This is a genomic window from Microbacterium testaceum (genome assembly GCF_029761935.1).
GTDB lineage: Bacteria > Actinomycetota > Actinomycetes > Actinomycetales > Microbacteriaceae > Microbacterium > Microbacterium testaceum_A.
Genome location: NZ_CP121699.1, coordinates 3,283,972 through 3,339,651, shown reverse-complemented (window position 1 = coordinate 3,339,651; position 55,680 = coordinate 3,283,972). Strand labels below are relative to the sequence as shown.

The window sequence follows — 55,680 nt, the reverse complement described above, 5'->3', positions numbered from 1 at the left end:
TGCTCGGTTACCCCTCGACCTGGCCCGACGGCGCCGACGCCAGCTTCGTGGCGGGCGACACCGACGTCTTCACCGGCATCGGCAGCTACGTCGTGCACCCCCCGCTCGGGCGCATCCTCATCGGCGCGGGTATGGCCCTGCTGGGCCCGGACTCCGCGACCGGTTGGCGCATCTCGGCCGCGGTCTTCGGCACCGCGACCGTGCTACTGGTGTACCTGCTCGCGCACACGCTCACCCGCTCGATTCCGTTCGCGACCGTCGCATCCGGTCTGATCGCGATCGACGGCCTCGGCATCGTCCTGAGCCGCATCTCGCTGCTCGACATCTTCTTGACGTTCTTCGTCGTGCTGACCTTCTGGTTCGTCGCGCTCGACCACCGCCGCACCGCCGACCGCCTGCGGGCCGCGATCGCGGCCCTCCCGGGCGAACGGCACACCTGGGGCCCCGTGCTGTGGAACCGTCCGTGGGTGGTCGCCGCGGGAGCCGCCGCCGGAGCCGCCACTGCCGTGAAGTGGTCGGGGCTGTACGTGCTGGCCGCCGTCGGCCTGTACGCCGTGATCACCGACGCGCTCGCCCGTCGCCGCGCGGGGATCGATCAATGGCCGATGGATGCCGTCCGCCAGGGTCTCGCATCGTTCGTGCTGCTCGTACCGGTCGCGGTCGTCGTGTACGTGGCGAGCTGGTCGGGTTGGCTGTTCACCAACGGCGGGTGGATGCGCGGCACCCCGGTCGCCGCGACGGGTATCTGGGGGTGGATCCCCGAGCCGCTTCGACAGCTGTGGGCGTACCACCAGGAGATGTACAACTTCCACGTCGGACTCGTCACCCCGCACAGCTACGCGAGCCCCGCCTGGCAGTGGCCGCTGCTCATCCGCCCCACCTCGATGTACTGGCACCAGGACCAGGCCGGAGTCAACGGGTGCGCCCTGCCGACGGGGTGCACCGAGGCCATCTCGAGCATCGCGAACCCGATCATCTGGTGGGCCGGGGTCGCGGCATCCCTCTACCTGCTCGTACGATTCGTCGTCGTCCGCGACGGGCGCTTCGCTCTCGTGCTGACCGGGCTCGCCGCCACCTACGTGCCGTGGCTGCTCTACCCCGAGCGCACGATCTTCCAGTTCTACACGGTCGCGATGCTGCCGTTCCTCGTGCTCGCCCTCGCCTTCGCTCTGCGCGATGTCGCCCGCGGGGTGAAGGATGCCTCGAGAGCGAGCGGGCAGGTCCTCGTGCTGGTGTTCCTGGGCCTCTGCCTCGTCATCTCGGCGTTCTGGTACCCGGTGTGGGCGGGTCTTCCCGTCCCGTACGAGTTCTGGCGCCTGCACAACTGGCTGCCGACCTGGATCTGAGCCGGATGAGCGGGCGGCGGGAGCAAACGGGTGGAGTGCATCCGGTGCGCCGGGGGCTCGGCATCCGCTGCTCTGCCCATCACCGACCGATCACCGGGCGGGCGCGATGACGCGCGGCGATGAGTGGCTGCACGATCCGCGACCGGTGCAGCGGGTCAAGGTGTTCAGCGATGCCGCGGTGAACCCCGCCGCGTGGCCGGCCACCGTTCCCGCGGTCGCGCAGTTCCTCGAGGTGGCGAGCGGCGAGGGATGGGAGTTCGGACCCGGCGTGACCTTCCTCGTCGGCGAGAACGGGTCGGGCAAGTCGACGCTCATCGAGGGCATCGCCGAGGCGGCCGGCCTGCCGGCCGGGGGCGGCTCGACCAACGGCGGCGGCGAGACGCGGCGAACCGAGAGTCCGCTCGGCGAGTGGCTGCGCATCGAGCGGAGCCCGCGCGCCCCGCGGTGGGGGTTCTTCCTGCGGGCCGAGACGATGCACGGCTATTACAGCTGGAGAGACGACCTGGGCGGCCCGGCCCCGAGCCTGCACACGATGAGCCACGGCGAGTCCTTCAACGCCCTGCTCGACGAGACGCTCGACCACCCGCACTATGTCTCGGGCCTCGCCTGCCTCGACGAGCCCGAGGCGGCACTGTCGTTCTCATCGACGCTGCGCTGGCTCGCCTCTCTCGACCGCATGCGCTCCCGTGGCACCCAGGTGATCTGCGCCACCCACTCCCCCGTGCTGGCGGCGTTGCCCGGAGCGACGATCCTCGAGCTGGGCGACTGGGGCATCCGCGAGAGCACCTGGGAAGACCTGGAGCTGGTGCGGCTGCAACGCGGGTTCCTCGAGTCGCCGGGGAGGTACCTGCGGCATCTGTTGGAGTGAGGGGGTGGATGCCGCCCTCAGCCCAGCCGCCCCGCATCCGTCGTCGGCAGCGCGCAGGCGAAGGCGCGGCAATCGTACGCCGTCGCCTCGCCGTCGAGTGCGACCTTGCCCTCGAACAGCGCGAACCCCGCCTCGGCGAACGCGAGAGCCTGCGCGGGTGACACCACCGCCACGACATCGGCGGCGACGCGGCGCGCGGCCTCGGCGATCTCGGCATCCGTCTCGCCCACCACGACAAGCTGCCGCGGGGCCGACGCCAGGCCGAGGGCGACCTCGAGGATCGCTCCGTGCGCCAGCGGCGATGCCAGTGCCGCATCGGCGGCGGCGCGCACGAGCGTCTCGGCCGCGGTGCGGTACGGCTCCCCCGCCCCGAGGCGCCAGAGGTCGAGGGCGGCCGCGGCGAACACCGACGGTCCCGACGGCGACGCGCCGTCGGTGGGCACGGCGTGCGACTGCATGCCCTGAGCGACGAGCACGGGGTCGCCGCCGCCCGGAGGATGGATGCCGTCTGCGCCGAGGCACAGATCGACCAACGCCCGGGCCCGCGACGCGTAGGCGACCTCGCCGGTCGCGCGAGCGAGCGCCAGGAGGCCCCGAGCAAGACCGCCGTAGTCCTCCAGCGTCGCCGGGGCTGCGGAGCGGACCTCGTCGAGCGAAGCCCGTCGAAGGGTTCCGTCGTCGGCGACGTTGCTCTCGAGCACGGCGTCGGCGGCCCACCGGGCCGCTTCAAGCAAGCGCGGATCGGTGCGGGTTCCGGCGGCGGCGAGAGCGGCGATCGCGTGTCCGTTCCAGCCGGTGACGACCTTCGCGTCGAGCGCCGGAGGCCGCAGCCCCGAGCGATCGGAGACGCGGTAGTACCCGCCCTCGGTGCGGACCCCGTCGATCACCGACTCGGAGTCCTGAGCGGCGGCGATTCCCCCCGACGGCAGTTGCAGCACGTCGACCAGGAACCGCGCGGCATCGGTGGCGACGGCGTCGTCGGACGCCGCGAGCGCCACCTCGACGAGACCCGCGTTGTCGGTGAGCATGCGCTCGTAGTGCGGCACACTCCAGTCGCGGCGGGTGGCGTAGCGGAAGAAGCCCCCCTCGACCAGGTCGTGCAGGTCGGAGCGGGCCATAGCGGAGAGGGCGCGGGATGCCACGTCAGCGGCATCCGGAGCATCCGCCGTCAGAGCCGGGTGCTGCAGGAAGCGCAGAACGGGAGTGTTCGGGAACTTCGGGGTCTCGAACGCGGGACCGGCGGCGAAGCCGGAGTACTCGCGGTCCTCGCGGGCCACGACGGTGCGCGCCGCGGCGGCGAGTTGCTCGAGGGAGGGAGGAGCGTCTGCCGCTGCGGTGGCGGCGGCTGCGAGAGCCTCGCGGAGGGAGGAGCCCGTGGCATCCACTTCGTTCCGGCGTTCGGTCCACGCCTCGCGGACCGCGGCCAGCACCTGACGGAACGAGGGCTGGGGAGGGCGCGGGGCCGGCGGGAAGTAGGTGCCGGCGTAGAAAACGCGCCCCTCGGGCGAGGCGAAGACCGTCAGGGGCCACCCGAGGTGCGGGGTGAAGGTGGAGGCCGCGTCGAGATAGGCGGCGTCGACGTCGGGATGCTCCTCGCGATCGACCTTGATCGACACGAAGCCGGCGTTGAGTTCGGCAGCGGTCTCGGGGTCTTGGAACGACTCGCGCGCCATCACGTGACACCAGTGGCAGGTGCTGTAGCCGATCGAGACCATCACGGGGACGTCTTTCTCGGCCGCGAGCGCGAACGCCTCGGCCCCCCAGGGGAACCACGCGACGGGATTGTCGGCGTGGGCCCGCAAGTAGGGGCTCGAGGCGTTCGCGAGGCGGTTCATGCGCGCGGGTGCGCCGACCTCAGTTGAGGTCGTCGGGGTGCGTGCCCACGCGGCCCGAGCCGTCGCCCGGATCGACCGCGTCGATCGCGGCCATCTCGTCGGCGGTGAGCTCGAAGTCGAACAGGTCGAAGTTCTCCTCGAGGCGCTCGCGGCGCACCGACTTGGGGAACACGATGAAGCCGTGCTGGATGTGCCACCGCAGCACCGCCTGAGCGGGCGACTTGCCGTGCGCCTCGGCGGCGTCCTTCACCGCGGGCAGCTCGAACAGGTCGTACTTGCCCTGCCCGAGCGGACCCCACGACTCGATGTGCATGTCGTGCTCGGCACCCCAGGCCGCGATCTCGCGCTGGCTGAGGGCGGGGTGCAGCTCGATCTGGTCGACCACGGGGGTCACGCCGGTCTCGGCCACGATGCGGTCGAGGTGCGGGACGAGGAAGTTCGAGACGCCGATGGAACGGGCCTTGCCCGCCTCGCGGATCTCGATCATCTTCTGCCATGCGTGGACGTAGTTGTCGTTCTTCGGCGTCGGCCAGTGGATGAGGTACAGGTCGACGGCGTCGAGCTGGAGCTTCTGGAGGCTCTCGTCGATCGCGGCGAGCGGCTCGTCGCCGTCGTGGCGGTCGTTCCAGAGCTTGGTGGTGACGAAGAGCTCGTCGCGCGCGATGCCGCTCGCGGCGATGGCGCGGCCGACGCCCTCTTCGTTCTTGTAGATCGCGGCGGTGTCGATGTGGCGGTAGCCCACCTCGAGCGCCTCGGACACGGCGCGCTCGGCGTCGTCGGCGGGCACGAGGAACACGCCGTAGCCGAGCTGGGGGATGGTGTTTCCGTCGTTGAGCTGAACTGAAGGAACGGTCATGAGAAGAGCCTAGGAGCGGTGTCTCGAAGGGTTCTCGGGGTTGACGCGCGGGTCGAGTCCGCTATCCCCCGCCTTCTCGCACCCCGGCGTGGTTGACTACCGAAATGACGCCGCAGCCTCCCACCCGGCACGCTCGACGCGACCCCTCCTCGGCCTGGCGTCGCGGAGCCAAGCTCGTCGCCATCGCCGTGACCGTCGTGCTCGTCGCGGCCGTGGCGGTCGGAGGGTTCTACGCGTTCTCGCTGTCGCAGCGTCTGCAAGACGCCGCCGTCCCCCTCAAGGACGCCCCGGCCGAACCGCCCGCGCTGAGCGCCTACAACGAACCCTTCTCGGTGCTCGTCGTCGGTACCGACGAGTGCGACGACCAGGTGAAGGCGGCCTTCGGCGCGCGCTGCTCCGACCCGGGCAACGAGGGCACCCGCAACGATGTCAACATGCTCGTGCACGTCTCGACGAACCCCCGTCGCGTCACCGTCGTCTCGTTCCCCCGCGATCTGCAGATCGGCATCCCGGAGTGCACGGGAGCCGACGGCTCGACCTCGTCGGCGTCGTACAAGGCCCCGATCAACTCCGCGTACGAAGCCGGCGGCCTGACCTGCGTCGCCGACACGGTCTCGGAGCTGAGCGGACAGAGCATTCCTTTCGCCGCGAAGGTGAGCTTCGGAAACGTCGTCAACATCACCGACGCCATCGGCGGCGTGGAGGTCTGCATCGGCGGCGACGGCATCGACGACCCCGACGCGGGGATCGACTGGGAGCCGGGCCCGCGCGTCGTCAAGGGCTACGACGCCCTGGCGTTCCTGCGCACGCGCAAGGGCATCGGCGACGGCAGCGACCTCGCCCGCATCGGAAACCAGCAGCAGTACCTCTCGCGGCTGATCAACAAGCTGCGCAGCGACGAGGTGCTCTCGAACCCCGGCACCCTCATCGGGCTCGCCAACACCGCGGTGAACAACATCGAACCGAGCGAGAGCCTCGCCGACCCGATCCGCATCGCGCAGCTGGCCTACACCCTCAAGGACGTGCCGTTCAGCGACATCACGTTCGTGCAGTTCCCGGTAGTCGACGATCCCGCCGACAACAACCACGTGATCCCCGACCAGGCGTCGGCCGCGACCCTGTGGGAGGCGCTCGACACCAACGCTCCTCTGCAGCTGACCGGCGAAGAGGGAGCCAACGGCGGAGTCATCGCCGACCCCACGGCCCCGACCCCCGCGCCGAGCGAGCCCGCCCCCGAGGCGAGCACCCCCGCACCGGATGCCACGGACGCCAGCGCCGCGCCGGGCGTCGTCGAACTGCCGAGCAACGTCAGCGGAACGAAGGCTAACCAGGCCACCTGCTCCGCCGGCAACGGGTGACCGCCGCGCGCGGATCGGCGTCAAGACCCGGGGACCGTCCAGAGTCATCGGCGACGATCGAGGAGTGAAAACCGCCACGCGCTCGACGATCCTCCTCCTGCTCGCGGCCCTGACCCTCACCTCATGCACCCCGGCCGCGGCGCCCGCGCCGACGGCATCCCCCTCTCCCTCCCCGACGCCGACGCCCACCGCGACCCCGGATCCCCTCGCGGGGATGAGCCTGCAGGACAAGGTCGGCCAGATGTTCATGGTCGGCACCTCGGTGGAGGGCGCCAACCCCACGACGCTCGCCGCCGTGCGCCACGATCACGTGGGCGGGATCTTCCTGCACGGAAGGTCGGATGCCGGCACCCAGGCCACCGCAGACCTGATCGGGCAGTTCACCTCCACCGTCGGCGCGGACGCTCCGCAGCTGTGGGTCGCCACCGACCAGGAGGGCGGCACCGTCCAGGTGCTGAAGGGTCCGGGCTTCGACCGCATCCCCTCGGCCGTCGAGCAGGCCGCCCAGACCGACGCGGCCCTGCGTTCCTCCGCCGCGACCTGGAGCACGCAACTCGCACAATCGGGGGTGAACATGAACCTCGCTCCCGTCGCCGACATCGTCACGAGCCCGGAGTTCGCGGCATCCAACCCTCCGATCGGCGCGCTCGCGCGCGAGTACGGCTACGACGAGACCGCTGTCGCCACCAAGGTCGGCGCGTTCGCCGCCGGCATGCGCGACGGCGGCGTGATGCCCACGCTCAAACATTTCCCGGGCCTGGGGCACGTCGACGAGAACACCGACACCCGCACGGGCGTCACCGACGACACGGTCACCGCCGACGGCGCAGACGTGGGCGTGTACGCGAGCGTCCTGCCCCAGGGGGACGCGATCGTCATGATGTCAACCGCGATCTACGCCCGGATCGACCCGAGCGCGCCCGCCGCATTCTCACCCGCGGTGGTGGACGTGCTGCGCGACCGCATCGGCTTCGACGGCGTGATCACCGTCGACGATCTCTCGGCGGCGCGCCAGGTGCAGCCCTGGTCTCCGGCCGATCGCGCCACCCTCGCCGTGGACGCCGGGGTCGACCTGCTGCTCGTCTCGGCCGACCCCTCGGTGTATCCCGACATGCACCAGGCGGTGCTGTCGCGCGCCGAAAGCGACCCCGCGTTCGCCGCGAAGGTGGATGCCGCGGCCCGGCGGATCGTCGAGCAGAAGGCGTCGATGCCGTAGGCGCTCCCCCGCGAGCGGTCGCTTCGTGTCGCCCAGGCACGGGCCAGGCGACAGGAGGTGACCCCTCGCGCGAGTCGCCAGGAAATGTCGCTTCGAGCAGCCCCAAGCGACAGAAATTGGCGACTCGCGCGATGGGTGGGCGATACCCTGGAAGGCTGTGTCTGTCGAACCTGTCATCGTCTACCCGCCCGAGCTGCCCGTCAGCGCCGCGCGGGACGAGATCGCGCGCGCGATCCGCGACCACCAGGTCGTGATCGTCGCCGGCGCCACCGGCTCGGGCAAGACCACGCAGCTGCCCAAGATCTGCCTCGAACTGGGCCGCACCTCGATCGCTCACACCCAGCCGCGCCGCATCGCGGCGCGCACGATCGCGGAGCGCATCGCCGACGAAATGCAGGTGCCGCTCGGCTCGACCGTCGGCTACAAGGTGCGCTTCACCGACAAGGTGTCGGCCGACACGCGCGTGGCGCTGGTGACCGACGGCATCCTGCTCAACGAGATCCACCGCGACCGACTGCTGCGCCGCTACGACACGATCATCGTCGACGAGGCGCACGAGCGCTCGCTCAACATCGACTTCCTGCTCGGCTACCTGCGCCGCATCCTGCCGAAGCGCCCCGACCTCAAGGTCATCGTCACCTCGGCGACCATCGACCCCGAGAGCTTCGCGCGGCACTTCGCGGCGGCTCCGGCCGAGCCGGGCGGCGCGCCGACCCCGGCGCCGGTCATCGAGGTGTCGGGACGGACGTATCCAGTCGAGATCCGGTATCGGCCGGTGGACGGCGCAGACGACGCGAGCATAACTCCGGAGATTCCGGATGCCGAGGACCCCGACGCCCCGCCGTCACGCGGGAGCGCGGCAGCCGGCTCGCAGAAAGTCCGGAGTTCTGCACGGCCGGCCGCCAAGCCGGGGCGCTCCGACGACGACGGGGACGAGGTCGGAGCCGTCGTCGCGGCCCTGCGCGAGCTCGACCGCGAGGCCCCGGGCGACGTGCTCGTCTTCTTCCCCGGTGAGGCCGAGATCCGCGATGCGGCGGATGCCATCCGCGGGGCCTATCAGAAAGACACCTCCCCCACCGAAGTCCTGCCCCTCTACGGGCGTCTGTCCGCGGCCGAACAGCACCGCGTGTTCGAGCGCTCGAGCGTCGCGGGCGTGCGGCGCCGCGTCATCCTCGCCACGAACGTCGCCGAGACGAGTCTCACCGTCCCCGGGATCCGGTACGTGGTCGACACCGGAACCGCCCGCATCTCGCGCTACAGCAACCGGTCGAAGATCCAGCGCCTGCCGATCGAGGCCGTGTCGCAGGCGTCGGCGCAGCAGCGCTCGGGGCGAGCGGGGCGCACCTCGCCCGGTATCGCAATCCGGCTCTACTCCGAAGACGACTTCACGCGGCGCCCGGAGTACACCGAGCCCGAGATCCTGCGCACCTCGCTGGCATCCGTCATCCTCCAGATGCTGTCGCTCGGCTTCGGCGACATCCAGGCCTTCCCGTTCCTCACCCCGCCCGACTCGCGGGGCGTGAAGGCCGCGTTCGACCTGCTCGTCGAGCTCGGCGCGGTGAAGCTGCCCGCCCCCGGCACGCGCGGCGCCGACACCTCGCGCGAGCGCGACGTCCGCGGCGACGGCGACCCGTCCCGGCAGCGCGGCGGACGGGGCCCGCGCGAGGACGGACCCCGCCTCACCGAGATCGGACGCGAGATCGCGCGCCTGCCAATCGATCCGCGCTTCGCCCGCATGCTCATCGAGGCGCGTCGCAACGACGTGCAGCCCGAGGTGCTCGCGATCGTGTCGGGCATGTCGATCCAGGACGTGCGCGAACGGCCCGAGGAGCGCCGCGAAGAGGCGGATCGCTTCCATGCGCGGTTCACCGATCCCACCAGCGACTTCCTCTCTCTGCTGAACCTGTGGGACTACCTGCAGGAGAAGCAGGCCGAGCTGGGCTCGAGCGCATTCCGGCGCCTGTGCCGCAGCGAGCACCTCAACTACGTGCGCGTGCGCGAGTGGATGGACGTGCACCGGCAGCTGCGCTCGCTCGGCGGCGAGCGCGGGTCGGGCGAGGGCGACGCGCGTGGGTCGGGCGGCGGCGGCGGGCGGGGCTCCGGCGACGGAGGCCGTCGCGGCGGGCGCGCGAGAAACCATGTCCCACTTTCGGCTGGCTCCGACCCCTCCAGACCGCACAATTCAGGACACGCGGCGACGAAATCGGGACACGGTTCGAAAGCCGCCGACCAGAAGGCGGCCCCCGAGGGGCATGCCGCCGGCGACGCGATCCACCGCGCGATCCTCTCCGGGTTGCTGTCGCACCTGGGCATCCTGGACCCCCGAACCATGGCGCAGGCCAAAGACCGCAAGGCGCCGGGTGACGCCCGCCCCACCAAGGGCGAGTACATCGGCGCGCGCGGGGCGCGGTTCGCGATCTTCCCCGGCTCGGGGCTGAAGAAGAGGCGCCCCTCGGCCGTCATGGCCGCCGAGCTCGTCGAGACCTCGCGCCTGTTCGCCCGCACGGTCGCCGCCGTCGACCCGGCGTGGGCGGAGGATCTCGCCCCCGACCTGGTCAAGCGCTCGCTCAGCGAACCGCACTGGTCGAAGGATGCCGGCTCCGCCGCCGCCTACGAGAAGGTCACCCTCTTCGGGGTCGAACTCGTCGGGCGTCGCCGGGTGCAGCTCGCGCGCTTCGACCGGCCGCTCGCGCGAGAGATGTTCGTGCGCCACGCGCTGGTCGAGGGCGAGTGGGACCCGTCGGTGCTCGACAAGCGCCTCACCGCGTTCCTCCGCCGCAACCAGGAGCAGCGCCGCCTTCTCGAGAAGATCGAGGAGCGCGAGCGCCGCCGCGACATCCTCATCGGCGACGAGGCCGTGTTCGCGTTCTACAACTCCCGCATCCCGGCCGACGTCACCGACGTGCGATCGTTCGAGACGTGGTGGAAAGACGCTTCGAACCGCACGCCGCACCTTCTCGATCTGCGCGAGTCCGACCTCACCGGCGATCGCGCCCAGGGCGATGACCGGGCCTTCCCCGCGCGCTGGCGCCAGGGCGATCAGACGCTCAACCTCGCGTACCGCTTCGAGCCCGGAGCCCCCGACGACGGCGTGACGGTGGTCGTGCCGCTGCCCCTGCTCGCTCAATTGCGGCCCGACGGGTTCGACTGGCAGGTTCCGGGCATGCGCGACGAGCTGGTCACCGCTCTGCTGCGCGCGCTGCCGAAGACGATCCGCCGCAACGTCGTGCCCGCCGCCGACTGGGCGGAGAAATTCTCGGCCGAACTCGCCGAGAAAGGTCCCGAGCACGCGAACGGCCTACCGAAGACGACGCTCGTCGACGCCCTCGCCGCCCTCGTGCAGCGCGTGGCGAACCAGCGGGTGAGCGCCGCCGACTTCGAGCTCGAGCGGGTTCCCGGCCATCTCATGCCGTCGTTCCGCGCCGTCGACGCGCGCGGCCGCGCGATCGGCAGCGACCGCGACCTGGCGACCCTGCAGCGCCGTCTCGCCGACAAGGCCCGGTCCAGCGTCGAGTCGACGATCGCCCGCCCGGCGCAGAGAGCCGCGAAAGTCGCCGAGGCCTCCCCCGCCTTCGCGTCGCGGTCGAAGCTGACGACCTGGGATCTCGAGGAACTCACCGACGTCGTCGACACCCCCGTCGCCGGTGGCGTCGTGCGCGGCTACCCCGCCCTGGTCGATGAGGGCGACAGCGTGGCCCTGCGCGTGGAGGCGACCCCCGAAGACGCGGCGCGGCACACGCGGGCCGGCATCCGGCGTCTCCTGCTGCTGGCCGTCCCCTCCCCCGCGACCTACGTGCTCGACCACCTCACCGCGAACGAGAAGCTCGCGCTGGCTGCCTCGCCGTACCAGAACGCCAAGGAGCTCATCGAGGATGCGCGCGTGGCCCTCGCCGACGACGTCCTGCTGCGCGAGGCGCCGAGCGGCGTCGTGCGCACGAAGGCGGATTTCGAACGCGTGCGCGACGCCTTCTCTGCGGCATCCGTCGACCGCACCTTCCAGACGGTGTCGCTCGCGGCGAGGATCCTGCTCGCGCAACGCGAGGTCGACCGCGCGATGAAGGATGCCTCGTCAATGACGCTGCTGGGCGCGCTGAACGACGTGCGCGGGCAGGTGAAGGGCCTGATCTACCCGGGATTCCTCTCGCGTACGGGCCTCGCGCGCCTGCAGCACCTGCCGCGCTATCTCGCCGGAGCGCTCGAGCGGGTGAAGACGCTGTCCGACAACCCCGGTCGCGATCGCCAGCGCATGACCGAGTACGAGCGCGCGGCCGCCGGCTTCGTCGAGGCCGGCGGTGCGGTTCCGCTGCCCGCCGATGCGCCTTCGAACCTCGTGCAGACGCGCTGGCTGCTCGAAGAGCTGCGCGTCAGCCTGTTCGCTCAGCGCCTCGGCACGGCAGAGCCGGTGTCGCCGCAGCGCATCGCCAAGGCGCTCAAGAGCGCCTGATCCGCCGTCTTCTGTCGTTTCCGGGGGCCGGAGGCGACAGAATCCGTCGACGCGCACGCGGGGTCAGACGCCGAGCGCCCGTCCCCACTCTCGCAGCAGAGCCTCGAGCGTACGCCGTTGATCGGCGTCGAGTCCGGACAGCAGCCGTTCCTCATTCGCGAGGTGGGCGACGACGGCCTCGTCGATGACCCGGCGGCCTTCCGCGGTGAGCGAGATCACGCGTCCGCGCCCGTCGTCGTCGCTGGCGCTCCGAGACACGAGACCGGATGCCACGAGCCGGTCGACGCGTTTCGTCACCGCGCCCGTGGTCACCATCGTGTGACGCGCCAGCTCACCCGGCGTGCGCGCGAACGGCTCGCCGCCGCGGCGGAGGGTCGCGAGGATGTCGAACTCCCCCTCGCCCAGGCCGAACCGGCGGAAGACCTCGAGCAATTCCGCGTCGAGGTGAGCGGCGATGCGGCTCAGCCGACCGATGACCTGCATGGGTGAGGCGTCGATGTCGGGGCGTTCGGCGGCCCAGTGCTGGACGATCTCGTCCACGTGGTCGGCATCCATTTCCCCATTCTATCTTCCACGGAAGCTACAATGTCTTCCATGGAAGATAAGTGGCGTCTCGTCGCGATCACCGCCGTCGCTCCCGTGGCCTGGGGCGCGACCTACGTGGTGACCCGACACCTGCTGCCCGCCGACGCTCCGCTGTGGGGAGCCGCACTGCGGGCCCTCCCCGCCGGCCTGTTGCTCTGGGCGCTCGCGCGCCGTCGTCCGCGCGGCGATTGGTGGTGGAAGGCGCCCGTTCTCGGTCTGCTGAACTTCGGCGCCTTCTTCGTGCTCGTCTACGTCGCGGCGACATTGCTGCCGTCCTCGATCGCCTCATCGATCATGGCTCTGGCCCCCCTGGCTCTCGCGGGGCTCGCCTGGCCCCTGCTCTCGCAACGGCCCACGGCGCGATGGGCCGTCGGCGCGCTCCTGGGTCTCGTCGGAGTGCTGTCGGTGGTGGGTCTCGGCACCGGAACGGTCCCGGTCGCGGGGGTCGTGGCATCCGTCATCTCTCTGCTGGCGTCGTCGCTGGGAGCGATCCTCACCACCCGCTGGAGAGACGAGACGCCCCTGCTGGCGACCACCTCGTGGCAGCTGACCGCCGGGGGTCTCGCCCTGGTTGCGGTGGCGGCGATGGTCGAGGGCCGACCACCCCGAGTGGATGCCGCGGGCCTGCTGGCCTACGTCGGCATCGCGGTCATCGCGACGGCACTGGCGTTCGTGTGCTGGTTCACCGGACTGCGTCACCTGCCCGCGGGCACCGTGGGGCTCATCGGATTGCTGAACCCCGTGACCGGGGTCCTGCTCGGGGTGGCGGTGGGCGGCGAGTCGCTCGCCGTGCCGCAGGTGGTCGGCATCGTGCTGGTGCTCGCGGCGATCGCCGTCACGAGCGGCGCGAGGGGTCGGAAACTGTCGCCCGGACGGTCCGGCGACTGATCCTGACCCCTCGCGCGGGCGTCACGACCGCAGCGACACCTGGCCCAGGGCCGCTTCGACGTCCACGACCGCCGTCGCCGACGACGAGGTGCGCAGGCGGTTGTCGACCCGGCCGAGACCGCTCTCGGTGGTGACGTTGTACTCGTCGTCGGGCAGGGTGATGTCGGCGGAGCCGGCGGTGACCGTGACCTTGGTGCGCGCGGGGGCGTCTCCCGCCAGCGTCGAGGCGAGACTGCCGCCGGCGACCTCGAAGGTCGCGTCCCCCACCCCCGTGAGGGTCCCCGACGCCGACCCGCCCGAGACCGACACGTCGAGGGTGCGGACGTCTCCGGCGAGATCCACGTCACCTCCCGCGAGTTGCACGTTCAACGACCCGAAGTCGGCGTCGACCGACAGGGCGCCGCCGGCGACCTGGATGCGTGCGTCGAGGTTCGTCGTGGCGGAGGCCCGGGGCAGCACCAGGGTGGCGGATCCGGCGCCGTTCGACCAGCCGACGACGTTCGTCTGCGGAGAGCTCACCCGCAGGGTGCTGCCCTGGCGTTCGAACGTCCACCCGTCCGCCCCGCTCCCGACCTCGAGCTGCGCCTCCGAGACCTCGCCGTACGCGATGGTGAGCGAACCGCCCGCCACATCGACGTCGAGATCGGTGAGTCCGTCGGTCGAGGTCTCGCTCATCGCGTACCCCGATCCGCTGTCGCGCAGCGTCGCGGCCGCGGTCACGCCCGTCCCGATGACCGTGCCCGCGAGCACGCACGCTCCGACGACGATCGTGGCGAGCGAGACGAAGAAGGGAATCCCGTGACGAGAGGGCGCGGTCGGCGGCGTGAGAGGAGTCTGCGAGGTCATGAGGTGGCTCCGGTGTGGTCGTGGCCCAGGTGCACGAGAGCGGCGATGACGCGGCGGTTGCCGGTCTCGTCCTGCTCGAGTCCGAGCTTGGTGAAGATGGCGGTGATGTACTTCTCGACGCTGGCCTCCGAGACGAACAGCGCCTGGGCGATCGCCTGATTCGAGCGTCCCTCGGCGATCAGCGAGAGCACGGAGCGTTCGCGCTCGGTGAGGCTCTGCAGCCGCTCGTCGCGGCGGCGCCGCGCCAGCAGCTGGCCGACGACCTCGGGGTCGAGCACGGTCGCTCCCCCGGCGATGCGGGCCACCGTGTCGAGGAAGTCGCGCACGTCGGCGACCCGATCCTTGAGCAGGTACCCGAGCGAGCCCTGCCCGTCGGCGATCAGATCGCTCGCGTACTGCTCCTCGACGTACTGCGACAAGACCAGGACCGACAGACCGGGATGCCGGGACCTCAGCGCGATCGCGGCACGGATGCCCTCGTCGGTCCAGGTCGGCGGCAGACGCACGTCGAGGATGCACAGGTCGGGGGTGGTCTCCGTGATCGCGGCCTCGAGGCCCTCGGCATCGGGCAGCGCCGCGACCACCTCGTGGCCGTCGTCCGCGAGCAGGCGCACGAGCCCCTCGCGCAGCAGGACCGAGTCCTCGCAGATCAGGATGCGCACGGGACGCTCACCTCCACCGTGGTCGGTCCACCCTGCGGACTGTCGATGCGGGCGGTGCCGCCGGCCGCGCTGACCCGGTTGACGATGCCGTCGAGGCCGCCACCGGGCACGATCCGCGCCCCGCCGAGGCCGTCGTCCTCGACCCGGGCCCACAGGGTCCCGTCATCGCGCAGTCGCACGTGGACACGGCATCCGGTCGCCCGGGAGTGCTTCGCCGCGTTCGTCAGCGCCTCGGCGATCACGAAGTACACCGCCGCCTCGGCCGGACGCGAGCACCGCCGCGGCACTCGCACATCGAGTGTCACCGGGATGTGAGATCGCGACGCGAGCGCCGAGAGGGCGGCGTCGAGTCCCCGATCGTCGAGGACCGAGGCATGGATGCCGCGAGCCAGCTGCCGCAGCTCGGTGATGGCCGACTTGGTCGAGGCGTGCGCCTCGGCGACGAGGGCCTTCGCGGCCTCGGGGTCGTCGTCGATCTTGGTCTGCGCCAGGCCCAGCGTCATGCCGATCGAGACGAGCCGCGGCTGGACCCCGTCGTGCAGGTCGCGCTCGATACGGGTGCGTTCGACCTCGGCCGCCCGGACGGCCCCGGCGCGGCGCGTGTCGGAGGTGCGGGCCTGCTCTTCAAGCTGCGCCTCGCGGGAGGGGACGAGGATCGCCCGCGAGATGACCCCGTGGAGCACCGCCAGGCCCACGATCGCCGCGAGCGAGGCGACGAAGACGAGCAGACCCACGAGGGGAGCTGCCACGCCCTGCAGGGGCACGAAGCCGAGCAGACGCGGGTGGGACCACCCGAAGATCGGGCTGATGATCAGACCCAGTCCCCACGAGGTGAGCCCGGCGACGCCGAGCGTGGCGAGACCCAGGATCGTCGCGATGGTGAACGATGCCACCGCCCGCCACTGACCCGGATCGATGGCCTGCAACCAGATGGTGTGCGCGACGCCGGTGAACCCGGTGCGCGGGCTGTGGCGGGGACGCAGAGGCGGCAGACCCAGGCGGTAGAGGCCGTCGAGACGGGCGCGTTCGAACCATGCGATCGCGAAGAGCGCGTAGACGAGGGCGACCAGGGCGATCACCCCGATGAAGAGGGCGGCCAGCAACCCCACGCCGGCGCCGAAGAGCCCGAACAGGGTTCCCAGGATGCCGGGGCCGATGACGCCGAGCGCGGCGAGATGCACCACCGCACCGGCGATGCGACCGGGCGAGGCGATCCGCACCCGCGGCGCGAGAGGCTGGTCCACCCCCGGAACGGGAGCGCCGGCGACGGGCGCGGGCGTCGGCGGAGGAGGCGGAAGAACGGATGCCGTGGTCATGGGTTCCACGCTAGAGGTGGCCCCCGCGCCGGCGCCGCCCGGTCAGCCCCCGCGCGCTTTCGGGTTATCCCGAAAGATCCGCGTGAAGGGTCGGCTCCGGTCGCCGAGGGCGATCCTCGGCGACACGAAACGACCCCTCGCGCGGGCAGCGGACGCGGACGCACGAACGCCCCGCCGCACGAGGCGACGGGGCGTTCGACGAAAGAGCGTGGATCAACCGCGCGTGCGGTTCTTGTTCCACACGTCGAAGGCCACGGCCAGCAGGAGCACGAGGCCCTTGATGAACTGCTGCACGTCGGTCGAGATGCCCATCAGCGACATGCCGTTGTTGAGCACACCCATGACCAGGCCACCGGCGATCGCGCCGACCACGCGGCCGACACCACCCTGGACGGCCGCTCCACCGATGAACGAGGCGGCGATCGCGTCGAGCTCGAAGAGGTTACCGGCACCCGGACCGGCCGAGTTCAGGCGACCCGTGAAGACGATGCCGGCGAGAGCCGCGAGGACGCCCATGTTCACGAAGAGCATGAAGTCCACGCGACGGGTGTTGATACCCGAGAGCTTCGCGGCGGTGCGGTTGCCGCCGAGGGCGTAGATGTGGCGACCGAAGACGCTGCGGCTCATGACCGTCGAGTAGCCGATGATGAGCAGCGCCAGGACGACGAGCACGATGGGCGTGCCGCGCGATCCGGGAGCCACACCGAGCAGGTAGGTGAGGTAGGCGATCAGCGCGCTGCCACCGATGACCTTGACCAGGAACGCCACCTGCGGCTCGTTCTGCAGCTCGAGCGCGGCGCGCTTCGCGCGCTGGCGAACCTGCGACACGACGAAGAGGACGAGGGTCAGGGCGCCGAGGGCGACCGTAATCCACTCGGCGGGCGAGGTCGCCGCCGGGAACAGGTCGGGGAACAGGTATCCGCCACCGAGCGCGCGGTACTCGGTCGGGAACGGCGTGATCTGCGTGTTGCCCAGGGTCATCTGCGTCAGACCGCGGAAGAGGAGCATGCCCGCGAGGGTCACGATGAACGCGGGGATGCCGATGTAGGCGACCCAGAAGCCCTGCCACATGCCGACCACGGCACCGAGGAGCAGCGAGAGGACGATGCCGAGCCACCAGGGCAGGCCCCACTGCACGATGAGCACACCCGAGACGGCACCGACGAAGGCGGCGACCGATCCGACCGACAGGTCGATGTGGCCGGCGATGATGATCATCACCATGCCGATCGCGAGGATCAGGATGTAGCTGTTCTGGACGATGATGTTCGACACGTTGCCCGCCGTGAGCAGACGGCCGCCGGTCAACGCCTGGAAGAGCAGCACGATCACGATCAGCGCGATGAAGATGCCGATCTCGCGCAGGCGCGACGTGAAGAACTGCACGATGCCGCCGGCACCGCTGCCGGCGGCGCCGCCGACGGGGCCCTTCGGCGTGGCGGGACCCTGGGGGGTCACGGTGTTGTCAAGCGCTGACATGGTCGGCTTCCTTTTCCTTCGTCATGAGCACCATGAGTGCCTCGGGAGTGGCCTCTTCGATGGGCAGCTGGCCGGTGATGTGGCCTTCGCTGAGGGTGTAGATGCGGTCGCAGATGCCGAGGAGCTCGGGCAGCTCCGACGAGATGACCAGCACCCCCTTCCCCTGCGCCGCGAGGGAGTTGATGATCGTGTAGATCTCGTACTTGGCGCCGACGTCGATGCCGCGGGTCGGCTCGTCGAGGATGAGCACCTCCGGGTCGGAGTACAGCCACTGCGACAGCACGACCTTCTGCTGGTTGCCGCCCGACAGCTTGCCGACGACGACATCGACGCTGGGCGCCTTGATGTTCATCGACTTGCGGTAGCGGTTGGCGACCAGGTACTCCTCGTCGCCGTCGACCCAACCGCCCTTGACGAGCTTGCGCATCCCGGCGAGCGAGATGTTGCGCTTGATCGTGTCGATCAGGTTGAGGCCGGCGCCCTTGCGGTCCTCGGTCACGTAGGCGAGGCCGCTGCGGATCGCGGCGGGCACCGTCGAGGTGTCGGCCTTCTGACCGCGGATGTAGACGTTGCCCGAGATCTTCGAACCGAAGCTCTTGCCGAACACGCTCATCGCGAGCTCGGTGCGTCCGGCGCCCATCAGGCCGGCGATGCCGACGACCTCGCCCGCGCGCACGTTCAGGTTGGCCTGGTGGATGACGGTGCGGTTCGCGTCGGTGGGGTGGCTGACGTTCCAGTCCTCGATGCGCAAGACCTCGTCGCCGATCTCAACGTCGCGGTCGGGGTAGCGGTTCTCGAGCTCGCGGCCCACCATCCCGCGGATGATGCGGTCTTCGCTGGTGCCGCCCGTGGCCACATCGAGCGTCTCGATCGTGCGACCGTCACGGATGATCGTGACCTCGTCGGCGATCGCACGGATCTCATTGAGCTTGTGGCTGATGATGATGCACGTGATGTTCTGGCCGCGCAGGTGGCGGATCAGATCCAGCAGGTGCTCGGAGTCGTCGTCGTTGAGCGCCGCGGTCGGCTCATCGAGGATGAGGAGCTTGACGTCCTTCGACAGCGCCTTGGCGATCTCGACGAGTTGCTGCTTGCCGACGCCGATCTCGTTGACGGGAACGTCCGGGCTGTCGCCCAGGCCCACGCGGGCGAGGAGCTTGGCCGCTTCACGGTTCGTGGCATCCCAGTCGATGAGACCGCGGTGCGTGATCTCGTTGCCGAGGAAGATGTTCTCGGCGATCGAGAGGTAGGGGCTCAGGGCGAGCTCCTGGTGGATGATGACGATGCCGGCCGCTTCGCTGTCGCGGATGTCCTTGAACTCGACGGTGTTGCCGTCGAAGACGATCTCGCCGCGGTAGTCGCCCGCGGGATACACACCGCTGAGCACCTTCATGAGGGTGGACTTGCCGGCGCCGTTCTCGCCGCAGATGGCGTGAACCGTCCCGCGCTCGACGGTCAGTGACACGTCGGCGAGCGCGATGACGCCGGGGAACTCCTTGGTGATCGAGCGCATCTCGAGGATGGTGCTCACGAGGTCCTCCTTGCAGAACCGGCGCGTGGCCGGTCGGAATGTGGGGCGGGCGCGGGATGCCGCGGACCCGCAGGAGCCTCCGCCGCGACCCGGTGGGCCGCGGCGGAGGCGGGGCGGAGGGACGGGGAGCCCCTCCGGGGGATTACTTCAGGTCGGCCTCGGTGTAGTAACCGCTGTCGATGAGGACTTCCTTGTAGTTGTCCTTGGTGACGATCGTCGACTGCAGGAGGTACGAGGGAACGACCTTCTTGCCGTTGTCGTAGGTCTTCTCGTCGTTGACCTCGGGCTTCTCGCCCTTGCGGATGTCGTCGACCATGGTCACGGCCTGCTTGGCGAGCTCGCGCGTGTCCTTGAAGATCGTCGAGTACTGCTCACCCGCGATGATCGACTTGATCGAGCCGGCCTCGGCGTCCTGACCCGTGATGACGGGGAGGTCGCTGGCCGAGTAGCCACCCGAGGTGAGGGCCGAGATGATGCCGATCGACAGACCGTCGTAGGGCGAGAGCACACCGTTGAGCTTGGTGCCGCCGATGACGGTGAGGATGTTCTCCATGCGCTTCTGCGCCGTCTCGGGCAGCCAGCGGAGGATGGCCGCCTGGCCGAACTCGGTCTGGCCGGAGGGAACCTTCAGCACACCCTTGTCCATGTAGGGCTTGAGGGTGTCCATCGCGCCGTTCCAGAAGAACGTGGCGTTGTTGTCGTCGGGGCTACCGGCGAACAGCTCGACGTTGAAGGGGCCGGCGGCGCCGGTCTCCTTGCCCGAGGCGTCGAGGACACCGAGGCCGGTCAGGAGCGAGGTGGCCTGCTGGACGCCGACCTTGTAGTTGTCGAACGTCGTGTAGTAGTCGACGTTCTCGGTGCCGTTGATGAGGCGGTCGTACGCGATGACGGGGATGTTCGCGTCCTTGGCCTGCTGCAGCACGTCCGTGAGCGTGGTGCCGTCGATCGAGGCGACGATCAGGGCCTTGGCGCCCGTGGTGATCATGTTCTCGATCTGCGAGACCTGGGTGGGGATGTCGTCGTTCGCGTACTGCAGGTCGACCTGGTAGCCAAGCTGCTCGAGCTGCGACTTGACGTTGTTGCCGTCGGCGATCCATCGCTCCGACTGCTGGGTCGGCATGGCCACACCGATGGTGCCGCCGGCCTCCTGCGAGTCTCCGCTGCTGGCGCCGGTACGGTCACCGGCGCAACCGGCGAGACCGATGCCGAGCGCGAGGACGCCCGCTCCCGCGATCGCCTTGAGCATGCTGTGCTTCTTCACTCTGGTTCCCTCCATTGGGTGTTTGTCGCGGCGCTCCCCCTGGAGCACACCGCGGGCAGTGCTGACGGCTCAGGTCGGGTGCACGGTCTCGGGGGCGAAACGAAAGGCCCTCGGCGAGGCGGTCAACCCGCGTCGTTCGAAACGTCTTCGTCTCGACGGATCCGCTCCGCAGCGAGTCCCGTCGGCCGTGTGACCCGGTCATGTGACCGTTCACATTGTGTGAGTGATGCTACCTCGACGGCGGGGACAACTGTCAAGTCCCGATGCGCTCGAAGTCCAGCCGTTGCCGAAACGTGACGTGAGCGCGTCGCGGATCAGGACCGCGGCGGGGCCGTCGACGACCTCACGATGAGGCGGAGGTGGTCGGGTTCGACCACTGGTCCGTCGTCACCGCTCTCGCCGAGCGATGCCAGCAAATCGGTGACGGCACGCGTGCCGATGCCCACGAAGTCCTGTCGGACGGTGGTCAGCGGCGGCCACAGGTGGGCGGATTCGGGCACATCGTCGAAGCCCACCACCGAGACGTCCTCCGGCACCGAGCGACCTATGGCCCGGACGGCATGCATGAAGCCGAGCGCCATATGGTCGTTGCCCGCGAAGACCGCGGTGGCATCCTCCGTCCGCAGCAGCTCGAGGCCCGCCTCGAATCCGAACTGCGCCGTCCAGTCGCCCAGGATGGGGGGACGCGGCGAGAGGTCGTTGGCATCCATCTCGGCGAGATAGCCGCGCATGCGGTGATCGGCCTCGACCCAGTCGCGCGGACCCGCGATGTGCAGGATCCGCGAGTGCCCGAGCTCGATGAGGTGGCGGACGGCCGCTCGCGCCCCGGCGCTCTGGTCGTTGCGGGTCGTCGAGGTGCCGGTCGAGGTGACGATCTGCACCGGAACGGGCAGCTTGAGCTCGTCGAGGATCGGCACCACCCGCGTCTGCGGTGCGACGGCGATGAGTCCCTCGATGGACTGCTGCATGAGGTGATCGATCGAGGAGCGCACGTCGTCGGGGGCGCTGGTGGCGAGGTTCGTGAGGGTGAGGCGGTACCCGGCGGACCGCGCCGCCGACTCGATCGCCTGCACCATCGCCGAGGTGCCGTGGGTCGTCGCTCGCGGTCCCAGCACGCCGATCAGGCGCGAGCGGCTCGTGGCGAGGGCGCGCGCGGCCTGATTGGGGACGAACTTCAACTCGGCGATCGCCGAGCGCACCTTGGCCGCGGTCTCGGGGCGGAGCTGAGTGCTGTTGTTGATCACCCGCGAGACGGTTTGGTACGACACTCCCGCGAGCCGGGCGACGTCGCGGATGCTCGGGGCACGCCCCGTCGCCTCCGGGGTATCGGTGTCGCTCATCATCCGCCTCATCGCGGGTCGCGCGCTGTTGCGTGACCGGTCACACGAGAATAACCGACGCCAGCAGAATCGCCCGCCGCAGAAGAAGAATCGCCCATTCGGCGCGGAACGGCGGCCTCGCGGTCCTTCGCACTCGGTCGTCTTGGCCCGCGTCAGCCCTCGATCAGCGCGCGATAGAACCGGATGCCACGCAGCCACACCTCGACGCGGATGCGCTCGTCGGGAGCGTGCAACGCGTCGCGTTCGGACCTCGAGAGGTGGAACGGCGCGAACCGGTACACCGCGTCGGTGAGACCCGTGTAGAAGCGGCTGTCGCTGGCCCCGAGCTGGAGATACGGCAGGGGGACGGTGTCCGCGCCGAGGGTGTCTGCGACGGCGCGGGACAGCCGCCTCCACGCCTCCCCCTGCCAGGGCGAGACCGGCGAGGGGTCGTCGCCGTGGCGCAGCTCGATGTCGACGAGCGGGTCGGCGACCGCTCGGCGCAGGTGGATCGAGACATCGGCGAGCGTGTCGCCGGTGAGCAGGCGCACGTTCACGCTCGCGCGCGCCGAGGTAGCGAGCACGTTCTCGCCCGCCGAGCCCTCGAGACGCGTGACGACGGCCGTGGTCCGAACGAGCGCGTTGGTCTCGGGACCGAGCAGCGATAGGGCCGCGGTCACGGCCGGCGCTGACACGGACGTGCGGCGGAAAAGCGTCGCCAGGGGCTCCCCGGCGTGCGATGCGGCCGTGGCGAGCATGGCCCGGACGGGCGGGACAAGTCGTCGGGGGAACGGGCGACGGCGGAGGCGATCGATCGCGCGGGCCAATCGGGCCGTCGCCGGCATGCGCGGCGGGGTCGAGGCATGCCCGCCGGCCTCTCGGGTCACGAGGTCGAAGGTGGCGACGCCGCGCTCGGCGACACCGATCATCGCCGTGGGCGCAGCCACCCCCGGGACGGCGCCCTCGACGACCGCTCCCCCCTCGTCGAGCACCAGAGCGGGACGGATGCCGCGCGCAGCCAGCAGCGCCGCCATCGCTCGGGCGCCGGTGCCGCGCGTCTCTTCGTCGTGTCCGAAGGCGAGCCACACGTCGGTTCGCGGCGTGATCCCCTCGGCCAGTGCCCCCTCGACCGCCTCGAGGATCGCGACGAGCGCCCCCTTGTCGTCGATCGCGCCGCGCGCATGGATTGTCGCCTCTGCTCCCTCGCCGACGAGGTCGGCGGCGAAAGGCGGGTGCCCCCACTCCTGCCCGTCCACGGGCACCACGTCCTGGTGGGCGAGGAGCACCAGGGGCTCGACGGGGCTCTCCCCCGCCCAGCGGTAGAGCAGCGACCGTCCCTCGACCACCTCTCGCTCGAGACGCGCGTGGACGAGCGGATAGAGCCGTTCGAGAGCCGCGTGGAAGTCTTCGAAGGCCGAATCGTCGACCTCCGCCGGGTCGACACGCGACACCGTCGGAATGGACAGGAGCTCGCGGAAGCGCTCGACGGCCGTCATGCGACGAGCCTAGGACGATGCCGGCATCATGAGACACGGGATGCCGGCATCCGGGGGCCCTTCGAGACTCGCGCGACGCCGATGTCGGCGGGCGCCGCTACGGTGGAGCGCATGACCGGACTGCACTGGGGCATCCTCGCGACGGGCGGCATCGCCCACGCCTTCACCTCCGACCTGCGCACCGCGGGCCTCGACGTCACCGCCGTCGGCTCCCGCCGCATCGACAGCGCTCGGGCCTTCGCCGAGCAGTACGACATCGCGCACGCGCACGGCTCGTACGAAGAACTGGTCGCCGATCCGGACGTCGACATCGTCTATATCGCGACCCCGCACCCCGGGCACCTCGAGAACGCACTGCTCGCCCTCGACAACGGCAAGCACGTGCTGGTCGAGAAGCCGTTCACCCTCAACGCCGCCGAGGCGGCGGCCATCCGCGACAAAGCGGCCGAGAAGGGTCTCCTCGCCATGGAGGCGATGTGGACCCGGTACCTGCCGCACATGGTGCGCATCCGCGAGATCCTCGCCGCGGGCACCCTCGGCGAGATCCGCGTCGTGTCCGCCGACCACACCCAGAAGATCTCCACCGACCCGGCGCACCGCCTCAACGATCTGGCGCTGGGCGGGGGCGCCCTGCTCGACCTGGGCATCTACCCGATCTCGTTCGCGATCGACGTCCTCGGCCTGCCGGAGCGCATCACCGCCCTGGCTCGTCTGTCCGACGCAGGCAGTGACGCCGAAGTGGCGACCAGCTTCGTCCACGCGGGCGGTGCCCTGTCGACCAGCGTGTCGTCGTCGCGCGGAGCGGGAATGAACGTCGCGCAGATCGTCGGGACCGAGGCCCGCATCGAGATCGACCGCGTCTGGTACACCCCGACGTCGTTCCGCGTCGTCTCGCCCGACGGAGACGTGATCGAGGAGTTCACCTCCGAGGTTCCGGGGCGCGGCATGCAGTTCCAGGCCCAGGCCGCCGAGCGTTTCGTCGCCGCGGGAGCGGACGCCGACGACATCCTGTCGATCGACGAGACCGTGGCGATCATGGGCGTGCTCGACGAGGTGCGCCGCCAGATCGGCGTGGTCTACCCCGGCGAACGGTGAGGGGCGAGGGCTACCCGGTCGCGGGCGCGACGGGTCAGACTGGACGTATGCCCGACACCCAGACCGCCCGCGTCGCCGTCTACCTCGACTTCGACAACATCGTCATGTCCTGGTACGACCGCGTGCACGGGAGGAACGCCTACTCGCGTGACCGGCAGAAGATCGCCGAGAACCCGACCGATCCCGACATCGCCGAGCGCCTGACCAAGGCGACCATCGACGTCGGCGCGGTCATCGACTACGCCGCGTCCTTCGGCACCCTGGTGCTCACTCGGGCCTACGCGGACTGGTCGTCGCCGGTGAATGCCGAGTACCGCTCGCAGCTCGTCGCGCGCGCCGTCGACCTGGTGCAGCTGTTCCCCGCCGCCGCCTACGCCAAGAACGGCGCCGACATCCGACTCGCGGTGGATGCCGTCGAGGACATGTTCCGCCTTCCCGACCTGTCGCACGTGGTCATCGTCGCCGGCGACAGCGATTACGTTCCCCTCGCCCAGCGCTGCAAGCGGCTCGGTCGCTACGTCGTCGGGGTCGGGGTGGCCGGGTCCACGGCAAAGTCGCTGGCCGCGGCGTGCGACCGCTTCGACGCGTACGACTCGCTCCCCGGCATCCCGAATCTCGCCGAGACGAAGAAGGATGCCGCTCCCTCGCGGCCGCGGGCACGGAAGCGCTCGAAGGACCCGGCGGTCGACCTGCTCGAGCGCGCCATGCAGCTCGAGGCGGAGCGCGCCGACGGCGAGTGGCTGCACGCCTCGGCCGTGAAGGACCTGATGAAGCGCCTCGACCCCTCGTTCAGCGAGAAGGCGCTCGGGTTCCGCAGCTTCTCGGACTTCTTGAAGGCGCAGACCGACCACGTCGAGGTCGACGAGGAATCCAACGTCGTGCAGGTCAAGGCCGTCGCGCGCGGCTGAGGGGCGGCCCTCAGCGTCGTTCGGCGCCCGGGGCGACGTGCGCCAACACGCGTGACCACACCGACGTCAGCGTGACCTGACCGTCGACCGAGCCGATCTCATCGGAATGGACGACCTCGGCGGTGCCCGCACGCAGGCGATCGACGTACCACGTCGCATCGCTTCGCCCCGCGGGGCCGTCGACGCCCACGACGACGAGCACCTCGGCCGCGAGGTCGTCGAGCAGAGGCGTCCTCAGGTCGCGACTCAGCGGGTCGGAGGGGCTCTCGACGCCGACGATCGCGACGCGATCGACGACACCACCCATCGCCGCGGCGAGGTAGAGGGCGATCGGTCCGGCGGCCCTCTCACCGACGACTCCCACGGTGGCCCCGGCCGCTTCGCGTTCGAGCAACGCCTTCAGCGCCTCGACCGTCAGCCCGGCCGGGGTCTGCCCACCGAAGACCGGTGGGTCCTCGAGCTCGGGCGCATCGAGGCCGACCGCGACGATCCGCACGTCGAAACCCGAGGTGACGCGGGCATCGGGATCGGTGGTCGCGATATCGCCCGTGCGCAGGACGAACACGGCCCGCGGGGCTCCCGGGGTTCCGAAACTGCGGTAGCCGAGCTCGCCGTCGAGCCAGGGGGCCAGACTCATGACTTCATCCTTCCGTCGCCGCTTCGCCGCCGCCGGGCAGCAGTGCGCGCAGGGTCTCGATGGTGTCGGCCTCTGCCGCGGTCTTGTCCGAACGGTAGGTCTTCACCCGGGCGAAGCGCAGCGCCACGCCGCCCGGATACCGCACGGACCGCTGCACCCCGTCGATCGCGATCTCGACGACGGTGTCGGGCGCCACGCGGATGCCGCCCGGCAGGTCTGCGGTCTGCCTCTCGGCGAAGTGCGCCGTCTGCCACTGCAGAAGTTCGTCCGTCAGTCCCTTGAACGTCTTGCCGACCATCACGAAGCTGCCCGGGTCGCCGAAGCGGCCGTGTGGATCCCGCGCTCCGAGATGCAGGTTCGACAACCAGTCGGAGCGTCGGCCCGATCCGTACTCCACCCCGAGGACGACGAGGTCGAAGGTGTGCACCGGCTTGACCTTCAGCCAGCTCTTGCCGCGGCGCCCCGCGGTATAGGGGTCGTCGAGCCCCTTCACCATCACTCCCTCGTGGCCGGCGGCGAGAGCGTCGCGCGCGAAGGCGTCGGCCACGTCGACGTCGTCCGTGAGCACGGCGGGGATGCGGTGCTCCCCCGCCACCCGTTCGAGCTCGGCGAGGCGCGTGGCGAGGGGTTCGTCGACGAGGTCGCGACCGTCGATATGGATCAGGTCGAAGAACCAGGGGCGCAGGGCGATCTCTCGAGCCGCCTCGGCGCCGAAGCGGGCCATCGTGTCCTGGAACGGACGAGGACCGCCGTCTTCGTCGAGCGAAAGGGTCTCGCCGTCGAGGATGATGTCGTGGACGGGGAGCGAGAGCGCCACCTCGACGATCTCGGGCACCCGGTGGGTGATGTCGGCGAGTGTGCGGGTGAAGACGCGCACCTCATCGCCGTGGCGATGCACCTGCACCCGGGCCCCGTCGAGTTTGTACTCCACCGAGGCTCGGGCGGTCACGGCCATCGCCTCGGCGACGCTCGTCGCGGGAGATGCCAACATCGGCTGCACGCCGCGCCCCACGACGAGCCCGACCGCGGCGAGATCCTCGGGGGTCCCGGTCAAGGCGATGCGGGTCGTCCCGCCCAGATCCCCCGACAGCATGGCGGCACGACGCACCAGGGCACCGTCGCGCTCGGCGGCTCGGGCCACGGCATCCAGGAGTACTCCCTCGAGGGCGCCCGTGCGCAACTCGCCCGTCATGATGCGAACGAGCAGGTGCCACTCCGTCGCCGTCGCGCGCCCCGCGAGGTCGTCGAGGAGGCGCGTTCGGACGGCCGCGGAACCCGCCCCACCGATCTTGGTGAGCGCGCTGAACGCGTCGTCGACGTCGCCGATCGTCAGGTTCGAGGTGTCGGCGTGATCACCGGCGCGGGCGGAGAGCGTCCGCCACCCCACGCCGAGGCGTCCCTGGCGCGGGGCCGCGGTGAGCAATCCCACCGCGGGCTCGATCTCGTCGGGATCGAGCCCGCGCAGAAGCGCCGCGAGGGCCTCGATCTTCGCCAGGCGCGAGCGCGTGTTCGTCACCGTCGCGAGCGCGGTCTCGATGTCGCCGAAGAGCATGTCGGCATCTTGGCATCCCCCTCCGACATCGGGTGGACGCTTGTGCGGATCAGGCGCGAGTGCCAAGACCACGGCGCTTTTCGGAGACCGTCAGCGTTTCACGGCCACCCCCTCGCGAGAACAGATCCGGGCCGTCCTCGCAACCCCCGGGGCGATGTCGGAGGTCTGAGGTGTGCTGAGACCTCCCGCAGGAATGAGGCTCCGTGAACGCTCCCGCCACACTCGAACAGTCCGCCCGCACCGCCCGTGAGGTGTTCGGATGGGACGACCTGCTGCCGGGTCAGGCCGAAGCGATCGACGCGGTGGTGAGCGGCCGCGACACTCTCGTCGTGTTCCCGACCGGAGCAGGCAAGTCGGCGGTCTACCAGATCGCCGGATGCGAACTGGGCGGGACCACCGTGGTCATCTCGCCCCTGCTGGCCCTCCAGCGCGACCAGATCGACTCGATCGACGCCGCCCCCGATGCCCCCGCCGCGGTCGCCCTCAACTCGCGCACGGGCGCCGCCGCCAAGAAAGCCGCGTGGGCCGCGATCGAGGGACCCGACGCCGTCTACGCCTTCCTCGCCCCCGAACAGCTCGCCAACGCCGAGGTGTTCGATCGTCTCGCGAAGGCCGATGTACGCCTCGTCGTCATCGACGAAGCCCACTGCGTCTCGGCGTGGGGCCACGACTTCCGCCCCGATTACGCGCGCATCGGCGACGCCATCGAAGCCCTCGGCCATCCCCCGGTGCTGGCGCTGACCGCAACGGCATCCGCTCCCGTCCGCGACGACATCGTCGCGAGCCTCGGCATGCGCGAGCCCCACCTCGAGGTGCGCGGCATGGATCGTCCCGAGATCCACATGGCCGTCCGCCGGCACGAGCACGACGCGGACAAGCGTCGCGCGGTCGTGGCGGATGTCCAGGATGCCGGCGGCCCGGCGTTGCTGTACGTTGCGACGCGCAAGGGCACCGACTCCTACGCCGAAGAACTCCGCGAACTCGGCCTGCGGGCGGCGGCGTACCACGGGGCCATGGCGCAGAAGAAGCGCGACGAGGTGCACTCCGCGTGGAGCGCCGGAGAGCTCGATGTGGTGGTGGCGACCTCGGCGTTCGGGATGGGAGTGGACAAGAGCGACGTGCGCCTGGTCGTGCACGCCGATGTCACGGAGTCGCTCGATTCGTACGCCCAGGAGATCGGACGCGCCGCCCGCGACGGGCAGCCCGCGCGGGCGATCCTGCACTACCGCGCCGAGGACTTCTCGCTGCGCTCGTTCTTCGCGGGCGGCCACACCAAACGAGCCGACATCGCGGGCGTGTGGGACGTTCTGCAGCGGACCAGCACGCCGGTGCGCGCGAAAGACATCGCCGACGAGAGCGGCCGCTCGGTCCGGGCGATCGGCCGGGTGTTGAACCAGCTCGTGGCCTGCGAGCTCGCCGTGTCGGGTCCCGACGGAGTGTCGGCGCTTGCGAAGGTCTCGGCGGGCGACGCGGTGAGCGCCGTGCGCGAGCGCGACGAGGCCGAAGAGCGCATTCGGGCCTCTCGCATCGAGATCATGCGCGGGTACGCGGAGACGACTCACTGCCGACGGCGGGCGCTGCTCGAGTACTTCGGTGTCGAGACGCCGAGTCAGTGCGCCTCATGCGACCGATGCGACGCCGGCGCAGTGGCGCCGGTCGAGGCCGCGGCCGAAGACACCGAGCCCGGCGGCATCCGCATCGATTCCACCGTCGAACACGGTGAGTTCGGTACCGGTACGGTCATGGCCATCGAGGACGACCGGCTGACGGTCTTCTTCGCCGGCCACGGCTACAAGGTGCTGGCCCGCGCGGCGTTCGAGAAGGGCATCCTCGAGCTCGGCGAGGCGGCGTAGGCGCGGCCGTCAGCGCCGGCGCGTCGACCACCAGGCCCACGCGACGAGCGGCACCTGGAGGAACAGTCGGAGGAAGCGCGAGCGGTCGGTGTTCAATCCGGGCGCTGAACGCCCGGTCCGCCACTGGTGCACGTTGCCGGGGAACACCGCGACGAAGAACGCGGCGATGGCCGCGCCGATGCGCCCCCGCTCCTGCGGCAACGCGAAGAGAGCGACACCGAGGATCACTTCGACGGCCCCGGATGCCACGACGATGGCGTCCTTGTCGGTGCGCAGCAGCCGCGTGGCCCACCCGGGAACGACGATCCGGTAGCCACGGCGGCCCCATGTGACATGGCTGACGCCGGCCCCGACCAGCAGCAGGGCAAGTGCCCCGCGGGCGACGGAGCGGACGGTGAGAACTGTGCGACGCGGCATCCGGTCAGTCTGTCATCCGTACGCGGGGCGGGGGCCTCAGCTCAGGTCGCGCAGGTCGCGGAGCGATGAGCGATCGAACCGGATCTCGTCGAACACGGCGGTCGCCCCGGGTCCCATCGGCGCCTGAGCCAGGAAGCCGACCGAGAGGGTCGAGGAGTCGGCGTCCAGACGGAACAAGCGCAGGAAGGGCCAGGACTCGCCGTCGAGCGAGTAGTGGAACGCGAAGGCCGCCCCGACACGAGTGATCCGAAGGAAGACCGCGTCGGTCGCGAAGACCGCGCCGTTGGCGTCGTCGGAGAAGTCGTTCGTCACGACGCTCACGACCATGCTGTCGCCCTGGGGCGAGTACTCGTTGCAGACCTTCGCCCACCTCTGCGGACCCGACCACAGCGCGAGCGCCCCGGCGTCGAAGGTCGAGCGCTCCCCCGTCACGCGCACCCGCGCCGACAGGGTGAAATCTCCGTCGGGAGCCGCGAAGGCCAAGGCGGTCGCGGCGTGCTGGGCCGGACCGCCGGTCGCGTCGTTCGTCCAGTCGACCCCGCCCCGGGATGTCAGCGTCAACGCGCCGCGAGCGTCGACGCGGGCGTCGCCCTCGACGCCGGTCCAGTGCAGGTCGGGAAGGTCGGGAAGCGACAGCGTCATGAGGGGAGACTATCCAGCGCGCCTCGCGCGGGCCCGGTCGGGCGGTGTTCCTAGACTCGCGTCATGGAACGATCGCGCGCGACCCTCCGGATCCGACCCGCGATCCCGGCCGACGCGGTCGCGATCGCGACCGTGCACGCCCGGTCGTGGCGCGAGACCCAGGGACGGTTCGTCGACGATCCCGACACGAACCCGTGGTTCGATGCCGAGCGACGGATCGGGATGTGGCGTTCCTCTCTCGAGGAAGAGGAGCTGAACGTCGTCGTCGCCGACGCCGACGGGTCCATCGTGGGCTTCGCCGCGACGCACCTCACCCCGGGGGCGGACGCGGTCCGCCCCGAGGAACTGCAGATGCTCTACGTCGCCGAGTCGTCGCACGGGAGCGGAGCGGGCCAGGGGCTGCTCGACGCCGTCCTCGGGAACCGGCCGGCGTCGCTGTGGGTCGCGGCGGACAATCCGCGCGCTCACGCGTTCTATCGCCGCAACGAGTTCCGTCCCGACGGCGCGGAGTCGTCGTTCGGCCCGATCCCCCGCACGGTGAGCCTCGTGCGCTGACGACGCCGATCGCGGGTCAGGGTCAGCGCGGCGACGGCGCCGTCCTCCTCGCGAAGTCGACATACGCCTCGACGGTGTCCTCCGCCACGATCGCGCGCAGCACGACCTCGTCGGCGGCCGTGGTGTAGGCCTCGAGAGCATCCCCCAGCTCGGTGACGTCGCGGATCGTCGTGTCTGCGGCATTCACCCCCATCCGCTCGAAGTTCGCGGCGTAGTTCGGGAACGAGGCGTATCGGGCTGTCTCCGCCTCGAGCCGTTCGCGCGCCGCGGGGGCGATCGCCGTGCGCACGTAGACGGCGATATGCGCGTCCGGCGCGATCGCGTGCAGCGCCTCGGCCTGGTCGCGGGCCTCGGTCGGGGGCACCCAGTTGAGCAAGACGCCCTCGGCGAGCTCGACGCCCGTTCGTCGCATCTTGGGGCCCAAGGCCCCGACGAGAACGCGCGGCACCCCGGCCTCGTGCAGCACCGAGACGGCCTCGGTCACCCGGGCGAGAGCCCCCTGCTTCGCCATGCCCGAGCCGATGCCGAGCGTGAGCCGGTCGAGGGGAAGAGCCAGGGATGCCACGTCGGCGGCGATCGCTTCGGCGGGCCTGCGGTCGACGGGCACGACCCCGGTCGCGAGACGGAGCCGGTCGGTCACGCGCGCTGCGGCCGCCAGCGCCGCCAGGGCGTCGCCGTCGGGGGTGTCGTTGATCCAGAGCGTGTCGAACCCGGCGCTTTCGACGACCGGGGCGATCCGGGCGACGGCGTCGGGACCCAGCGAGCCGGCGAGGCCCAGCGAAACGGTTCCGCGCGTCACGACACGCCTCCCGCGTGGGGAACAGCCTGAGCGACCTGGCCCACGGCCGAGAAGAACGTGGCGAGATCGACGTCGTCGGTCGGCAGCAGCACGACGTCGTCGACACCCGCCGCCTGGAAGCGCGCAACCCCCTCGGCGACCTCGCCCACCGATCCCGCGAGCACGCGGTCGGGCGCGTCCTCGCGATCGGACATGACCGCCGTCGCGCGCTCTCGCGCATCCGGACCGAACGCGGTCAGCACGTACGCCACGATGTCCGCGCGGCCTTCTCGACCGGCTTCTGCGCGCCCGGCCTGCACGGTCTGCACGGCGGCGGCGATCTCGGCGACGGTGTGCCGACTGTCGAGCACCACCCCGTCGGCCACGGCGCCGGCGAGGCTCAGAGTCTTGGGCCCTTCGGCGGCGGCATAGACGAGGGGAGCCTGGGCGGGCGGCCAGTCAAGAGCCACGTCGCGGAGTCTCACATAGCGCCCCTCAGCGCTGACGGTCTCGCCGGCGAGCAGCGACCGCAGCGCGGGCAGGTGCTCGCGCATGAGCGTCAACGGAGACGCGGCTTTCGCCCCGACCTGTCGCATCCAGTCCTGCACCCCGTGCCCGAACCCCGGAAGGAGGCGCCCAGGGAACATGCGCTCGATCGTGGCGATCTCCATCGCCGAGGCGGCCACGTTGCGCAGCGGAAGTGGGGCGATACCGACCCCGATGCGCAGATGATCCGTCACGGCGAGCGCCGCGGCGGCCGCGGCCCAGGCCGAGGAGCGGAAGCAGTCCTCCCAGAGCCAGAGTTCTTCGACACCGGCGTCTTCGGCCGCGCGCGCGGCGTCGCGCAGCTGCTCGGGCGGATGCGGGTAGGGGCTGAAGATCGTGCCGATACGACTCATGGTTCTACTCTGCCGCCAACCTCGGACATCGGGGCGCGACAGCACGCGGGTCGCAGGTGCTCGCACATGCCGAAACCGCATTCGTTCGTCGAGGACGCAGAAGAGCGCGGCCGACCGGGTGCGTCCTCGCCGAACGTAAACGTCCTCGTCACGTGCGCGTCCGCGAGAACGACGGAGCCCCCGACCACGAGGTCGGGGGCTCCGGGGCGGCTCAGTCGGTCGAGCCCGAGCAGGTGACGATGGCGAACTGGCCCGTCGAGGTCTGCTCGGCGATGACCTCGCCGTTGAAGGTGATCTTGCACGAGACGGTGGACGCGGACTGGTCGGCCTGGGCCACGAGAGAGAACACCGAGAAGTTGAACATTCCGGACGAGTCCACCGCGAACTCCGTCTTCCACGGCGCGGCGACGTCGGTGGCCTGCTGCGTGGAGCTGCCCGACGAGTCGGCCGTCAGGTAGGTGACGTTCGCGACGGTGGCGCCGTCGGAGGTGACCTCGTAAACGAGGTTCCCGCCGGCGACCGCCTCGGCGGAACCCGAGTCGTTCGAGCCCGCCGCCCCGTCGACCGGGGTGACCGGCACGACGGTGCTGTTCTCGAGGCTCTCGTTGACCGCTCCGGCGACGCCGGCGATCGCGGCGAGCGAGACGACGATCGCGATGATCCAGGCGACGACGCCGAGCGCGAGGCCCGTCCATGCAAAGGCGCGGGCGCGGTTCTTGCGGACGAGACCGATGATTCCGAGGATGATCGCGGCCAGTGCGGGCAGCCACGCGATGAAGCTCACGATGGGGACGATGGCGAAGACGATCGCGACCGCGCCGACGATCAGCGCAGCGAGGCCGACACCGTTCTTCTGCGTGGTGGTCGGTGCATCGGGAGCCGCGGCGGGCGCGGGTACAGAGGTGCTCATGCTGTTCTTTCGTGTTGGTGCCCGCATCCCCCAATGGGCGGGCTCAACCTTCCACGGTAGCGGACTCACAGCTGGCGCATAGTCCTAGCACAGCTCCCACTCACCTCGCGCACACGGGGAACGCCCCGGAGCCGAAGCCCCGGGGCGTTCATCTCATCGTTCTACGCGGCGAGCGCCTGCGCGGCGGCCGAGACGCTGAAGCCCGCGGCGGTGGCATCCACGGTCACCGCTCCCCCATCGCTCAACTCACCCGAGACGAACAGGTCGGCGATGCGGTCGTCGACCTCGCGCTGAATGACGCGGCGCAGCGGCCGCGCCCCGTACTCGGGCTCATAGCCGACCTCGGCGAGACGGTCGATCGCGGCATCCGTCACCTCGAGCGTGACCTCGCGAGAGGCGAGCCGGCGCGAGGTCGCGTTCAGCAGCAGCCGCACGATCTGGCGCAGCTGCGCCATCTCGAGCTTGCGGAACAGCACGATGTCATCGATGCGGTTGAGGAACTCCGGCCGCATCGCCTCGCGCAGCTTGCCCATCACGCGGTCGCGCAGGTCGTCGTCGGCGAACTCACGCCCCGTGGTGGTGAAGCCGATGGCCCCCGACCGGGATGCCAGGAACTCGGCGCCCAGATTGGACGTCATCACGATGACGGTGTTGCGGAAGTCGACCGTGCGGCCCTGGCCATCGGTCAGGCGGCCGTCGTCGAGCACCTGCAGCAGCAGGGTGAACACATCGGCGTGGGCCTTCTCGATCTCGTCGAACAGCACGACGGCGTAGGGGTTACGGCGCACGCGCTCCGTGAGCTGGCCGGCCTCGTCGTAGCCGACGTATCCCGGAGGGGCGCCGATCAGACGCGACACGGTGTGCCGCTCGCCGAACTCGCTCATGTCGAAGCGGATCACGGCGCCGTCGTCGTCGAAGAGCGACCCGGCCAGGGCCTTCGCCAGCTCGGTCTTTCCGACGCCGGTGGGGCCGAGGAACAGGAACGACCCGACCGGGCGGTTCTCGTCGCCCATGCCCGTGCGGTTGCGACGAACGGCCTTGGCGACGGCGGCGACCGCGTCGTCCTGACCGATCACGCGAGCGTGCAACTCGGCCTCGAGGTCGGCCAGGCGGCCCCGCTCGGTGGCGGTGAGGCGTGCGACGGGGATGCCGGTGGCCCGGCTGATGACCGCGGCGATCTCGGGCTCGTCGACGACGGCGGCGGCGCGCGGGGCGCTGGTCGCCTCGTCGAGTCGCTGCTGCACGGTGGCCATCTCGTCGCGCAGGCGCGAGGCTTCTTCGTAGTGCTCGGCCGAGACGGCGGCGTTCTTGTCGGCCTCGAGGGTCGCGAGACGCTCGAGCAGCGACGAGGTGTCGACCGTCACACCGAGGCGCAGGCGCAGTCGCGCCCCGGCCTGGTCGATCAGGTCGATGGCCTTGTCGGGCAGCACGCGGTCGGGCAGGTACCGGTCGCTCAGCTCGACCGCGGCGCGCAGGGCGTCGTCGGTGTAGGTGACGGCGTGGTGCTCCTCGTACGCCGAGCGGAGTCCGCTCAGGATCTCCACGGCATCCGGGATCGAAGGCTCACCGACACGCACGGGCTGCAGGCGCCGCTCGAGGGCGGGGTCTTTCTCGATCGTGCGGTATTCGCGCAGGGTCGTCGCACCAATCAGGTGGACATCGCCGCGGGCGAGGCGGGGCTTGAGGATGTTGCCGGCGTCCATCGATCCGTCGCCACTGCCACCGGCTCCGACGAGCGTGTGCACCTCGTCGATGAAGACGACGAGCTTGTCGGAGGCCGCGATCTCGTCCATCGTCTGGGTGAGGCGCTCTTCGAAGTCGCCGCGGTAGCGGGCGCCCGCGAGCATCGCGGCGAGGTCGAGCGAGACGACGCGGGTCTCGCGCAGCTGCTCGGGAACCTCGTTCGCGACGATCGCGCGAGCCAGACCCTCGACGACGGCGGTCTTGCCGACGCCGGCCTCGCCGATCAGCACCGGGTTGTTTTTGGTGCGACGGCTGAGGATCTCGATGGTCTGCTCGATCTCGTCGGAGCGACCGATGACCGGGTCGAGTTCGCCGGCCGCCGCGCGGGCGGTGAGGTCGGTGCCGAAACGGTCGAGGTTCGGGGTGACGGATGCCGACTCCCCGGTCATCTCGTCCTGCTCGCCGCCCATGACGGTCTCGCGCACCCCCTGGGTGAGGGCCTCGGCGGTGACGCCAGCTTGAGCGAGGATCTGCCCGGCGGGCGCGTCCTGCGCGAGCACGAGCGCGAAGAAGAGGTGGTCGGGGTCGACGTAGGTCGAGCCCGCGGCACGCGCGACCTGGAAGGCGTGGAAGAGCGCGCGCTGCACGGAGCCGGCGACGACGGCGCCGTCGACGTTCGCGGGGGTCGCCGCCGCGGGGAGGCGGCTCTCGGCGGCGCGGGCGATGGCGGCCGGGTCGGCGCCGAGTCGGGCGACGGCCTCTTTCGCGGGCGATCGTCCGACCAGGACGTGGAGCACGTGCAGGGCGTCGAGCTCGCGCTGTCCGCGGCCGAGCGCGAAGCGACCGGCCTCTTGAAGGGCATCCTGGGTGCGGGCGCTGAGGAACCGGCTGAGGTCGATGGAGCGCTCGGCGCGCGCCTGCTCGCCCGCGAGGTAGCGGGCGAGGAACTCGTCGAACGACTGAGCGCCGTCACCGGGGGTGAAGTCTTCGGGCAATTCCGTCTCCTGAGATACGTGAGTGCGGTTCGCTCAAGTTTGCTTCTTGAGCGCCGTCGTATCAAGTTCAACGCGAGGGTCCCGGGTCTATTCCCGCAGCGTCGGGTCGGCCTCGTTCCACAGCTCCACCGTCTGCACGAGCCAGAACACCGCGAAGAGCGCCAGGGCCACCGACTCCCCCACGAGCACCACCGGGACACCCGCGCGCTCGAGCCCCGAGATCACGCCGACCACGAGCAGAACGAGGGTCACCACGATCCCGACGGCCACGCTCGCATACGCGATGCGCACCCCGCGGCGAAGGCGCCCGGTCCGCCGCGGTCGCCAGGCCGCCACCGCCGCCACCGCTATGATCAGCACGAAGAAGGCGACCGCCGCGATCTGGTGCGCCCCCGCCAAGAACGCCTCGGGCGCGATCACCGCCCACATCGCCCCTCCGGCGACGATCACGACGACCACCCCGATCGTCGCCGCCACCCCGGCACTCGCGGTGCCCTGCACCCGGGCGAGGATCGCCGCCGCGATCACCCCGAGCAGGACCACGGATGCCACCGCCACGGCGTTGTTCGCCACGGTCGGCCGCACCGCGGGCGGTACGCACCGCGCCACGTCGAGACAGGCACCCGACGAGACGGTCGTCGGCACGTAGGCGATCGCGAGGGCCAGTACCGCGGCGATGTCGAGCAGGCCCTGCTCGAGGCTCCGACCCGACAGGGCGAGCAGCGCGAGGGCGATCGCGGTCAACGAGCCGACGAAGATCGGACCCGCGGGCGTGTAGTAGGCCGCGCTGACGGACGGCAATCCCTCGCCGCTCAGCAGTTCCAGCCCCACCCCGATCGCCAGAAGGGCCGTCGCGCCGATCAGGCCCAATCGCACGTACCGGTAGGTGCGCTGTGTCGAGGTGGTGCGGATGCGCATAGCCGCATCCTGGCATCCCCCTCCGACATCGCGACGAGACGGGGCCGGCGAACCGGACGCAACCGCCTCCGCCGATGTCGGAGGCGTCTGCCAGAATCCCGGCATGCGCGAATTCCTCGCCGGAGCGGCCCTGCTGGCACGCGGCCTCGGTCAATGGCGCCGGACGCCCGGCGCGATGGCGCTCGGGCTCATTCCGGGAACCCTGGTCGGTCTGGTCTTCGGCGCGGCCCTCGTGACGTGGGGTCTCGTGCTCCCGGGCCTCGTCGACGACTGGACGCCATTCGCCGACGCCTGGATGCCGTTCTGGGCCGGCGCTCTGCGCACCGCGATCGGCGTGGCCTCGTTCGGCGCCGCGGTCCTCGTGGTGATCGTGTCGTTCACGGCCGTCACCCTCGCCGTGGGCGAGCCCTTCTACGACCGCATCTGGCGGGCGACCGAGAGGAGCGCGACCGGAACGGTCCCCGACGCGGAGTACGGGTTCTGGAGGGCCGTCGGCGACAGCGTCCGGCTCATCCTCCGCGGCATCCTGGCGGCCGCCCTCGCGTGGCTCATCGGACTCATCCCCTTCGTCGGGGGCGTCCTGGGTTTCGTCACCGGCGTGGTCCTGACCGGTTGGCTGCTGGCCGACGAGCTCACCTCGCGTGCGCTCTCGGCGCGTGGCCTCGACAGACAGGCGCGCCGCCGACTGCTGCGCACCCATCGCGCGCGTGCCCTCGGGTTCGGGGTGGCGACGCAGTTGTGCTTCCTCGTGCCGCTGGGGGCGGTCGCGGTCATGCCCGCGGCCGTCGCCGGCAGCACGCTCTGGGCGCACGCCGCCCTGGGAGTCACGCCACGGCCGCGTCCCGCCGTTCGCGGCGCCGTTCCCGCGACGGCGCAACCCACCTCGCCGACGGACCGGCGCGCGGACTCGGCACGATAGCCTGGAGCGACCGAAGGGATCCTCATGTTCATCGTCTCGCTCATCCTGTTCGTCGGCGGCATGCTGCTGACCGGCATCTCGTTCTCGCTCGCCGCCCCCGCGCTGTTCTTCGCGCTCGGCATCATCCTCGTCTCGGCCTCGCTGGCGCTGCCGTTCCACTTCGGCACCCGCTGAGCCCGCATCTCGGATCGGCACCGTCCCACGTCACCCCCGGGTAGCGTGGACCGGTGCCTTTCTCGTTCGACGCCCTGCGTCGCCGCCCCGATCTCGAGGGCCCCAACCTTCTGGCGGTCGACGCCGCCGACCGCCTGATCCTCGACGAGTCAGCGGACGCGCGAGCCCAGGTCGGCGACGACGAGATCGTCGTGATCGGCGATTCCTACGGGGCGCTCACCCTGGCGGCAGCGGATGCCGGAGGTCGCGGCATCCGGGTCCATCAAGACGAACTGCTGGGCGAGGAAGCCCTGGCGCTCAACGCCCGCGGCACCGGTCTCGAGGATTCCTTCGTCTCGCACCCGCTCGATGCCGCGCTTCTCACCGGGGCGCGGGTCGTCCTCCTGCGTCTCCCCCGGTCGCTCCAGGCTCTCTCGGACATCGCCGGGCTGATCGCTCTTCACGCGCACCCCGACGTCGTCGTCTACGCCGGCGGTCGCCTGAAGCACATGACCCCGTCGATGAACGACGTGCTGCGGCGATTCTTCACCCGGCTCGACGTCACGCATGCGCGGCAGAAGTCGCGGGTCCTCGTCGCGCGTGGCCCCCACGACGGCGCCGAGCCCGTCCCCGAGGGCGCCGAGATCGACGGCATCGCGGTCCGCGCATTCGGCGGCGCCTTCGCGGGCGCATCGATCGACATCGGCACGCGGCTGCTGCTCGCCCACCTCCCGGCCCCGCAGAGAGGCGAGGCGATCGACCTGGCGTGCGGGACGGGAGTGGTCGCCGCGGCCCTGGCGACGCGGCATCCCTCCCTCCGGGTCATCGCGTGCGATCAATCGGCAATCGCGGTCGCGTCCGCCCGGGCCACCGCCGAGGCCAACGGGGTGTCCGATCGCGTGAGCGTCGTCCGCGACGATGTCTTGAGGGGGCAGCCGGATGCCACGGCGTCGTTCATCGCGCTGAACCCGCCGTTCCACGCCGGATCCGCCATCAACGAGGGTCTCGCTCCCCGGATGTTCGCCGACGCGGCCCGGGTGCTCGCCCCCGGCGGTGAGCTCTGGACCGTGTGGAACTCGTCGCTGCAGTACCGCCCCGCTCTCGAGCGACTCGTGGGCCCGACCCGTCAGGTCGCTCGCGACCGAAAGTTCACGGTCACGGTGTCGACGAAGCGCTGAACCTCCTTCCGTCGACCCGTGGCGAGCGCGCTGTTCCCGGCGTAGATTCCGTCTGACGTCGACGAGGAGGTGCGCCGTGCGGATCCGAACCGCTGCTCCGTTGCTCGCCCTCGTCGTTGCCCTCGCGGCGGTGTTCGCGACGGGAGCGTCGGCGGCCGGAGCCCCCGCGTCGACGTCCGTGCGCGCCGATCCCCTGTCCGACGCCCTCACGGCTCCCCTGCTCGCGGACTGCTCGAGCATCACGGACAACGGTCGCGGCTACGCCCGATTGCACGGCATCGGTCTGTGCGGCGCCGACTCGACACCCGCGTCGCAGCCCCTGCGCACCGAGCTCGTCGGCGGCGAGGAATGCGGCTCGGCGACGCTGACGATGACGAGTCGCGGCGGCGGGCTGGCCGCGATCGACTGGCGGGTGAGTTCCGAGACGGGACCGATCGTCGCCGTCGAACTCGACCTCGCGTTCGCGAGCCACGCGGGCGGAGAGATGCGCCACTTCTCCGACCGCTCGCCCAGCGTCCATGCCCACGAAGGGACGGTCGCCTTCCTCGGGGTGGGCCGCGCCACGGCCACCCTCTCCGGGTCGGTCGAGACCTTCACCGCCACGTGCCGCATCGTTCCGGCGAGCGTGCGCATCCTCGTGCGCTGAGGCTCACCGTGCGGTGTCAGCCCTTGCCGCCGGGAGGACCCACGACCAACAGCACGACGAACACGACCACCACCACCGCGACGAGCACCAGCGCGAGCGCCCAGGGCCGGCGGAGGAAGAATCGCAGCAACCGGTCGAGCGGCTGTCGATCGCGCGGGTCGCCACTGTCATCGAGTCGCCACGGCCCGCGGAGGCGTCCGGTGCGGTGCAGCCAGATCTCGGTGGGGATCGTGGCGTAGGGGATGACGGCGCTCACCACCGCGAGCGCGGTCGGCCCGAGGCCCCAGCGCTGGTTCAGCGCCACGAGGACGGCGGTGGCCCCGTAGGCGAGGAACACGAAGCCGTGGATGCCACCCCCGATCGACACCGCGATGGGAAGGTCGGCGACGGCGCGCAGGATCAACCCGCCGATCAGGAGCGTCCACGAGATCGCCTCGGCGATCGCGAGGGTGCGAAACAGGGTCAGGGGCGTGCGGAACACGTCTCTCCTCGTTCGGGTCGGGGGCTTCCCACCCTACGGAAGACGCGGCGACCACCCGGGCTTCTCGGTTCGACGTCGAGACGACACCCGATCGGCAGATCGGCCGCATCGAGCGGCGCGTAGGCTGAAGGGATGGCGGAATCCCGGGGGCGCGTGTGGACCGGGGTCATCCGCGTGGGGCCGCACCGCGGTGATCACCGCGTCGCTCTTCGCGCCGTCCTCAGTGTCGGCATCCCGCTCCTCCTGCTCCTGGCGCTCGGGCGGCTCGACCTCAGCGTGTACGCGAGCTTCGGGGCTTTCGCCGCGCTCTACGGGCGGACCGACCTGCCCCGCACACGCGTACGCATGCAGGCCGTGGCGGGCACCGTCCTCGTGTCGTGCATGCTCGTCGGCACTGCTCTCTCCGCGCTCGCTACTCCGGCGATCACGAGTGTCGCCGTCGTCGCGGTCCTCGCCGCGGTGGTCACCCTTCTCGCGTACCGAGCCCAGTGGCATCCGCCCGGCGCCCTCTTCGCCGTCTTCGCCGCGGGAGCCACCGCGAGCTTCCCGGCCACGGCCGAGACGTTCCTCACCGTCATCCTCGTCGGGGGCGCGAGCGTGCTGTGGAGCCTGCTCGTGACGACGGTCTTCATCCTCGCGCGCCGAGGTTCGTGGCGACGCCCGGCACGCACGCGCCCGCTGATCGGCTCGGTGGCGTGGGAGATGACGGCGACCGTCGGCGTCGCAGCCCTCCTCGCGGGAGTGGCCGGAGCCCTCCTGGTGGGCACCCACTGGTACTGGGCGATGGTCGGTGCCGTCGCCGCCGTCGGCGGGGCGCACGTCACCGCCCGACTCATCCGCGGCGTGCAGCGGCTCGTCGGGACAGTGCTGGGCGTGCTGATCGCCGCGGGTCTTCTCGCCCTCGACCTGCCGCCGTGGGTCGTGCTGTTGGTCGCGGTGGCCCTGCAGGCGGGTGCCGAGCTGTTCGTCGGGCGCAACTACGGTATCGCGATGCTCTTCATCACCCCGCTCGCCCTGCTCATGGTGTCGCTCGCCTCGCCCGTCGCCCCCGAGATGCTGCTGCGCGACCGCGTGATCGAGACGGTCATCGGCGTCGCGGTCGGAACCGTCGTCGCCATCGTGTCGGCGGGACTGCGACGCCGATCCGCGAGAAGCTGAGCCCGACATGGACACCGATCGACAGCGCCGCCTCTCCACCGACACCGCCGAACGCATCAGCGCGGGCTGCTACGGCGCCCTGGTCTCGGCATCGACCCTCATCGGTCTCGGCGAAGCCGACCTGAGCGACGTGATCCTCGTGGTCGCGCTGACGAACGTCGTGTATTTCGCCACCCACGTCTTCGCGTACACGCTCGGCGACACCTCGCCCGACCGGCCGTCGAAGATCTTCCGCCACCACATGCGGGTGAGCGCGCCCATGGTGTCGGTGACGTTCCTGCCCCTGCTGGTGGTGGTTCTGCTCGTCGCCTTCGGGGTGGGCCTCGCCACCGCCCTGCTGTGGGGCGTGGGGGTCGCCATGACCTATCTCGTGGTAGTGGCCACCGCCGGAGCGCGCCTGCGCGGCTCCTCCGCCCTCGTCGTCGTGATCACGGCCGTGGGGGCGGCTCTCGTCTCGGCGCTGCTCATCGTCGCGAAGCTCCTGCTCCACTGACCGGAAGGCCTCCTCATCACTGCTCACCTCACCGTCGTCGGCGCGATCAACGTCGACCTCACCGCTCGCGTCCAGCGCTCCCCCGGCCCCGGCGAAACCGTCGCCGACGGCGTCCTCGACCGCGGCCCGGGCGGCAAAGGCGCGAACCAGGCGGTCGCCGCTGCCCGCCTCGGCGCCACCGTTCGGCTCATCGGCGCCGTCGGCGATGACGCCGAGGGCCACGGCATCCGGGACCGCTTCGCATCGATCGGACTCGACGCCTCGGGCGTGCAGACCGCGGATGCCGCGACCGGAACCGCCCTGATCGTCGTCGACGCGACGGGCGAGAACTCGATCGTCGTCTGCGCCGGGGCGAACGCGGCGATCGACGCGGACGCGCTCGGCATCGAGCCGGGAGCGGCGGTGCTCCTGCAGCTGGAGGTGTCGGATGCCGTGGTCTCGGCCGCCGCACGTGCCGCCGGGTTCCTCGCGGTCAACGCCGCCCCCGCCCGCCCGCTTCCCGCCGACGTCCTCGAGCGGTGCGATCTCGTGATCGTCAACGAGACCGAGTACGCGCAGCTGCCCGAGGTGCACGACGCGCCCCTGCTGTGCGTCACGCTGGGCGCCGAGGGCGCGCGACTTTACCGCCGGGGCGAGCTCGTCGCGTCGGCCGCCGGGGTGCCGACCACCGTCCGCAACACCGTCGGCGCAGGAGACGCGTTCTGCGCGGCCCTCGTCGTCGGGCTTCTTCGCGGCGACGACGAAGCCGATGCCCTCGCGCGCGCGTGCGCGGTGGGCTCGGCCGCCGTGGGCGACGACGCCTCGCAACCGGCACTCGCCGCACTCGACACGTACGGAGTCCCCGCATGAGCCGCCGCCCGATCCTCGTCGACTGCGACACCGGCATCGACGACGCCCTCGCCATCGCGTACCTGCTGGCCGAGCCCTCGGTCGAGGTCGTGGGCGTGACGACCGTTTCGGGGAACACGGATGCCGCCCGCGCGGCCGCCAACACCCTGTCGCTGTTCGAGCTCGCCGGCGAGGACGACATCCCGGTCGCGATCGGCGCCCACGACTTCCGCGGTCGCGCCTACGCGGGTGGTGCCCCGCACGTGCACGGGGACGACGGCCTCGGCGGCATCGCGCTGAGCGCCGCGGCCCGCGCGCACGATGCCCGCGCGGCGGTCGAGCTCATCGACCACCTGGCGTCGCGGCATCCGGATCTCACCGTCCTCGCCCTGGGGCCCCTGACGAATCTCGCCGCATACGCCGAGGCACCGGGAGTCGCCCGGTTCGACCGCCTCGTCGTCATGGGCGGCGCCTTCGCCCACTCGGGCAACGTCACGGCGTGGGCCGAGGCGAACATCCACAACGACCCCGAGGCCGCGGCCCTCGTCTTCGCGCAGGACTGGGACACCACCCTCGTCCCCCTCGACGTCACGATGACGCAGACCCTGGATGCCGCCGACCTCGTGCGCCTCGAGGCGATCCCCGGTGCCGTGCCGCAGGCGCTCGCGCGGATGCTGCCGCACTACCTCGACTTCTACGCCGGCGTCTTCCCCGACCGGCGCTGCGCGCTGCACGACCCGCTCGCCGCGATGGTGGCCGCGGGGGCGCTGCGCGGAGTCAGCGTCGCGTCGGGCCACGTCGACGTGCGGCTCGAACGCGGCGAACGCGGGCGGACGGTGTCTTCGCACGGCTCGTCGACGCAGAGATGGGTGCGCGGCATGGAGGGCTCGGCGGCCGAGGTGCTGCTGGAGCGGCTCGAGTCGCGGGAGTGGCCCGCCTGAGGCTTCGCTCTAGCTGCGGCGCCTCTTCAGCCACGCCGCGAACCGCGACGTGTGGCGGTCGGTGAACTCGTTCGCGAGCCGGAACGCCTCGTCGCCGATGTCAGCGCCCGCGTTGATGGCCTCGATCGAGCGGAGGGCTCGCTGTTCCTGATCGTCGTGCTCGTCGTGGGCCATGGTGTCCAGGGTACGAGCGTCGGCCGGGGAAAGTGCCGGTGACGGCGGAGGGAACGACGGAGCCCGCCCTCGCGCGATGCGGGGCGGGCTTCGTCGTGGGCGTCGGAACTCAGAAGTCCCAGTCGTCGTCCTCGGTCGCCTCGGCCTTGCCGATGACGTACGACGAACCCGAGCCACTGAAGAAGTCGTGGTTCTCGTCGGCGTTCGGCGACAGGGCCGAGAGGATCGCGGGGTTCACGTTCGTGACCGACGCGGGGAACATCGCCTCGTAGCCGAGGTTCATCAGCGCCTTGTTCGCGTTGTAGTGAAGGAACTTCTTCACGTCTTCGCTCAGTCCGACCGAGTCGTACAGGCTCTGCGTGTACCCCACCTCGTTGTCGTAGAGCTCGTACATCAGCGAGAACGTGTAGTCCTTGATGTCGTCGCGACGGGCCTGGTCGACCGTCTCGAGACCGCGCTGGAACTTGTAGCCGATGTAGTACCCGTGCACGGCCTCGTCGCGGATGATGAGGCGGATCAGGTCTGCCGTGTTGGTGAGCTTGGCGCGGCTCGACCAGTGCATCGGCAGGTAGAAGCCCGAGTAGAAGAGGAACGACTCGAGCAGGGTCGAGGCGACCTTGCGCTTGAGCGGGTCGTCGCCACGGTAGTAGTCCATGACGATGCGCGCCTTCTTCTGAAGGAACTCGTTCTCGGTCGACCAGCGGAACGCCTCGTCGATCTCCTTCGTCGAGCACAGCGTCGAGAAGATCGACGAGTAGCTCTTCGCGTGCACCGACTCCATGAACGCGATGTTCGTGTAGACGGCCTCCTCGTGCGGGGTGATCGCATCGGGGATGAGCGAGACGGCGCCGACCGTGCCCTGGATCGTGTCGAGGAGCGTGAGCCCCGTGAACACGCGCATCGTGAGCGTCTGCTCATCGGGGGTGAGCGTGTTCCACGACTGGATGTCGTTCGACAGCGGCACCTTCTCGGGCAGCCAGAAGTTGTTCACGAGACGGTTCCAGACCTCGAGGTCCTTGTCGTCCTGGATGCGGTTCCAGTTGATGGCCTGCACGTGGTTCAGCAACTGCAGCTTCTCAGCCATGTCGTTCCTGTGTCCTTGATCGATGGGTGGTCAGCGGGTCAGAGCATGCACGAGACGCACTCGGTCATGTCGGTGCCCTCGAGCGCCAGCTGACGCAGACGGATGTAGTAGATGGTCTTGATGCCCTTGCGCCACGCGTAGATCTGCGCCTTGTTGATGTCGCGGGTGGTGACGGTGTCCTTGAAGAACAGCGTCAGCGACAGGCCCTGGTCGACGTGCTGCGTCGCGGCGGCGTACGTGTCGATGACCTTCTCGTAGCCGATCTCGTACGCGTCCTGGTAGTACTCCAGGTTCTCGTTCGTCATGAACGGAGCCGGGTAGTAGACGCGACCGAGCTTGCCTTCCTTGCGGATCTCGATCTTCGAGGCGATCGGGTGGATCGAGCTCGTCGAGTTGTTGATGTACGAGATCGAGCCGGTCGGGGGTACGGCCTGCAGGTTCTGGTTGTAGATACCGTGCGCCTGGATCGAAGCCTTCAGCTCACGCCAGTCGTCCTGCGTGGGGATCTGAACCCCGGCGAAGAGCTCCTTCGCCTTGGCCGTCTGCGGCTCCCACACCTGGTCGGTGTACTTGTCGAAGAACTCGCCCGACGCGTAGGTGGAGTTCTCGAAGCCGTCGAAGGCCGTGCCGCGCTCGATCGCGAGGCGGTTCGAGGCACGCAGCGCGTGGAACAGCACCGTGTAGAAGTAGATGTTCGTGAAGTCGATGCCCTCTTCGGAGCCGTAGTAGACGTGCTCACGAGCGAGGTAACCGTGCAGGTTCATCTGACCGAGACCGATGGCGTGCGAGCGGTCGTTGCCGTCTTCGATCGAGCGCACAGAGGCGATGTGGCTCTGCACGCTGACGGCGGTGAGGGCCCGGATCGCGGTCTCGACCGTGAGGCCGAGGTCGCCACCGTCCATCGCAAGGGCGATGTTCATCGAACCGAGGTTGCAGGAGATGTCCTTGCCGATGGTGTCGTACGAGAGGTCCTCGTTGTACGTGGTCGGCGTGTTGACCTGCAGGATTTCGGAGCACAGGTTTGACATGTTGATGCGACCGGCGATCGGGTTGGCCTTGTTCACCGTGTCCTCGAACATGATGTACGGGTAGCCCGACTCGAACTGGATCTCGGCGAGGGTCTGGAAGAACTCGCGCGCGTTGATCTTCGTCTTCTTGATGCGCGGGTCGTCGACCATCTCGCGGTACTTCTCGGTGACCGAGATGTCGCCGAACGGCTTGCCGTAGACCTTCTCGACGTCGTACGGCGAGAAGAGGTACATGTCCTCGCCGTTCTTCGCGAGCTCGAAGGTGACGTCGGGGATGACGACACCCAGCGACAGCGTCTTGATGCGGATCTTCTCGTCGGCGTTCTCGCGCTTGGTGTCGAGGAAGCGGAGGATATCGGGGTGGTGGGCGTTGAGGTACACCGCGCCGGCGCCCTGACGCGCTCCGAGCTGGTTGGCGTAGCTGAAGCTGTCTTCGAGGAGCTTCATGACGGGGATGATGCCCGACGACTGGTTCTCAATCTGCTTGATCGGCGCACCCGCTTCGCGGATGTTCGACAGCAGCAGGGCCACGCCGCCGCCGCGCTTGGAAAGCTGCAGCGCGGAGTTGATGCCGCGGGCGATCGACTCCATGTTGTCTTCGATGCGCAGGAGGAAGCACGACACGAGCTCGCCGCGCTGCGCCTTGCCCGCGTTGAGGAACGTGGGCGTGGCCGGCTGGAAGCGGCCCGAGATGATCTCGTCGACGAGCTGGACGGCCAGACGGGGGTCGCCGTCGGCGAGGGCGAGGGCGGTCATGACGACGCGGTCCTCGAAGCGCTCGAGGTAGCGCTTTCCGTCGAAGGTCTTGAGCGTGTAGCTCGTGTAGTACTTGAAGGCGCCGAGGAAGGTCTCGAAGCGGAACTTCGCGCCGTAGGCGCGGTCGTTGAGCTCCTGGATGAAGTCCATCGAGTACTTCTCGAGCACGGTGGGCTCGTAGTACTCCTTCTCGACGAGGTAGTCGAGGCGCTCCTTGAGCGAGTGGAAGAACACCGTGTTCTGGTTGACGTGCTGCAGGAAGTACTCCCGCGCCGCCCGCTTGTCGGCGTCGAACTGGATCTTGCCGTCGGCGTCGTACAGGTTCAGCATCGCGTTGAGGGCGTGGTAATCCATTCCCTCGAATCGCGCCTCGGTCTTGAAGTCCACGTCGGTCAGCTCAACTTCCACCATCGTTCCAATCCCTCGGTGACCCGCTCGACGTCGTCGGGCGTGCCGAATACTTCCAGCCGGTACAGGTGCGGCACGGCGCACTTGCGGCTGATGATGTCGCCGGCGAGGCAGAAGGCATCGCCGAAGTTCGTGTTCCCCGCGGAGATGACCCCGCGGATGTTGCGTCGGTTCCGCTCCTCGTTGAGGAACCGGATGACCTGCTTGGGGACCGCGCCCTTCTCGACGCCCCGGCCGGCACCCCCACCGTAAGTGGGGGTGACCAGCACGAAGGGTTCGTCGACGTGGAGGGGCGGATCGGTCGGCCGCAGCGGAATGCGCACGGCCCGCTTGCCGAGCTTCTCGATGAAACGCGCGGTGTTGCCCGACACGCTCGAGAAGTAGACCAGCAGCGGAGCCTCGGTCGCCGACAGGACAGTGCTCATGACGGTGGTCTGAGAGCCTGTCGCCGGATCAGGCGAGGCGCGAAGCGAGCTCGTCGATCTTGTCGGGGCGGAAGCCCGACCAGTGGTCCTCGTCGGTGACGACGACGGGTGCCTGAAGGTACCCGAGCGACTTGACCTGCTCGAGCGCCGTCGGGTCTTCGGACAGGTCGAGCACGTTGTACTCGATGCCCTTCGAGTCGAGTGCGCGGTAGGTCGCGGTGCACTGGACGCAGGACGGCTTGGTGTAGACCGTGATCGCCATGTCGTTCTCTCTCTCCCCTGGAAAAACTGTGTCCGGGCGGGCAGGGCCAGCCGGGACCTCAATACTACATATGGGGACGGACATCGGAAGGAACCACAAGGGGTAGTAGTTACATCAGTGTGATTTTCCACCGTCTCTCCCCATGTACAACACAGGTTGTCCACGATTTCATCCACAGATCGACCCCCTTCCCGGGTGTTCTTAACAGGCGCGATTCCGCGGTTCTCGCGGCTCCGCTCGATGTCTGTCCACAGGTCGGACGCTAGACGGGGGTTCCGACATTGCACAGGCGGGCGAAAACGTCCGTGGGCGTGTCGCGGCGTGTCGCGACGCGGCGACCGGACGGGGCCTCGGCGCATGTCGGAGGTCGGCTGTAGCGTTATCCGGTGGCCGGCTACCGCGAACTCCTCCGAACCCCAGGCGTGGGGCGCATTATCGCCGCGCAGTTGACGGCGCGGTTCCCCAACGGCATGACCAGCCTCGCCGTGCTCCTGCACATCGAGCACGTCACCGGTTCGTACGGCGCCGCCGGCCTCGTCCTGGCCGCCACAAGCATCGGCCAGGCCGTCGCCGGCCCCGTCACCAGCCGCTGGATGGGCATCTGGGGCATGCGCCGCGTACTCACCGTCACGCTCCTCGTGTGCGCGGCGGCGATCGCGACCCTCGCCCTCATCGAGATGCCGCTCCCCCTCTACATGGTGCTCGGTCTCATCGCCGGCCTCTCCACCCCGCCCGTGCAGTCGGCGGTCCGCACCATCTACCCCAAGATGGTCAACTCGAAGCGGCTCACCCCGCTGTACTCGCTCGACGCCTCGCTGCAAGAGATCATCTGGGTCCTCGCACCGGTGCTCATCACCCTCGTGGCGACGCAGGTCGGCACCGTCCCGGGTCTGCTCCTCGTCGTGGTCATCCTCCTCGGCGGGGGCGCGTGGTTCATCCTCAGCCCCGAGGTCGGTCGCGTGCGCATCCCGCGCAGCCGCCGCGGGCTCGGTCGCGTCCTGGCGAAACCGCCGGTCATCCTCGCCACCGCCACCGGGTTCCTCCTGATCGGCGCGTGCTCGGCCGTCGAAGCGGGCGTCGTCGCGACCTTCGACCACGGCGGGCTCGAGGCGGGTCTCATCCTCGCCGTCTTCGCCGTCGGCAGTCTCGCCGGTGGCCTCTCGTTCGGCCACATCCCCATCGGCCCTTGGGCGATGGCCCGACGTTTCGCGATCGTCGCCCTCGGGCTCTCTCTCACCGTCTTCTCGCTCAACGCGTGGTGGATCGGTGCGACCCTCCTCGTCGCCGGTGCCGGCATCGCACCGGCGCTGGCCGTGATGTTCGCCATGACCTCGGCGAGCGTCCGCTTCAGCGAGACGGCCGAGGCCTACGGCTGGATCGGCACGGGTCAGCTCATCGGCGCGGCCGCGGGCTCGGCCGTGGCGGGCTTCCTCGTCGACGGGGTCGGCCCGACCGGCGCATACGTCGCCGCAGCCGGATTCGCGGCGCTGGGATTCGTCGTCGCCGCGGTCTTCGTCCGGGGATTCCCCGATCTCCGCCACCGCGACGCGAGCCCCATCCCCGACACCGAGCCGGTGCACACCATCACCTGAGTGGATGCCGGGGTGCGCGGGATCCCGTGTCGGAACGCCCCGACGGGCGGGTCAGTGCGTGCGTCGCAGCAGCTCGAGCACGGCGAGTGCGTACGCATCCGCCGGGGCCGGGTGGTCGAACACCAGCGTCGACCCGCCGATCGAGATCTCGACCTCGTAGGTGTCGGACAGTCGGCGCAGGGAGCGGAAGGTCGAGCGCAGCATCTCGCGCAGCTGCGACTCCGACGGCAGCCACAGCGCATCCTCGGTCGCGACCGAGTCGAGCGCCCACTCCGTCGTGCCGTTGAAGGCGAGGATCCGACCCGTGGGGTAGTCGCGCGGCTCCACCGTCATGTCGCTCACGGTGAAGACATCGGCCTCGAACTCCGGTTCGTCGAGCTGGAAGCGGTCACCGGATCGCGGATGCCACACCAATCCGGCCTCGCGCAGGGCCTGGGCCATCTCGGTTGAGATCATGGCATCCATTCTGGGGGCGTTCTGTGACGACGGGTCGGCGGCGTTGCGCGCGGACGGAGCAAGATGGATGCCATGTCCTCTCCCGTGACCCTCCCGCAGCTCGCCTGGGGCGACCCGAACGGACCGCAGGCCCTGCTCGCCCACGGACTCGGCTCCGACGGAGCCCTCATGTGGCGGTACGGCGTCGCGCTGGCCGAAGCGGGGTGGCGCGCCGTCGCCGTCGACCTCCGCGGGCACGGGGACGCACCGCGCACCCTCGACTACCGCCTGTCGGCGTACGCGGCTGATCTGCGCGGGACGACGCCTTCGCACGGAGGGGCGTGGGATGCGGTCGTCGGGCACTCCCTCGGCGGCGCCGCATCGACCCTCGCTGCGGCCGAGAGCCCGGGGTGGACCCGTCGCCTCGTGCTCGTCGACCCGGCCATCCTCTTGTCGGAGGAGGACCGCGCGATCGTCCGCGCGAGCCAGGAGCAGTCGTTCGACGACCCGAGCGTCGCCGCCGTCCGGGCCGCGCATCCCGACTGGCACCCGATCGACGTCGAGTTGAAGGCACGAGCGACGACGCGCGCGAGCCGGTGGGCCGTCGAGCAGACGAGCCTGCAGAACGCCGCGTGGGACGTGCGCGCGGCGGCGGCCGCGCTGTCGGTGCCGACGCACGTGGTCGGAGCCGATCCCGCCGTGCACTCGATCTTCACGGGCGAGCTCGCGGCCGAGGTCCTCCGCAACCCCGTCGTGACGATGAGCGTCGTCGACGGCGCCGGTCACTCTCCGCATCGCGACCGGCCGGAGGCCGCGGTGGCCGCCGTCCTCGACGCCCTGCGCTGACCCGCGCATACGCGTTTCGCGGCGCGATGCCACCCCGCCCGCGATGTCGGTGGGGCCGAGCAGAATGGATGCCATGACCTCGTTCGATCCGGCTCGGTACCTGCCCGACGACCTGCTCGCGCGCATCCGTGAGCGCGCCGTGGTGCACGACCGCGAGAACACGTTCCCTCATGACGACCTCGACGAGCTGCGGAAGGCCGGGTATCTCGGCATCCTGGTGCCCAGCGAACTCGGCGGCACGGGGCTGAGTCTCGCCGAGGCGTCGCTCCTGCAGCAGCGCCTCGCCGGGGCGGCGCCCGCCACGGCCCTGGCGGTGAACATGCACCTCGTGTGGACCGGCGTCGCGAAGGTGCTGAGCGATCGTGGGCTCGACGATCTCGCCTTCGTCCAGCGCGGCGCGGCCGCGGGCGAGGTGTTCGCCTTCGGTATCAGCGAGGCGGGCAACGACCTGGTCCTGTTCGGCAGCGACACCGAGGCTCGCCCTGACGGGCGGGGCGGCTACACGTTCACGGGGACGAAGATCTTCACCTCGCTGTCCCCCGTCTGGGACCACCTCGGTGTGCACGGGCTCGATGAGACCTCGCCCGAGGGCCCCCGCATGGTGTTCGCGTTCCTCGACCGCAGCGACGACGTCGTCGCCCGCGACGACTGGGACACCCTCGGCATGCGCGGCACGCAGAGCCGCACGACCGAGCTTCGCGGTGCACACGCTCCGGCCGACCGGGTCATCCGCCGCGTCGTCCCGGGGCCCCAGCCCGATCCCCTCGTGTTCGGCATCTTCGCCGTCTTCGAGATCCTGCTGGCGTCCGTCTACACGGGCATTGCGCGGCGGGCCATCGAGCTCGCGGTCGAGGCGGCGACCTCGCGCCGATCCAAGAAGACCGGGACCACCTATGCGAACGACCCCGACATCCGGTGGCGCGTCGCCGATATGGCGCTCGCGTACGACGCGCTCCCGCCGCAGTTGGCCTCGCTCGCCTCCGACGTCGACACCCTCGTCGACCACGGCGCGCGCTGGTTCACCCTGCTGTCGGGCGTGAAGTATCGCGCCGTCGCCATGGCGAAAGAGGTCGTCGACGACGCCATCCTCGTCGGCGGCGGTTCGGCGTACTTCTCACGCCACGAGCTCAGCCGGTTGTACCGCGACGTCCTCGCCGGCATGTTCCACCCCTCCGACTCCGAATCGGCGCACTCCACCGCGGCGACGGCCTGGCTCGGGCCGGTGACCGACTGATGGCGCGCACGCCGACCCGGGCGCTGAGCCCGGCCGACCAGGAGCGCCGCCGCGCTCTTCGGGTGATGAAGGGGGTCGCTCTCGGCGCGCTGATCGCGATGGCCCTCGTCTTCGCCGTGTCGTTCTCGCTGCAGCGCGAGGTCGAGTGGTTGCAGTACGTCCGCGCGGCGGCCGAGGGCGGCATGGTGGGCGCCCTGGCCGACTGGTTCGCGGTCACCGCGCTGTTCCGGCACCCGCTGGGCCTTCCCATCCCGCACACGGCGATCATCCCGCGACGAAAAGACGAGATCGGGCGCCAATTGGGCGAGTTCGTCGAGACGAACTTCCTCGAGGGCGACGTCGTGCGCACCAAGCTCGAGTCCACGCCCCTCTCGGCGCGGGCCGGGGCCTGGCTCACCGATCCCGCACACGCCGAGCGCGTGGCCGCCGAGGGCGCGACGCTCGCGTCGAGCGTCCTCACCGCGCTGAGCGACGACGACGTGCAGGGTCTCATCGAAGACCTCGCCCGCGAACATCTCCTCTCCCCCGACTGGGGCCCCTCGATCGGCGGATGGCTCGAACGCGTCGTCGGCTCGGGCGCTCACCACGGCGCCGTGGATCTCGCCCTCGACAACATCGCGATCTGGCTCGGCAACAACCGCGACACGTTCCAGGGGCTGGTCTCGCGTCGACTCCCGGCCTGGGTGCCCAGCATGGCCGCACGGCTCGTCGACGACACCGTGTACCGCGAAGCGGTGCAGTTCGTCGATGCGGTGCGCGCCGATCCTCGGCACCAGGCGCGCGGTGCGATCGACGGTTATCTCGGGAGACTGGCCGACAGCCTCCAGCACGACCCGGCGACGATGGTGCGTCTCGAAGAGGCGAAGGCCGCGGTCTTCGACAGCCCGCGGGTGCGGCAGTTGGCGGCCGACGCCTGGAACACCGCCAAGGCCGGCCTCCTGCGTTCGCTCGCCGACCCTGAGAGCGCCCTGCGTCGCCGCGCCTCCGCCGCCCTCGCCGAGGTCGGCGTCCGCCTGCAGCGCGACGAGGCCTTGCAGAAGCGGGTCGACGGCTGGGTCACCGATGCGGCGGTGTTCGTCGTGGGGCGGTACCGGCACGACATCGCGTCGATCATCACCGACACCGTCGAACGCTGGGACGCCGAAGAGACCACCGAGAAGATCGAGCTCATGGTCGGGCGCGACCTGCAGTACATCCGTCTGAACGGCACGATCGTCGGTGCTCTCGCAGGCCTGGTGATCTTCACGGTCGCCCACCTGGTGTGGGGATCATGACGGTTCGCGCACTCGCTGGCCGAAACTGCTCGCGTCACGCCGCCCCTCGCCGCCGCCGCGTGAGTAGCCTGGTGCGCGTGAGCGACGGTTCGGGCACGGAGTCCCTCTTCACCTACGGGACGCTGCAGCTGCCCGAGGTGCAGCTCGACACCTTCGGGCATCGCGTCGAGGGCGCAGAAGACGCCCTGGCCGGCTACCGCCTCGAGTGGACCGACATCGCCGACGAAGGGGTTGCGCGCCTGTCCGGCCTCGACCGGCACCCGATCCTGCGCCGCACCGACGACCCCCGCGACCGCGTGTTCGGACGCGTGCTGCGCGTGACGCCCGAAGAACTCGACGCCGCCGACGAGTACGAGGTCTCGCTCTACCGCCGCGCCTCCGTCGTCCTGGCCAGCGGCATCCGCGCCTGGGTCTACGTGGCCGCATGAGCGCCCTGTCCGTCGACCCGCTCTGGCCGCGCGCCGGGGACTGGCCCGCCCCCGATGAGAAGACGGCGCCGGATGCCGTCCTGCTCGGGGTCCCCGCGTGGCGCACGTCCCTCTCCCCGACCGGCGCGGGCGAGACACCGGCGGCCGTGCGCGAGGCTCTCCGGCGCTTCTCGCCGACGGTGCTCGGCCCCCCGCCTCTCGATCTCACCGCCGCACTGACCATCGTGGACGCCGGCGACGTCGACGACCCCGACGGGCGTGACGGCGAGGCGCGCGTGCGCGCAGCCGTGGCGGCGCTCTCGGCGGCCCGTCTGGTGATCGCCCTCGGCGGAGACAACTCCGCCACCTACGGTGTCGCCCAGGGACGCGGAGTCGGGGGTCTGATCACCCTCGACGCGCACTTCGATCTCCGCGACGGAGAGTCGAACGGCTCCCCCGTGCGGCGACTCATCGCCGACGGTCTCGACCCGCGCCGCATCGTTCAGATCGGCATCGCCGACTTCGCGAATTCGGCGGCGTACGCGCAGCGCGCTCTCGACGCGGGCATCACCGTCATCACGCTCGACGAGGTGCGTCGCCGCGGCATCGACGAGGTCGTCGCCGAGTCGCTGCGCATCGCCCGCGGCACGGGCGCATCGCCGGCGAACGGACCCGTGGGGTGGGCGGAGGGCCACGCGGTCGCGTCCCCGACCGGTGACCCGACGACCCGGATCTCCGCCCCCGCGCCGGGCGATGCCGCGGCAGCGGCCTCCGGCATCCACCTCGACATCGATGTGGACGTGTGCGACCGCTCGGTCGCCCCGGGCTGCCCCGCGAGCGTCCCGGGCGGACTCGCCGCCTGGGAGTTGCGCGCCCTCGTGCGCGGGTTGGCCCGAGACCCCGGCGTGACGAGCGCCGACATCGTCGAGGTGGATGCCACGGCAGACACTCCCGACGCCCGCACCGTGCGATTGGCCGCGCTGTGCGTTCTGGAGCTCCTGGCAGGAATGGCGGAAAGACGATGATCCAACTGGTTCTGGCGCGGCATGCGAAGTCGGACTGGGCCGACGAGGGTCTCGACGACCACGACCGTCCCCTCAACGACCGCGGCCGACGCGATGCACCGGCGATGGCCCGGACCGTCGTGCGCAAGGGCGTCCGCCCCGAGGTCGTGCTCTCGAGCACGGCGCTGCGCGCCCGACAGACCGCCGAGGCGTTCGCTCGCGCGTTCGATGCCGAGGTCGTCGAGCACGCCGAGCTCTATCTCGCCGAGCCCGCGCAGCTGCTCGCCTCCGCGCGCGCCGCAGGGGTCGACGAGGTGATGGTGGTCGCTCACGACCCCGGGATGAGCGCCCTGGTGTCGCGCCTCGCCGATCGCGATGAGCGCATGGTCACGTGCGCGGTGGCGATCTTCACGTGGCACGAGGGAACGTGGGACGACGTCGACGCCACCCCTCCCGACGAGTTCGAACTGCTGACGCCCTGAGGCCGGCCACCCGCCGTCCGCCCGCCCTGTCTCAGACCTCGGCCCCGTCCTTCCACACAGTCCGCACGAGGGGCACACCCGGCCGGTAGGCGAGGTGCACGCGGGTCGGGGCCTCGAGCAGCACGAGGTCGGCGCGCGCGCCGGGACGGATCACGCCCACATCCGTGCGCCGCAGTGCTCGCGCACCGCCCGCGGTGGCGGCCCACACCGCCTCGGCAGGCGTCATCCCCATCTCGCGCACGGCGAGGGCGATCATGAGCGGCATCGAGCTGGTGAAGCTCGATCCCGGATTGCAGTCGCTCGCGAGCGCGACCATCACTCCCG

At 70.4% G+C, this 55,680-nt stretch carries 53 protein-coding genes (2 of these 53 cut by a window edge); 25 read left to right on the top strand and 28 right to left on the bottom strand.

Annotated features, from left to right (window positions below; all coding sequences use genetic code 11):
* Window positions 1–1,346, top strand: the 3' portion of a protein-coding gene (locus QBE02_RS16000; RefSeq protein ID WP_279366586.1) for a dolichyl-phosphate-mannose--protein mannosyltransferase. The gene continues 226 nt to the left of window position 1, outside the view; only the last 1,346 of its 1,572 coding nucleotides appear in the window; its start codon lies beyond the left edge, outside the window; the stop codon is at window positions 1,344–1,346.
* Window positions 1,347–1,452: 106 nt separating this feature from the next.
* The gene (locus QBE02_RS15995) at window positions 1,453–2,214 is read left to right on the top strand and encodes an AAA family ATPase (protein ID WP_279366585.1); all 762 of its coding nucleotides are present in this window, start codon (window positions 1,453–1,455) and stop codon (window positions 2,212–2,214) included.
* A 17-nt stretch (window positions 2,215–2,231) separates the two neighbouring features.
* Here the strand turns inward: QBE02_RS15995 and QBE02_RS15990 are convergent, their stop codons facing one another.
* Window positions 2,232–4,049: a thioredoxin domain-containing protein gene (locus tag QBE02_RS15990; RefSeq protein WP_279366584.1), complete on the bottom strand. Its 1,818-nt coding sequence runs from the start codon at window positions 4,047–4,049 to the stop codon at window positions 2,232–2,234.
* 19 nt (window positions 4,050–4,068) lie between these two features.
* Complete coding sequence (locus QBE02_RS15985) at window positions 4,069–4,905, bottom strand: aldo/keto reductase (protein WP_279366583.1); 837 nt, start codon at window positions 4,903–4,905, stop codon at window positions 4,069–4,071.
* Between the two features lie 104 nt (window positions 4,906–5,009).
* On the opposite strand from QBE02_RS15985, the gene QBE02_RS15980 reads away from it, so the two are divergent.
* The 3 genes from QBE02_RS15980 (at window position 5,010) to QBE02_RS15970 (ending at window position 11,923) form a co-directional block, all read left to right on the top strand.
* Complete coding sequence (locus tag QBE02_RS15980; protein ID WP_279366582.1) at window positions 5,010–6,263, top strand: LCP family protein; 1,254 nt, start codon at window positions 5,010–5,012, stop codon at window positions 6,261–6,263.
* A gap of 64 nt (window positions 6,264–6,327) precedes the next feature.
* Window positions 6,328–7,479, top strand: a complete 1,152-nt coding sequence (locus QBE02_RS15975; protein ID WP_279366581.1) for a glycoside hydrolase family 3 N-terminal domain-containing protein — start codon at window positions 6,328–6,330, stop codon at window positions 7,477–7,479.
* Window positions 7,480–7,636: 157 nt separating this feature from the next.
* The gene (locus QBE02_RS15970) at window positions 7,637–11,923 is read left to right on the top strand and encodes a DUF3418 domain-containing protein (RefSeq protein ID WP_279366580.1); all 4,287 of its coding nucleotides are present in this window, start codon (window positions 7,637–7,639) and stop codon (window positions 11,921–11,923) included.
* A 63-nt stretch (window positions 11,924–11,986) separates the two neighbouring features.
* On the opposite strand, the gene QBE02_RS15965 is transcribed toward QBE02_RS15970, so the two are convergent.
* Window positions 11,987–12,478: a MarR family winged helix-turn-helix transcriptional regulator gene (locus QBE02_RS15965; protein ID WP_279366579.1), complete on the bottom strand. Its 492-nt coding sequence runs from the start codon at window positions 12,476–12,478 to the stop codon at window positions 11,987–11,989.
* A gap of 39 nt (window positions 12,479–12,517) precedes the next feature.
* Between QBE02_RS15965 and QBE02_RS15960 the strand changes: the two genes are divergently transcribed.
* A complete protein-coding gene (locus QBE02_RS15960; RefSeq protein WP_279366578.1) occupies window positions 12,518–13,396 on the top strand; it encodes an EamA family transporter in 879 nt (292 codons plus the stop codon).
* Between the two features lie 21 nt (window positions 13,397–13,417).
* On the opposite strand, the gene QBE02_RS15955 is transcribed toward QBE02_RS15960, so the two are convergent.
* From QBE02_RS15955 to QBE02_RS15920, 8 genes are all read right to left on the bottom strand, one after another.
* Complete coding sequence (locus QBE02_RS15955) at window positions 13,418–14,242, bottom strand: hypothetical protein (protein WP_279366577.1); 825 nt, start codon at window positions 14,240–14,242, stop codon at window positions 13,418–13,420.
* Complete coding sequence (locus QBE02_RS15950) at window positions 14,239–14,904, bottom strand: LuxR C-terminal-related transcriptional regulator (protein WP_141375933.1); 666 nt, start codon at window positions 14,902–14,904, stop codon at window positions 14,239–14,241. The genes QBE02_RS15955 and QBE02_RS15950 overlap by 4 nt, the downstream gene beginning before the upstream one ends.
* Window positions 14,892–16,220: a sensor histidine kinase gene (locus tag QBE02_RS15945; protein WP_279366576.1), complete on the bottom strand. Its 1,329-nt coding sequence runs from the start codon at window positions 16,218–16,220 to the stop codon at window positions 14,892–14,894. The genes QBE02_RS15950 and QBE02_RS15945 overlap by 13 nt, the downstream gene beginning before the upstream one ends.
* 213 nt (window positions 16,221–16,433) lie before the next feature.
* Window positions 16,434–17,699 (bottom strand): multiple monosaccharide ABC transporter permease, encoded by a 1,266-nt coding sequence (gene mmsB / locus QBE02_RS15940; RefSeq protein WP_279366575.1) that lies wholly within the window; start codon window positions 17,697–17,699, stop codon window positions 16,434–16,436.
* Window positions 17,686–19,212 carry a multiple monosaccharide ABC transporter ATP-binding protein gene (gene mmsA / locus QBE02_RS15935; RefSeq protein ID WP_056229786.1) on the bottom strand — a complete coding sequence of 509 codons (1,527 nt, stop codon included), beginning with the start codon at window positions 19,210–19,212 and terminating at the stop codon, window positions 17,686–17,688. The genes mmsB and mmsA overlap by 14 nt, the downstream gene beginning before the upstream one ends.
* A gap of 160 nt (window positions 19,213–19,372) precedes the next feature.
* Window positions 19,373–20,476 (bottom strand): multiple monosaccharide ABC transporter substrate-binding protein, encoded by a 1,104-nt coding sequence (chvE, locus tag QBE02_RS15930; protein WP_279367911.1) that lies wholly within the window; start codon window positions 20,474–20,476, stop codon window positions 19,373–19,375.
* A gap of 329 nt (window positions 20,477–20,805) precedes the next feature.
* Window positions 20,806–21,831 carry a LacI family DNA-binding transcriptional regulator gene (locus QBE02_RS15925; protein ID WP_279366574.1) on the bottom strand — a complete coding sequence of 342 codons (1,026 nt, stop codon included), beginning with the start codon at window positions 21,829–21,831 and terminating at the stop codon, window positions 20,806–20,808.
* Between the two features lie 152 nt (window positions 21,832–21,983).
* Window positions 21,984–23,306 carry a M20/M25/M40 family metallo-hydrolase gene (locus QBE02_RS15920; protein WP_279366573.1) on the bottom strand — a complete coding sequence of 441 codons (1,323 nt, stop codon included), beginning with the start codon at window positions 23,304–23,306 and terminating at the stop codon, window positions 21,984–21,986.
* A gap of 111 nt (window positions 23,307–23,417) precedes the next feature.
* On the opposite strand from QBE02_RS15920, the gene QBE02_RS15915 reads away from it, so the two are divergent.
* Window positions 23,418–24,401, top strand: coding sequence for a Gfo/Idh/MocA family protein (locus tag QBE02_RS15915; RefSeq protein WP_279366572.1), 984 nt, complete (start codon window positions 23,418–23,420; stop codon window positions 24,399–24,401).
* Window positions 24,402–24,448: 47 nt separating this feature from the next.
* Window positions 24,449–25,309 (top strand): NYN domain-containing protein, encoded by an 861-nt coding sequence (locus tag QBE02_RS15910; RefSeq protein ID WP_056228758.1) that lies wholly within the window; start codon window positions 24,449–24,451, stop codon window positions 25,307–25,309.
* A 10-nt stretch (window positions 25,310–25,319) separates the two neighbouring features.
* Here QBE02_RS15910 and QBE02_RS15905 read toward each other — a convergent pair whose 3' ends face one another.
* Window positions 25,320–25,946, bottom strand: coding sequence for a hypothetical protein (locus tag QBE02_RS15905; RefSeq protein ID WP_279366571.1), 627 nt, complete (start codon window positions 25,944–25,946; stop codon window positions 25,320–25,322).
* 4 nt (window positions 25,947–25,950) lie between these two features.
* Window positions 25,951–27,498: an ATP-dependent DNA ligase gene (locus QBE02_RS15900; protein WP_279366570.1), complete on the bottom strand. Its 1,548-nt coding sequence runs from the start codon at window positions 27,496–27,498 to the stop codon at window positions 25,951–25,953.
* 203 nt (window positions 27,499–27,701) lie between these two features.
* Between QBE02_RS15900 and QBE02_RS15895 the strand changes: the two genes are divergently transcribed.
* Window positions 27,702–29,351, top strand: coding sequence for a RecQ family ATP-dependent DNA helicase (locus QBE02_RS15895; RefSeq protein ID WP_279366569.1), 1,650 nt, complete (start codon window positions 27,702–27,704; stop codon window positions 29,349–29,351).
* 9 nt (window positions 29,352–29,360) lie between these two features.
* Here the strand turns inward: QBE02_RS15895 and QBE02_RS15890 are convergent, their stop codons facing one another.
* On the bottom strand, window positions 29,361–29,768 hold the full coding sequence (locus tag QBE02_RS15890; RefSeq protein WP_279366568.1) for a DoxX family protein: 408 nt from the start codon (window positions 29,766–29,768) through the stop codon (window positions 29,361–29,363).
* A gap of 36 nt (window positions 29,769–29,804) precedes the next feature.
* Window positions 29,805–30,410 carry a DUF1349 domain-containing protein gene (locus QBE02_RS15885; protein ID WP_279366567.1) on the bottom strand — a complete coding sequence of 202 codons (606 nt, stop codon included), beginning with the start codon at window positions 30,408–30,410 and terminating at the stop codon, window positions 29,805–29,807.
* A 63-nt stretch (window positions 30,411–30,473) separates the two neighbouring features.
* Here QBE02_RS15885 and QBE02_RS15880 point away from each other — a divergent pair, with 63 nt between their 5' ends.
* A complete protein-coding gene (locus tag QBE02_RS15880) occupies window positions 30,474–30,965 on the top strand; it encodes a GNAT family N-acetyltransferase (protein WP_279366566.1) in 492 nt (163 codons plus the stop codon).
* A 22-nt stretch (window positions 30,966–30,987) separates the two neighbouring features.
* On the opposite strand, the gene QBE02_RS15875 is transcribed toward QBE02_RS15880, so the two are convergent.
* The 5 genes from QBE02_RS15875 to QBE02_RS15855 form a co-directional block, all read right to left on the bottom strand.
* Window positions 30,988–31,764: an LLM class flavin-dependent oxidoreductase gene (locus QBE02_RS15875; protein ID WP_279366565.1), complete on the bottom strand. Its 777-nt coding sequence runs from the start codon at window positions 31,762–31,764 to the stop codon at window positions 30,988–30,990.
* Window positions 31,761–32,642: an LLM class flavin-dependent oxidoreductase gene (locus QBE02_RS15870; protein ID WP_279366564.1), complete on the bottom strand. Its 882-nt coding sequence runs from the start codon at window positions 32,640–32,642 to the stop codon at window positions 31,761–31,763. Before QBE02_RS15870 ends, QBE02_RS15875 begins: the two co-directional genes overlap by 4 nt.
* 211 nt (window positions 32,643–32,853) lie before the next feature.
* Window positions 32,854–33,552, bottom strand: coding sequence for an MmpS family transport accessory protein (locus tag QBE02_RS15865; protein ID WP_279366563.1), 699 nt, complete (start codon window positions 33,550–33,552; stop codon window positions 32,854–32,856).
* 161 nt (window positions 33,553–33,713) lie between these two features.
* The gene (locus QBE02_RS15860) at window positions 33,714–36,230 is read right to left on the bottom strand and encodes an ATP-dependent Clp protease ATP-binding subunit (protein WP_279366562.1); all 2,517 of its coding nucleotides are present in this window, start codon (window positions 36,228–36,230) and stop codon (window positions 33,714–33,716) included.
* 87 nt (window positions 36,231–36,317) lie between these two features.
* Window positions 36,318–37,148: a hypothetical protein gene (locus QBE02_RS15855; protein ID WP_279366561.1), complete on the bottom strand. Its 831-nt coding sequence runs from the start codon at window positions 37,146–37,148 to the stop codon at window positions 36,318–36,320.
* Between the two features lie 103 nt (window positions 37,149–37,251).
* On the opposite strand from QBE02_RS15855, the gene QBE02_RS15850 reads away from it, so the two are divergent.
* From QBE02_RS15850 to QBE02_RS15835, 4 genes are all read left to right on the top strand, one after another.
* On the top strand, window positions 37,252–38,067 hold the full coding sequence (locus tag QBE02_RS15850; RefSeq protein ID WP_279366560.1) for an EI24 domain-containing protein: 816 nt from the start codon (window positions 37,252–37,254) through the stop codon (window positions 38,065–38,067).
* A gap of 24 nt (window positions 38,068–38,091) precedes the next feature.
* Window positions 38,092–38,241 (top strand): hypothetical protein, encoded by a 150-nt coding sequence (locus QBE02_RS15845; protein ID WP_164481596.1) that lies wholly within the window; start codon window positions 38,092–38,094, stop codon window positions 38,239–38,241.
* Window positions 38,242–38,294: 53 nt separating this feature from the next.
* Window positions 38,295–39,398 (top strand): class I SAM-dependent methyltransferase, encoded by a 1,104-nt coding sequence (locus tag QBE02_RS15840; RefSeq protein WP_279366559.1) that lies wholly within the window; start codon window positions 38,295–38,297, stop codon window positions 39,396–39,398.
* 76 nt (window positions 39,399–39,474) lie between these two features.
* Entirely contained in the window at window positions 39,475–40,044 is a 570-nt protein-coding gene (locus QBE02_RS15835; RefSeq protein WP_279366558.1) for a hypothetical protein, read from the top strand.
* A 16-nt stretch (window positions 40,045–40,060) separates the two neighbouring features.
* On the opposite strand, the gene QBE02_RS15830 is transcribed toward QBE02_RS15835, so the two are convergent.
* On the bottom strand, window positions 40,061–40,525 hold the full coding sequence (locus QBE02_RS15830) for a DUF3817 domain-containing protein (RefSeq protein ID WP_279366557.1): 465 nt from the start codon (window positions 40,523–40,525) through the stop codon (window positions 40,061–40,063).
* Window positions 40,526–40,657: 132 nt separating this feature from the next.
* Here QBE02_RS15830 and QBE02_RS15825 point away from each other — a divergent pair, with 132 nt between their 5' ends.
* From QBE02_RS15825 to QBE02_RS15810, 4 genes are read left to right on the top strand one after another with little or no spacing between them, the layout of a single operon-like run.
* Entirely contained in the window at window positions 40,658–41,683 is a 1,026-nt protein-coding gene (locus tag QBE02_RS15825; protein ID WP_279366556.1) for an FUSC family protein, read from the top strand.
* A 7-nt stretch (window positions 41,684–41,690) separates the two neighbouring features.
* On the top strand, window positions 41,691–42,176 hold the full coding sequence (locus QBE02_RS15820; protein WP_279366555.1) for a hypothetical protein: 486 nt from the start codon (window positions 41,691–41,693) through the stop codon (window positions 42,174–42,176).
* A 15-nt stretch (window positions 42,177–42,191) separates the two neighbouring features.
* A complete protein-coding gene (locus QBE02_RS15815; RefSeq protein WP_279367910.1) occupies window positions 42,192–43,025 on the top strand; it encodes a ribokinase in 834 nt (277 codons plus the stop codon).
* A complete protein-coding gene (locus tag QBE02_RS15810) occupies window positions 43,022–43,945 on the top strand; it encodes a nucleoside hydrolase (RefSeq protein WP_279366554.1) in 924 nt (307 codons plus the stop codon). Before QBE02_RS15815 ends, QBE02_RS15810 begins: the two co-directional genes overlap by 4 nt.
* Window positions 43,946–43,954: 9 nt before the next feature.
* Here QBE02_RS15810 and QBE02_RS15805 read toward each other — a convergent pair whose 3' ends face one another.
* From QBE02_RS15805 to nrdH, 5 genes are all read right to left on the bottom strand, one after another.
* Window positions 43,955–44,119 (bottom strand): hypothetical protein, encoded by a 165-nt coding sequence (locus QBE02_RS15805; RefSeq protein ID WP_279366553.1) that lies wholly within the window; start codon window positions 44,117–44,119, stop codon window positions 43,955–43,957.
* Window positions 44,120–44,228: 109 nt separating this feature from the next.
* A complete protein-coding gene (gene nrdF, locus QBE02_RS15800; RefSeq protein ID WP_279366552.1) occupies window positions 44,229–45,203 on the bottom strand; it encodes a class 1b ribonucleoside-diphosphate reductase subunit beta in 975 nt (324 codons plus the stop codon).
* 38 nt (window positions 45,204–45,241) lie between these two features.
* Entirely contained in the window at window positions 45,242–47,398 is a 2,157-nt protein-coding gene (nrdE, locus tag QBE02_RS15795; protein WP_279366551.1) for a class 1b ribonucleoside-diphosphate reductase subunit alpha, read from the bottom strand.
* Window positions 47,380–47,820 carry a class Ib ribonucleoside-diphosphate reductase assembly flavoprotein NrdI gene (gene nrdI, locus QBE02_RS15790; protein ID WP_056228982.1) on the bottom strand — a complete coding sequence of 147 codons (441 nt, stop codon included), beginning with the start codon at window positions 47,818–47,820 and terminating at the stop codon, window positions 47,380–47,382. The genes nrdE and nrdI overlap by 19 nt, the downstream gene beginning before the upstream one ends.
* A 28-nt stretch (window positions 47,821–47,848) precedes the next feature.
* Entirely contained in the window at window positions 47,849–48,082 is a 234-nt protein-coding gene (gene nrdH, locus QBE02_RS15785) for a glutaredoxin-like protein NrdH (protein ID WP_056228987.1), read from the bottom strand.
* A 386-nt stretch (window positions 48,083–48,468) separates the two neighbouring features.
* Between nrdH and QBE02_RS15780 the strand changes: the two genes are divergently transcribed.
* A complete protein-coding gene (locus QBE02_RS15780) occupies window positions 48,469–49,674 on the top strand; it encodes an MFS transporter (RefSeq protein ID WP_279366550.1) in 1,206 nt (401 codons plus the stop codon).
* A 51-nt stretch (window positions 49,675–49,725) separates the two neighbouring features.
* Here the strand turns inward: QBE02_RS15780 and QBE02_RS15775 are convergent, their stop codons facing one another.
* Window positions 49,726–50,130 (bottom strand): pilus assembly protein CpaE, encoded by a 405-nt coding sequence (locus QBE02_RS15775; RefSeq protein ID WP_074696714.1) that lies wholly within the window; start codon window positions 50,128–50,130, stop codon window positions 49,726–49,728.
* Between the two features lie 72 nt (window positions 50,131–50,202).
* Here QBE02_RS15775 and QBE02_RS15770 point away from each other — a divergent pair, with 72 nt between their 5' ends.
* From QBE02_RS15770 to QBE02_RS15745, 6 genes are all read left to right on the top strand, one after another.
* The gene (locus QBE02_RS15770) at window positions 50,203–50,955 is read left to right on the top strand and encodes an alpha/beta fold hydrolase (RefSeq protein ID WP_279366549.1); all 753 of its coding nucleotides are present in this window, start codon (window positions 50,203–50,205) and stop codon (window positions 50,953–50,955) included.
* A gap of 73 nt (window positions 50,956–51,028) precedes the next feature.
* Window positions 51,029–52,189 (top strand): acyl-CoA dehydrogenase family protein, encoded by a 1,161-nt coding sequence (locus QBE02_RS15765; RefSeq protein ID WP_279366548.1) that lies wholly within the window; start codon window positions 51,029–51,031, stop codon window positions 52,187–52,189.
* Entirely contained in the window at window positions 52,189–53,463 is a 1,275-nt protein-coding gene (locus QBE02_RS15760) for a DUF445 domain-containing protein (RefSeq protein WP_279366547.1), read from the top strand. Before QBE02_RS15765 ends, QBE02_RS15760 begins: the two co-directional genes overlap by 1 nt.
* 77 nt (window positions 53,464–53,540) lie before the next feature.
* Window positions 53,541–53,891 (top strand): gamma-glutamylcyclotransferase family protein, encoded by a 351-nt coding sequence (locus tag QBE02_RS15755; protein ID WP_056229800.1) that lies wholly within the window; start codon window positions 53,541–53,543, stop codon window positions 53,889–53,891.
* Window positions 53,888–54,895: an arginase family protein gene (locus QBE02_RS15750; protein ID WP_279366546.1), complete on the top strand. Its 1,008-nt coding sequence runs from the start codon at window positions 53,888–53,890 to the stop codon at window positions 54,893–54,895. Before QBE02_RS15755 ends, QBE02_RS15750 begins: the two co-directional genes overlap by 4 nt.
* A complete protein-coding gene (locus QBE02_RS15745; RefSeq protein WP_074696712.1) occupies window positions 54,892–55,356 on the top strand; it encodes a SixA phosphatase family protein in 465 nt (154 codons plus the stop codon). Before QBE02_RS15750 ends, QBE02_RS15745 begins: the two co-directional genes overlap by 4 nt.
* 31 nt (window positions 55,357–55,387) lie before the next feature.
* On the opposite strand, the gene hutI is transcribed toward QBE02_RS15745, so the two are convergent.
* Window positions 55,388–55,680: the 3' end of an imidazolonepropionase gene (gene hutI / locus QBE02_RS15740; RefSeq protein WP_279367909.1), read on the bottom strand. It continues 883 nt past the right edge of the window; the window shows 293 of its 1,176 coding nt (coding positions 884–1,176); its start codon lies off the right edge, out of view; the stop codon is at window positions 55,388–55,390.

Excerpts from the sequence above, each read along its gene's own strand:
- QBE02_RS15995 (WP_279366585.1), top strand. The coding sequence starts at position 1,453 with ATGACGCGCGGCGATGAGTGGCTGCACGATCCGCGACCGGTGCAGCGG.
- QBE02_RS15990 (WP_279366584.1), bottom strand. The coding sequence starts at position 4,049 with ATGAACCGCCTCGCGAACGCCTCGAGCCCCTACTTGCGGGCCCACGCC.
- QBE02_RS15985 (WP_279366583.1), bottom strand. The coding sequence starts at position 4,905 with ATGACCGTTCCTTCAGTTCAGCTCAACGACGGAAACACCATCCCCCAG.
- QBE02_RS15980 (WP_279366582.1), top strand. The coding sequence starts at position 5,010 with ATGACGCCGCAGCCTCCCACCCGGCACGCTCGACGCGACCCCTCCTCG.
- QBE02_RS15965 (WP_279366579.1), bottom strand. The coding sequence starts at position 12,478 with ATGGATGCCGACCACGTGGACGAGATCGTCCAGCACTGGGCCGCCGAA.
- QBE02_RS15960 (WP_279366578.1), top strand. The coding sequence starts at position 12,518 with ATGGAAGATAAGTGGCGTCTCGTCGCGATCACCGCCGTCGCTCCCGTG.
- QBE02_RS15955 (WP_279366577.1), bottom strand. The coding sequence starts at position 14,242 with ATGACCTCGCAGACTCCTCTCACGCCGCCGACCGCGCCCTCTCGTCAC.
- QBE02_RS15945 (WP_279366576.1), bottom strand. The coding sequence starts at position 16,220 with ATGACCACGGCATCCGTTCTTCCGCCTCCTCCGCCGACGCCCGCGCCC.
- mmsB (WP_279366575.1), bottom strand. The coding sequence starts at position 17,699 with ATGTCAGCGCTTGACAACACCGTGACCCCCCAGGGTCCCGCCACGCCG.
- mmsA (WP_056229786.1), bottom strand. The coding sequence starts at position 19,212 with ATGCGCTCGATCACCAAGGAGTTCCCCGGCGTCATCGCGCTCGCCGAC.
- chvE (WP_279367911.1), bottom strand. The coding sequence starts at position 20,476 with ATGCTCAAGGCGATCGCGGGAGCGGGCGTCCTCGCGCTCGGCATCGGT.
- QBE02_RS15925 (WP_279366574.1), bottom strand. The coding sequence starts at position 21,831 with ATGAGCGACACCGATACCCCGGAGGCGACGGGGCGTGCCCCGAGCATC.
- QBE02_RS15920 (WP_279366573.1), bottom strand. The coding sequence starts at position 23,306 with ATGACGGCCGTCGAGCGCTTCCGCGAGCTCCTGTCCATTCCGACGGTG.
- QBE02_RS15915 (WP_279366572.1), top strand. The coding sequence starts at position 23,418 with ATGACCGGACTGCACTGGGGCATCCTCGCGACGGGCGGCATCGCCCAC.
- QBE02_RS15910 (WP_056228758.1), top strand. The coding sequence starts at position 24,449 with ATGCCCGACACCCAGACCGCCCGCGTCGCCGTCTACCTCGACTTCGAC.
- QBE02_RS15905 (WP_279366571.1), bottom strand. The coding sequence starts at position 25,946 with ATGAGTCTGGCCCCCTGGCTCGACGGCGAGCTCGGCTACCGCAGTTTC.
- QBE02_RS15900 (WP_279366570.1), bottom strand. The coding sequence starts at position 27,498 with ATGCTCTTCGGCGACATCGAGACCGCGCTCGCGACGGTGACGAACACG.
- QBE02_RS15890 (WP_279366568.1), bottom strand. The coding sequence starts at position 29,768 with ATGCCGCGTCGCACAGTTCTCACCGTCCGCTCCGTCGCCCGCGGGGCA.
- QBE02_RS15885 (WP_279366567.1), bottom strand. The coding sequence starts at position 30,410 with ATGACGCTGTCGCTTCCCGACCTTCCCGACCTGCACTGGACCGGCGTC.
- QBE02_RS15880 (WP_279366566.1), top strand. The coding sequence starts at position 30,474 with ATGGAACGATCGCGCGCGACCCTCCGGATCCGACCCGCGATCCCGGCC.
- QBE02_RS15870 (WP_279366564.1), bottom strand. The coding sequence starts at position 32,642 with ATGAGTCGTATCGGCACGATCTTCAGCCCCTACCCGCATCCGCCCGAG.
- QBE02_RS15865 (WP_279366563.1), bottom strand. The coding sequence starts at position 33,552 with ATGAGCACCTCTGTACCCGCGCCCGCCGCGGCTCCCGATGCACCGACC.
- QBE02_RS15855 (WP_279366561.1), bottom strand. The coding sequence starts at position 37,148 with ATGCGCATCCGCACCACCTCGACACAGCGCACCTACCGGTACGTGCGA.
- QBE02_RS15850 (WP_279366560.1), top strand. The coding sequence starts at position 37,252 with ATGCGCGAATTCCTCGCCGGAGCGGCCCTGCTGGCACGCGGCCTCGGT.
- QBE02_RS15845 (WP_164481596.1), top strand. The coding sequence starts at position 38,092 with ATGTTCATCGTCTCGCTCATCCTGTTCGTCGGCGGCATGCTGCTGACC.
- QBE02_RS15825 (WP_279366556.1), top strand. The coding sequence starts at position 40,658 with ATGGCGGAATCCCGGGGGCGCGTGTGGACCGGGGTCATCCGCGTGGGG.
- QBE02_RS15820 (WP_279366555.1), top strand. The coding sequence starts at position 41,691 with ATGGACACCGATCGACAGCGCCGCCTCTCCACCGACACCGCCGAACGC.
- QBE02_RS15810 (WP_279366554.1), top strand. The coding sequence starts at position 43,022 with ATGAGCCGCCGCCCGATCCTCGTCGACTGCGACACCGGCATCGACGAC.
- QBE02_RS15805 (WP_279366553.1), bottom strand. The coding sequence starts at position 44,119 with ATGGCCCACGACGAGCACGACGATCAGGAACAGCGAGCCCTCCGCTCG.
- nrdF (WP_279366552.1), bottom strand. The coding sequence starts at position 45,203 with ATGGCTGAGAAGCTGCAGTTGCTGAACCACGTGCAGGCCATCAACTGG.
- nrdE (WP_279366551.1), bottom strand. The coding sequence starts at position 47,398 with ATGGTGGAAGTTGAGCTGACCGACGTGGACTTCAAGACCGAGGCGCGA.
- nrdI (WP_056228982.1), bottom strand. The coding sequence starts at position 47,820 with ATGAGCACTGTCCTGTCGGCGACCGAGGCTCCGCTGCTGGTCTACTTC.
- nrdH (WP_056228987.1), bottom strand. The coding sequence starts at position 48,082 with ATGGCGATCACGGTCTACACCAAGCCGTCCTGCGTCCAGTGCACCGCG.
- QBE02_RS15775 (WP_074696714.1), bottom strand. The coding sequence starts at position 50,130 with ATGATCTCAACCGAGATGGCCCAGGCCCTGCGCGAGGCCGGATTGGTG.
- QBE02_RS15770 (WP_279366549.1), top strand. The coding sequence starts at position 50,203 with ATGTCCTCTCCCGTGACCCTCCCGCAGCTCGCCTGGGGCGACCCGAAC.
- QBE02_RS15765 (WP_279366548.1), top strand. The coding sequence starts at position 51,029 with ATGACCTCGTTCGATCCGGCTCGGTACCTGCCCGACGACCTGCTCGCG.
- QBE02_RS15760 (WP_279366547.1), top strand. The coding sequence starts at position 52,189 with ATGGCGCGCACGCCGACCCGGGCGCTGAGCCCGGCCGACCAGGAGCGC.
- QBE02_RS15750 (WP_279366546.1), top strand. The coding sequence starts at position 53,888 with ATGAGCGCCCTGTCCGTCGACCCGCTCTGGCCGCGCGCCGGGGACTGG.
- QBE02_RS15745 (WP_074696712.1), top strand. The coding sequence starts at position 54,892 with ATGATCCAACTGGTTCTGGCGCGGCATGCGAAGTCGGACTGGGCCGAC.